Origin of the sequence: Lactobacillus leichmannii (assembly GCF_024701915.1) — a bacterium.
GTDB lineage: Bacteria > Bacillota > Bacilli > Lactobacillales > Lactobacillaceae > Lactobacillus > Lactobacillus delbrueckii.
Window position 1 is genome coordinate 1 of the sequence record NZ_QOCY01000036.1, and the last position, 41,407, is coordinate 41,407.

At 51.5% G+C, this 41,407-nt stretch carries 38 protein-coding genes, 2 tRNA genes and 2 pseudogenes; 30 read left to right on the forward strand and 12 right to left on the reverse strand.

From position 1 onward, the window contains the following. From DS743_RS03530 to rpmH, 6 genes are all read right to left on the reverse strand, one after another. On the reverse strand, positions 1–339 hold a 339-nt coding region (locus DS743_RS03530), incomplete at its 3' end, for a thiamine pyrophosphate-binding protein (protein WP_258945814.1). Between the two features lie 306 nt (positions 340–645). After that, positions 646–2,541: a tRNA uridine-5-carboxymethylaminomethyl(34) synthesis enzyme MnmG gene (gene mnmG, locus DS743_RS03535; RefSeq protein WP_035185541.1), complete on the reverse strand. Its 1,896-nt coding sequence runs from the start codon at positions 2,539–2,541 to the stop codon at positions 646–648. 26 nt (positions 2,542–2,567) lie between these two features. Beyond that, the gene (mnmE, locus tag DS743_RS03540; RefSeq protein WP_013440375.1) at positions 2,568–3,953 is read right to left on the reverse strand and encodes a tRNA uridine-5-carboxymethylaminomethyl(34) synthesis GTPase MnmE; all 1,386 of its coding nucleotides are present in this window, start codon (positions 3,951–3,953) and stop codon (positions 2,568–2,570) included. Positions 3,954–4,061: 108 nt separating this feature from the next. Further along, positions 4,062–4,931: a YidC/Oxa1 family membrane protein insertase gene (locus DS743_RS03545; RefSeq protein ID WP_002879419.1), complete on the reverse strand. Its 870-nt coding sequence runs from the start codon at positions 4,929–4,931 to the stop codon at positions 4,062–4,064. Next, on the reverse strand, positions 4,931–5,296 hold the full coding sequence (gene rnpA, locus DS743_RS03550; RefSeq protein ID WP_002879420.1) for a ribonuclease P protein component: 366 nt from the start codon (positions 5,294–5,296) through the stop codon (positions 4,931–4,933). Before rnpA ends, DS743_RS03545 begins: the two co-directional genes overlap by 1 nt. Before the next feature lie 48 nt (positions 5,297–5,344). Next, complete coding sequence (gene rpmH / locus DS743_RS03555) at positions 5,345–5,485, reverse strand: 50S ribosomal protein L34 (RefSeq protein ID WP_002879421.1); 141 nt, start codon at positions 5,483–5,485, stop codon at positions 5,345–5,347. 474 nt (positions 5,486–5,959) lie between these two features. Here rpmH and dnaA point away from each other — a divergent pair, with 474 nt between their 5' ends. From dnaA to dnaB, 12 genes are all read left to right on the forward strand, one after another. Beyond that, on the forward strand, positions 5,960–7,324 hold the full coding sequence (dnaA, locus tag DS743_RS03560; protein WP_002879422.1) for a chromosomal replication initiator protein DnaA: 1,365 nt from the start codon (positions 5,960–5,962) through the stop codon (positions 7,322–7,324). Between the two features lie 180 nt (positions 7,325–7,504). Beyond that, positions 7,505–8,632, forward strand: a complete 1,128-nt coding sequence (gene dnaN, locus DS743_RS03565; protein WP_003616390.1) for a DNA polymerase III subunit beta — start codon at positions 7,505–7,507, stop codon at positions 8,630–8,632. A gap of 224 nt (positions 8,633–8,856) precedes the next feature. Continuing rightward, the gene (gene yaaA, locus DS743_RS03570) at positions 8,857–9,087 is read left to right on the forward strand and encodes a S4 domain-containing protein YaaA (protein WP_003623647.1); all 231 of its coding nucleotides are present in this window, start codon (positions 8,857–8,859) and stop codon (positions 9,085–9,087) included. Beyond that, entirely contained in the window at positions 9,087–10,232 is a 1,146-nt protein-coding gene (gene recF / locus DS743_RS03575) for a DNA replication/repair protein RecF (RefSeq protein ID WP_035185537.1), read from the forward strand. Before yaaA ends, recF begins: the two co-directional genes overlap by 1 nt. Further along, entirely contained in the window at positions 10,216–12,177 is a 1,962-nt protein-coding gene (gene gyrB, locus DS743_RS03580; protein WP_002879426.1) for a DNA topoisomerase (ATP-hydrolyzing) subunit B, read from the forward strand. Before recF ends, gyrB begins: the two co-directional genes overlap by 17 nt. A gap of 12 nt (positions 12,178–12,189) precedes the next feature. After that, positions 12,190–14,661, forward strand: coding sequence for a DNA gyrase subunit A (gene gyrA, locus DS743_RS03585; protein WP_002879428.1), 2,472 nt, complete (start codon positions 12,190–12,192; stop codon positions 14,659–14,661). Positions 14,662–14,876: 215 nt separating this feature from the next. Continuing rightward, positions 14,877–15,170, forward strand: coding sequence for a 30S ribosomal protein S6 (rpsF, locus tag DS743_RS03590; protein WP_003612647.1), 294 nt, complete (start codon positions 14,877–14,879; stop codon positions 15,168–15,170). Positions 15,171–15,210: 40 nt separating this feature from the next. Continuing rightward, positions 15,211–15,789 carry a single-stranded DNA-binding protein gene (gene ssb / locus DS743_RS03595; RefSeq protein ID WP_003616385.1) on the forward strand — a complete coding sequence of 193 codons (579 nt, stop codon included), beginning with the start codon at positions 15,211–15,213 and terminating at the stop codon, positions 15,787–15,789. Between the two features lie 26 nt (positions 15,790–15,815). After that, positions 15,816–16,052: a 30S ribosomal protein S18 gene (rpsR, locus tag DS743_RS03600; protein WP_002879432.1), complete on the forward strand. Its 237-nt coding sequence runs from the start codon at positions 15,816–15,818 to the stop codon at positions 16,050–16,052. Positions 16,053–16,192: 140 nt separating this feature from the next. Beyond that, positions 16,193–18,214, forward strand: a complete 2,022-nt coding sequence (locus tag DS743_RS03605) for a DHH family phosphoesterase (protein ID WP_035185535.1) — start codon at positions 16,193–16,195, stop codon at positions 18,212–18,214. 22 nt (positions 18,215–18,236) lie between these two features. After that, on the forward strand, positions 18,237–18,692 hold the full coding sequence (gene rplI / locus DS743_RS03610) for a 50S ribosomal protein L9 (protein WP_035185533.1): 456 nt from the start codon (positions 18,237–18,239) through the stop codon (positions 18,690–18,692). A gap of 23 nt (positions 18,693–18,715) precedes the next feature. Beyond that, the gene (gene dnaB / locus DS743_RS03615; protein ID WP_016396059.1) at positions 18,716–20,086 is read left to right on the forward strand and encodes a replicative DNA helicase; all 1,371 of its coding nucleotides are present in this window, start codon (positions 18,716–18,718) and stop codon (positions 20,084–20,086) included. A 48-nt stretch (positions 20,087–20,134) separates the two neighbouring features. On the opposite strand, the gene DS743_RS03620 is transcribed toward dnaB, so the two are convergent. Together DS743_RS03620 and DS743_RS03625 are read right to left on the reverse strand one after the other, a co-directional pair. Next, the gene (locus tag DS743_RS03620; RefSeq protein WP_035185532.1) at positions 20,135–21,292 is read right to left on the reverse strand and encodes a DUF2974 domain-containing protein; all 1,158 of its coding nucleotides are present in this window, start codon (positions 21,290–21,292) and stop codon (positions 20,135–20,137) included. 271 nt (positions 21,293–21,563) lie between these two features. After that, positions 21,564–22,863 (reverse strand): annotated as a pseudogene (locus tag DS743_RS03625) (RNA-guided endonuclease InsQ/TnpB family protein). A 367-nt stretch (positions 22,864–23,230) separates the two neighbouring features. Here DS743_RS03625 and DS743_RS03630 point away from each other — a divergent pair. Continuing rightward, on the forward strand, positions 23,231–23,455 hold the full coding sequence (locus tag DS743_RS03630; protein WP_035185531.1) for a hypothetical protein: 225 nt from the start codon (positions 23,231–23,233) through the stop codon (positions 23,453–23,455). 110 nt (positions 23,456–23,565) lie between these two features. Here DS743_RS03630 and DS743_RS03635 read toward each other — a convergent pair whose 3' ends face one another. Further along, positions 23,566–24,270 (reverse strand): MgtC/SapB family protein, encoded by a 705-nt coding sequence (locus DS743_RS03635; RefSeq protein ID WP_035183045.1) that lies wholly within the window; start codon positions 24,268–24,270, stop codon positions 23,566–23,568. 128 nt (positions 24,271–24,398) lie between these two features. On the opposite strand from DS743_RS03635, the gene DS743_RS03640 reads away from it, so the two are divergent. The 7 genes from DS743_RS03640 to DS743_RS03665 all read left to right on the forward strand — a co-directional run bounded on the left by DS743_RS03640 (position 24,399) and on the right by DS743_RS03665 (position 27,643). Next, positions 24,399–24,471: transfer RNA gene (locus DS743_RS03640), tRNA-Thr, on the forward strand. 193 nt (positions 24,472–24,664) lie between these two features. After that, complete coding sequence (locus DS743_RS09215) at positions 24,665–25,030, forward strand: helix-turn-helix domain-containing protein (protein WP_307722555.1); 366 nt, start codon at positions 24,665–24,667, stop codon at positions 25,028–25,030. 27 nt (positions 25,031–25,057) lie between these two features. Then, on the forward strand, positions 25,058–25,489 hold the full coding sequence (locus DS743_RS09220; RefSeq protein WP_307722556.1) for a hypothetical protein: 432 nt from the start codon (positions 25,058–25,060) through the stop codon (positions 25,487–25,489). A gap of 143 nt (positions 25,490–25,632) precedes the next feature. After that, a complete protein-coding gene (locus DS743_RS03650; protein WP_181406083.1) occupies positions 25,633–25,842 on the forward strand; it encodes a hypothetical protein in 210 nt (69 codons plus the stop codon). Between the two features lie 191 nt (positions 25,843–26,033). After that, positions 26,034–26,106: transfer RNA gene (locus DS743_RS03655), tRNA-Thr, on the forward strand. Between the two features lie 134 nt (positions 26,107–26,240). Further along, positions 26,241–26,879: an ABC transporter ATP-binding protein gene (locus tag DS743_RS03660; RefSeq protein WP_035185530.1), complete on the forward strand. Its 639-nt coding sequence runs from the start codon at positions 26,241–26,243 to the stop codon at positions 26,877–26,879. Continuing rightward, a complete protein-coding gene (locus DS743_RS03665; RefSeq protein ID WP_035185528.1) occupies positions 26,876–27,643 on the forward strand; it encodes an ABC transporter permease in 768 nt (255 codons plus the stop codon). Before DS743_RS03660 ends, DS743_RS03665 begins: the two co-directional genes overlap by 4 nt. A gap of 273 nt (positions 27,644–27,916) precedes the next feature. Here DS743_RS03665 and tnpA read toward each other — a convergent pair whose 3' ends face one another. Next, positions 27,917–28,372, reverse strand: coding sequence for an IS200/IS605 family transposase (gene tnpA, locus DS743_RS03670; RefSeq protein WP_035185526.1), 456 nt, complete (start codon positions 28,370–28,372; stop codon positions 27,917–27,919). Between the two features lie 193 nt (positions 28,373–28,565). Here tnpA and DS743_RS03675 point away from each other — a divergent pair, with 193 nt between their 5' ends. Then, positions 28,566–29,867, forward strand: coding sequence for an RNA-guided endonuclease InsQ/TnpB family protein (locus DS743_RS03675; RefSeq protein WP_181406084.1), 1,302 nt, complete (start codon positions 28,566–28,568; stop codon positions 29,865–29,867). A gap of 386 nt (positions 29,868–30,253) precedes the next feature. On the opposite strand, the gene DS743_RS03680 is transcribed toward DS743_RS03675, so the two are convergent. Next, positions 30,254–31,408, reverse strand: coding sequence for an SLAP domain-containing protein (locus DS743_RS03680; protein WP_035185525.1), 1,155 nt, complete (start codon positions 31,406–31,408; stop codon positions 30,254–30,256). Positions 31,409–31,668: 260 nt separating this feature from the next. Here DS743_RS03680 and DS743_RS03685 point away from each other — a divergent pair, with 260 nt between their 5' ends. The 3 genes from DS743_RS03685 (at position 31,669) to DS743_RS03695 (ending at position 34,013) form a co-directional block, all read left to right on the forward strand. After that, the gene (locus DS743_RS03685) at positions 31,669–32,190 is read left to right on the forward strand and encodes a GNAT family N-acetyltransferase (protein ID WP_003612732.1); all 522 of its coding nucleotides are present in this window, start codon (positions 31,669–31,671) and stop codon (positions 32,188–32,190) included. 398 nt (positions 32,191–32,588) lie between these two features. Further along, positions 32,589–33,422 carry a pyridoxamine kinase gene (locus tag DS743_RS03690; protein WP_035185524.1) on the forward strand — a complete coding sequence of 278 codons (834 nt, stop codon included), beginning with the start codon at positions 32,589–32,591 and terminating at the stop codon, positions 33,420–33,422. A 33-nt stretch (positions 33,423–33,455) separates the two neighbouring features. Further along, complete coding sequence (locus DS743_RS03695) at positions 33,456–34,013, forward strand: ECF transporter S component (RefSeq protein WP_003622076.1); 558 nt, start codon at positions 33,456–33,458, stop codon at positions 34,011–34,013. A 26-nt stretch (positions 34,014–34,039) separates the two neighbouring features. Here DS743_RS03695 and DS743_RS03700 read toward each other — a convergent pair whose 3' ends face one another. Beyond that, positions 34,040–36,805 (reverse strand): DUF3427 domain-containing protein, encoded by a 2,766-nt coding sequence (locus DS743_RS03700; RefSeq protein ID WP_035185523.1) that lies wholly within the window; start codon positions 36,803–36,805, stop codon positions 34,040–34,042. 148 nt (positions 36,806–36,953) lie between these two features. Here DS743_RS03700 and DS743_RS03705 point away from each other — a divergent pair, with 148 nt between their 5' ends. From DS743_RS03705 to DS743_RS03730, 6 genes and pseudogenes are all read left to right on the forward strand, one after another. Beyond that, positions 36,954–37,664, forward strand: coding sequence for a DUF975 family protein (locus DS743_RS03705; RefSeq protein ID WP_035185520.1), 711 nt, complete (start codon positions 36,954–36,956; stop codon positions 37,662–37,664). Positions 37,665–37,753: 89 nt separating this feature from the next. Continuing rightward, positions 37,754–38,233: a YcxB family protein gene (locus tag DS743_RS03710; protein ID WP_035185518.1), complete on the forward strand. Its 480-nt coding sequence runs from the start codon at positions 37,754–37,756 to the stop codon at positions 38,231–38,233. A gap of 90 nt (positions 38,234–38,323) precedes the next feature. After that, a complete protein-coding gene (locus DS743_RS03715) occupies positions 38,324–38,752 on the forward strand; it encodes an Rrf2 family transcriptional regulator (RefSeq protein ID WP_003612742.1) in 429 nt (142 codons plus the stop codon). A 138-nt stretch (positions 38,753–38,890) separates the two neighbouring features. Further along, a complete protein-coding gene (locus DS743_RS03720; RefSeq protein ID WP_035185515.1) occupies positions 38,891–39,736 on the forward strand; it encodes an NAD(P)H-binding protein in 846 nt (281 codons plus the stop codon). A 76-nt stretch (positions 39,737–39,812) separates the two neighbouring features. Further along, positions 39,813–40,004: pseudogene (gene thmT, locus DS743_RS03725) on the forward strand (2-hydroxymuconate tautomerase); the annotation flags it as partial. 465 nt (positions 40,005–40,469) lie between these two features. Beyond that, the gene (locus DS743_RS03730) at positions 40,470–41,042 is read left to right on the forward strand and encodes a hypothetical protein (RefSeq protein WP_035185513.1); all 573 of its coding nucleotides are present in this window, start codon (positions 40,470–40,472) and stop codon (positions 41,040–41,042) included. Positions 41,043–41,407 lie beyond the last annotated feature (365 nt).

The following is a 41,407-nucleotide window of genomic DNA, read 5'->3' on the forward strand; positions in this document are numbered from 1 at the left end:
GAAGTTGATGTCTTGACGAGGAGTTGGAACATTGGCTACCAGGGCAACCATTGGGGTCTTGTCGTACTTAGCGTCGTACAAGCCGTTCATCAAGTGGATGGCACCAGGGCCAGCTGAACCCATGCAGACACCAAGCTTACCAGTAAGCTTGTATTCTGCTGAGGCAGCCAAGGCACCGGCTTCTTCGTGACGAACTTCGATGAACTTAATCTTGTCTTGCATTTCATAGATCGCGTTCATGGTTGAGTCGAATGACCCGCCAGGGAAGCCGTAGAGGTGATCAATGCCCCACTTGTACATAACATCTAAAACGGCGTTTGCGCCCTTAATTTTTGCCATAAGTGAATCTCCTTAAAAATTATTACTTACAGCCCTTTATTAAACCACATTTTTTCACTTTTGCAAGTGCTATCAAAAGCCGCTATATCAAGGATAGTCGCGTTTTTAAGCTAGTTAATTCACAAACTTGCTTTTTCTGGATAAAAATTTTGTGCTATCTTCCCTTTCTTTATTGTGAAAAAGTAGCTAACTTCTGGAGAATATTTTTCGGTGAAGTTTTTATTAATTTTTGAAAAAGTATAAAAGCTATCGATTATTTAAAAAGCAGGCCAGGATCTCTGGTCTGCCTTCTAAAATTATTGGTCTTTACTTCTGAACCTTGGCGTATTTGCCATTTTGTATGTAGACGCTCAAGATGGCCAAGTCAGCCGGGTTGACCCCGGAGATTCTTTCCGCCTGAGCCAGGGTTTCCGGCCGGATCTTGGCGAACTTCTCCCGGGCTTCTGTAGCCAGGCCCTCGATCTGGTCATAGTCGATGTCCTTCGGGATCTTCTTGGCTTCCTGCCGGCGCAGGCGGGCCACTTGAATCTCCTGCTTCTTGATGTAGCCGGCATACTTGATGTCGATTTCCACCTGTTCCTTGACATAGCGGTCCCCGGCCAGCTTCTGCCCAGTCAGACGTTCAACGTCTTCAACCGTCACCCTTGGCCGTCTGAGGAAGACGTCTGCCTTGACCCCGCCGTTTAAGTCAGTTTGGCCTAAACCTGCCAGGTATTCGTTGACGGCAATGGTCGGGTGAACGGTGATTTCGCGCAGCCGGTCCAGGTCTTCCTGGATCAGTTCCTTCTTGACCAAAAATTCAGCATAGCGATCATCGTCAATCAAGCCCAGGTCATGCCCCTTTTCCGTCAAGCGGAGGTCGGCATTGTCGTGGCGGAGAAGCAGGCGGTATTCAGCCCGGCTGGTCAAGAGCCGGTAAGGTTCTTCCGTCCCCTTAGTTACCAGGTCATCGATCAAAACCCCGATATAAGCTTCGTCCCGGCCCAGGGTGAAGGCTGGCTTGCCTTCCGCGCTCAAGGCCGCGTTGATCCCGGCAATCAGGCCCTGGCCGGCGGCTTCTTCATAGCCGGAAGTCCCGTTCATCTGCCCTGCCATATACAGGTGCTTGATCCGCTTGGTTTCCAGGGTGTGGGTTAACTGCCAGGGGTCAACCACGTCGTATTCAATGGCGTAGCCCGGCCGCATCATTTCAACCTTTTCCAGGCCAGCGACCGTGTGCAGCATTTCCAGCTGCACTTCTTCCGGCATGGAGGTTGAAAAGTCCCCGACATAGATTTCTTCCGTCTTCCGCCCTTCCGGTTCTAGGAAGATCTGGTGCCGGTCCTTGTCCGCGAAACGGACGACCTTGGTTTCAATTGACGGGCAGTAGCGCGGCCCTACCCCGACGATGTCACCGGAGAACATTGGTGACCGGTCCAGGTTTTCATTGATGATTTCGTGGGTCTTCGGGTTGGTGTAGGTCATCCAGCAGGAAGTCTGGTCGGTTAGGTAGTCTTCATCCCTGCTGGTAAAGGAGAAGTGGCGGGGCTCCTTGTCGCCCGGCTCTTCTTCGGTCTTGGAATAGTCGATGGTGTGCCGGTTGACCCGGGGCGGCGTCCCGGTCTTAAAGCGGCGCAGCTTGAAGCCCAGTCTCTCCAGGCTTTCAGACAGCTTAATGGCTGGAATCGTGTTGTTCGGACCGGATGAGTAGTTCAGTTCCCCGATAAAAATCCGCCCTCTGGCCGCGGTCCCCGTCGTCAAGACCACGCTCTTGGCCCGGTAGCGGGCCCCGGTGTTGGTCACTACGCCCCGGCATTCCCCGTCTTCAACGATCAAGTCGTCAACGACCGCCTGGCGCAGGGTCAGATTAGGGGTGTTTTCGATGGTCCGCTTCATCTCTTCGTGGTAGTCCCACTTGTCAGCCTGGGCTCTTAATGCCCGGACAGCCGGCCCCTTGCCCGTGTTCAGCATCCGCATCTGGATGTAGGTCTTGTCGATGTTCTTGCCCATCTCCCCGCCTAAAGCGTCGATTTCTCTGACCACGGTCCCCTTGGCCGGGCCGCCGACTGAGGGGTTGCAGGGCATAAAGGCCACCATGTCCAGGCCGATGGTGAGCAGCAGGGTCTTCTCCCCCATCCGGGCACTGGCCAGGGCTGCTTCACAGCCGGCATGGCCGGCGCCGACTACGATCACGTCATATTCGTTTGAAACATAAGTCTTCATTTTTTTCGTCTTCCTTGCCTTCCTCGCTATTTCCCTAAGCAGAACTGACTAAAGAGGTCATTGATCAATTCATCCGGAGCGCTGTCACCAGTGATTTCCCCCAGGCTTTCCCAGGCCCCGGTAAAGTCTATCTGAACCAGGTCAACCGGCATCCCTGCCTCAAGCCCGCTGGCCACGTCGGCCAATTGCTGCTTGGCCTTGGCCAAAAGGCCCGCCTGCCGCTGGTTGGTCACCAGGACCTGGTCGTTGGAGTTTTCGATCCCCTTGAAGAAGAGCTTCTTGATCAAGGCTTCCAATTCGTCCAGGTTTTCCTTCATCATGATCGAGGTGCTGATCACTTCACTGCCGCTTTCTTTAGCAATCTCAGCCGCGGTCAGCTTCTGGCCCAGGTCCGTTTTGTTCAGCACGATTATCCGCTTTTTGCCGGCGGTCAGTTCCAAAAGCCGCCGGTCTTCTTCCGTCAATTCCTGGCTGCCGTCCAGCAAAAGCAGGATCAAGTCCGCCTGGGCAATGGCCTTCTTCGACCGCTCGACCCCGATTTTTTCCACCTGATCCTCGGTATGGTGAATCCCAGCCGTGTCAATCAACTCCAAGGGCACCCCCTTGACAGACACGAACTCTTCCAGGGTGTCCCGGGTGGTCCCGGCCACGTCCGTCACGATCGCTTTGTCGCTTTGGGTCAGGTAGTTCAAAAGGGAGGACTTGCCCACGTTAGGCCGGCCAACAATCGCTGTCTTCAAGCCGTTTCTGAGGATCTGCCCCTCCTGGGCTGTCTCCAGCAGGCGGTCAATCTTGCCGCTGACGGCTTCCGCGCAAGCCAGCATCTTCTGGGCCGTCACTTCTTCTTCATCGTATTCCGGGTAGTCGATGTTGACTTCGACATTAGCCAAAACATCCAGGATTTCCTGGCGCAGGGCCCGGATTTCCGTCAAAAGGCCGCCGGAAAGCTGCTTGACCGCCACCTGCCGGGCCTTGTCAGTCTTGGCCCGGATGATGTCCATCACGCTTTCAGCCTGGGTTAGGTCGATCCGCCCGTTGACGAAGGCCCGCTTGGTAAATTCGCCCGGGTCAGCCATTCTGGCCCCGTTGGCCAAGAGCAGCTGCAGGATGTCATTGGTGACCACGATCCCCCCGTGGCAGTTGATTTCCACGATGTCTTCCTTGGTAAAAGTCTTCGGCGCCAGCATGACGGAAGCCATGACCTCGTCGATCACCTGCCCGGTCGCCGGGTCCACGATGTGGCCGTAGTTAATCGTGTGGCTGGGAACCTTTTCCAGGTCCTTGCCCTTAAACAAGCGGTTGACAATGGCGACCGCATCTTCCCCGGAGACGCGGACGATGGAGATCCCGCCTTCTCCCAGCGGCGTTGAGATCGCCGCGATCGTATCAAATTCCGTTAAACGTTGAACCATCTCGTTACCTCGTTTTTTTCCAATAAAAAAAGCGCAATTTCCACCATGAAAAATGATGGATAAAGCACTTTCACTACTTTATCTAAAAAACTTTAGATGAATATTCAATTATTTCCGCTTGATCCGCTTATAAGCCCGCCGCATCTTGCGCTGGCGCTCGCGTTCAGCTTCTTCCTTGGCTTCCTGCTCCTTGCGGTACTTGAATGGGTTCTGCAGGACCAGGGTCTGGCCAACCTGGAAGAGGTTGGAGATCACCCAGTAAAGGGAGATCGCGGACTGGAAGACGATGGCCCAGATCCCGACCATGATGGCCATGACATAGCTCATCATTTTAGTCATCGTGGTCTGGGAAGACTTAGGCACCGACAAAGTCGCGATGTATGAGGACAGGAAGGTAAATACCGTTGCCAAAATCGGCAGGATGTAGTATGGGTCTGGCTTGCCCAGGTCCATCCACAAGAATTTACCATTCTGCATCTCTGGCGTCCGCCAGATGGCCTGGTACAGGGCCCACATAACCGGCAACTGGATCACCATCGGCAGGCAGCCGGCGTAAGGATTGACGCCCGCTTCCTTGTAAAGCTTCTGCGTTTCTTCGTTCAGCTTGTTCCGGGTCTCCAGGTCCTTGCTGGAATACTTCTCCTGCAAGGCCTTCAGTTCCGGCTGGATCTCCTGCATCTTTCTGGTGCTGTTGATCTGCACCGCGTTCAAAGGCAGGAGGATCACCCGGATGATAACCGTAAAGATGATTATGGCCCAGCCGTAGCTGCCCCCGCAGACTTTGGCAATCCAAAGCACGAACTGGGAGAGGTAGTAAACTACCCAGGCATCCCACCAGTTGCTGGAATTATGGGAGATCGGCGTTGGCTTCTGGGTGGTCTGCGTGGCGCAGCCGCTCAGAACAAGGGCAAAAACCGTCACCAGTGCCAGAGCGGCCAGAAGGCGCTTGGTACTCTTCTTCGATAAAATGTCCTTCACTATTTTTCCTCTTTATTTGGCATTTCTTCAATGACGTGGGCCAGGTTCAGCGCGTGAAGCAGGTTTTCCCGCGTCTTTTCCCAATCGAAATCGCGAGCGTAGGGCCTGGCAATCACCAAGAAGTCCAAGTCCGGCGCAATCCGGTCCCGGTTCTCGGTCAACACCGCCCTGATGTAGCGCTTGAGACGGTTGCGCACGACGGCCGTGTGACCGACCTTCTTGCCGACAGAGATGCCGACGCGAAAATGCTTATTCTGCTTTCTATGCAGGACGTAGATCACAAAAGCCCGGTTGGCAACTGATTCGCCATTTTCAAAGACGGTCTGAAAATCCTGTTCAGATTTAACTCTATATGACTTTCTCAAAGCTCTTTACACTCTTGCAAATTAAAAAAACCACTGGGATTCAGTGGCTTAAGCAGATAATACGTTTCTACCCTTTGCACGGCGTCTAGCCAAAACCTTACGGCCGTTGCTTGTAGCCATACGCTTCATGAAGCCGTGAACGCGTGAACGGTGACGCTTCTTAGGTTGGTAAGTTCTCTTAGTTGACATATCTTTGCACCTCCATTTTTAGTGCTACGTGCACAATTTCTTATCTAGAATAGCACGGAAATCGAAAAAAACCAAGCTTTTTCTTGCAAACTTGCCCGATTTTTTCCTTAGACTGCCTGAACCTGATCCCCCGCCTGTGGACAGAAAGCAGACCACGAAAAAAATTTTTCCCGGCAATCAACAGGCTTTTTCGCAGACTTATCCACAGTCCACACCCTGTAAAAAACTTTTTCAACACCCTGTGGATATGTCCGGTCAAAACCAGGCTCTCCTGTTGCCTCTCTAAGAAAAGTTTTCCACAAGGCTTATCCACTTTTGACCAATTTTGATAAAATTATCATCAGAGTTAACAGGCTTCTTTTTGTTTCTTGTCCACAGCCTGTGGATTCTGGATTTATTTCTTCCACCTGTGGAAAACCTGGTCAGTAAATGCTAAAATAATTTTGCTAAACGATTTTTTGGAGGGAATGTTTTTTGTTCGATTTAGAAAAATTCTGGGATAGCTTCAACGCTGAAATGCGGTCCGAATTTAACGAAGTATCCTACAATGCCTGGTTCAAAAACACCAAGCCCGTCTCCTTCAACAAGGACACCCATGAATTGGTAATCTCCGTCCAAACCCCCGTGGCAAAGGGGTATTGGGAGCAAAACATCTCCGCTAACCTGATCCAGTCGGCTTATGCCTACGCGGGAATCGATATCTACCCGGTTTTCGTCGTTAAAAACGGCCCGGCGCCCAGCAGCGAAAGAATGCTGGAGCCCCAGCCGCAGGCCAAGCCCGAGAAAGCCCGGCCGCAAGGCCGCGAATTCACCAAGGACCTGCGCTTAAACGAGAAGTACACCTTCGAGAACTTCATTCAAGGCGAGGGCAACAAACTGGCTGCCGGGGCCGCTTTGGCGGTTGCCGACAACCCGGGGACCTTCTACAACCCCTTGTTCATCTTCGGGGGCGTGGGCCTTGGTAAAACCCACTTGATGCAGGCGATCGGCCACCAGATGCTGGCGGAAAGACCAGATGCCAAGGTTGTCTACATTCAAAGTGAGACTTTTGTCAACGACTTCATCAATTCCATCAAGAACAAGACCCAGGATAAGTTCCGGGAGAAATACCGGACAGCTGACCTGCTCTTGGTCGACGACATCCAGTTCTTCGCCAAGAAGGAAGGGATTCAGGAAGAATTCTTCCATACTTTTGAGACTCTCTATAATGATCAAAAGCAGATCGTCATGACCAGTGACCGGCTGCCAACGGAAATTCCCGACCTGTCCGAGCGGCTGGTCTCGCGTTTTGCCTGGGGACTGCAAGTTGAAATCACCCCGCCAGACCTGGAAACCCGGATCGCCATCCTGCGCAAGAAGGCTGAATCCGAAGGCCTGGAGATCGATGAAAGCACCCTGGACTATGTGGCCAGCCAGGTCGATACTAATATCCGGGAGCTGGAAGGGGCCCTGGTCAAAGTCCAGGCCCAGGCCACCATTCAAAAGCAGGACATCAACATTGGCTTAGCCCGGTCGGCTTTAGCCGACCTCAAGCTGGTCCAGAAGAGCAGGGGACTACAGATTTCCAAGATCCAGGAGGTCGTGGCCAACTACTTCCAGACCTCAGTGCCGGACCTTAAAGGAAAGAAGCGGGTAAGGCAAATCGTCATCCCGCGTCAGATTGCCATGTACCTGTCCCGCGAGCTCACCGATGCCAGCCTGCCAAAAATCGGCCAGGAATTCGGGGGCAAGGACCACACGACCGTGATGCATGCCTGCGACAAAATCGCCCGGCAGATCAAAACGGACACTGAAATCAAGTCCGCTGTTTCCGACCTGCGGCAGATGCTGGAAAGATAGGTCCGTTGATAACTTGTGGACAAGTCCGTGATTTATCCACATTTTTTTAACTGGCAAAAGTCCGGATTACCGGGCTTCCGGTTAGTTATCAACAGAATTCACAGGACCTACTACTACAACTATCTATATATAAATAAATAATTAAATAAAGAGAGCAGCAAACTAACCAAGGAGGACCAGATGAAATTTACTGTACAGCGCAATCTTTTTATCAATGACTTGAATTCCGTTTTAAAGGCAGTTTCTTCAAGAGTCCAGATTCCGATTTTGAGCGGTATCAAGCTGGACCTGACGGAAACTGAACTGATCATGACTGGCAGCAATGCCGATATTTCCATTGAACTGAGCCAACCGGTTTCTGATGACTTACGGGTTGAATCAACTGGCTCCATTGTCGTGACCGCCCACTTGTTCAGCGAAATCGTCCGCAAATTGCCAGGCAGGGAATTCACTTTTGAAGTCAAGGAAGGCAACCAGATCCAGATCACCTCTGACAAGGCGGACTACGTAATCAACGGCCTGGACGCCAGTGCCTACCCGCGCCTGCCGGAAATTGCCGGAACTTCCTTCAGCCTGCCGTCTAAGACCCTGCGGGAACTGATCACCCAGACTGTTTTCGCCGTATCCACCGAAGAAAGCCGGCCAACTCTGACCGGGGTCAACTTCAGCTTCAAGAACGGGCAGATCAAGGCCGTGGCTACTGACTCCCACCGCCTGTCCCAAAGAATCGTCGACATCGCGGCCGGTCCAAGCGAAGACCTGTCCCTGATTATCCCGGGCAAGAACCTGCAGGAACTAGCCCAGATCATCGGCGACGCTGACCAGGACATCAAGGTTTACCTGGGCGACAGCCAGATCCGCTTTGAATTTGAAAACCTGTCCTTCTACACCCGTCTTTTGGAAGGGGCCTACCCGGACGTTGACCGCCTTTTGCCAACTGAGTCAACGACCAGCGTGCAGTTCGCCGTTTCTGACTTGATGCAGACATTGAGCCGGGCCAGCCTCTTGACCCACGCCAACCGGACCAACGCCGTCCAAATGACTTTGAACGTGGCTGACCAAACCGTCCTGGTTTCCGGTAATTCCCCGGAAGTCGGAAAGATTGAGGAAGAAGTCGGCTTCAGCAGCTTAACTGGCCGAGACCTGACCATTTCCTTCAACCCGGACTACATGGCCGCTGCCCTGCGGGCCTCAGTAACTGACTCCGTCATCATCAACTTCACGGAAAGCCTGCGGCCATTCACGGTCGTGCCAAATGACCAGTCAGTTGAATTCGTGCAGCTGATCACCCCAATCCGAACTTTCTAAAACAGACTGCCAATAATTCACAAAAGCCACTCTCCGGAGTGGCTTTTTTTCGACTATTTTTTAATACAAGCGTTTTTTACGGCTTTAAGCCCAAAATACCTGCTTTATGTACCACGATACTAAATGGGTAAATAAGCGCTCTGAGGCCCTAAAAAAGGCCTTCTTGATTGAGTTTCCCTGGAAAAAAGACTATAATTTATAAGTGGAATACTAGTTTTACATTGGTGAAGGTGAAGACTATCGAAACTTTTGCGATTAATGGTGAATTCATCACCCTCGGACAATTTTTGAAAGATGAATGTATCGTTTCCTCGGGCGGGCAGGCCAAGTGGTACCTCAAGGACAGTCCAGTTCTGGTCAATGGGGACAAGGAAGACCGCCGGGGCAGGAAGCTCTATCCTGGTGACCGTTTGACCGTTGCCGGCAAGGAATATGAGCTGGTTCAGGGACTTTAATGTACCTGGGCCGGTTTAAGCAGAGCGGTTTCCGTAACCTGGCTTTCCTTGACCTGGAATTTGACCCACACGTGAACGTTTTTCTGGGTGAAAATGCCCAGGGCAAGACCAACCTGCTGGAAGCAATCTACTTTCTGGCTCTTAGCCGGTCCCACCGGACCAGCAATGACCGGGAGATGATTGCCTTCGGTCAGGACTTTGCCAGCCTGGCTGGCCGGGTGCACAAGCGCCAGCTGGACCTTGACCTGCGCATCGTCATCAGCAAGAAGGGCAAAAGCGCCTGGGTCAACCGGGTCGAGCAGGCCCGGCTGTCCAAGTATGTGGGCCACCTTAACGCCATCCTCTTTTCTCCGGAAGATCTGGAATTGGTGAAGGGGGCCCCTTCTTTGCGCCGGCGCTTCATGGACCTGGAATTCGGCCAGATCAATCCGGAATATCTCTATTTTGCCAGCCAGTACCGGCAGCTGCTCCAGCAGAGAAACAACTATCTCAAGCAGCTGGCCCGCCGGCAGGCCAGTGACCAGGTCCTGCTCGGGGTCTTAACTGAGCAGGTGGCCACGGCGGCCAGTGAACTGATCTGGCGGCGCTACCGCTATTTGGCTGACCTTAACCGCTACGCGGCCGAGGCCTACCGGGCCATCAGCGGGCAAAGAGAAGAGCTGCGGGTCCTTTACCGGCCTTCAGCCAAGGAGATTACGGCTGCAGACCAGCCGGCCCAGATCAAGCAGAAGCTGCTGGACCGCTTTGCGGAGATCGCTGACGATGAGCTCAGACGGGCCACGACCCAGCTGGGTCCCCACCGCGACGACCTGGAATTCCAGCTGGACGGCAAGAATGCCCACCTGTTTGCCTCCCAAGGGCAGCAGCGGACCATTGCCCTCAGCTTGAAACTGGCGGAAATCCAGCTGATCAAGCAGCTGACGGGAGAAGAGCCGATCCTGCTTTTGGACGACGTGATGAGCGAACTGGACCAGAACCGCCAGGCAGCCCTGCTCAATTTCATCCATGGTCAAACCCAGACTTTTATTACGACAACCGATCTGGATGGTATTTCCCAGGAAATAGTCAAACAGCCGCGAATTTTTTACATCCATTCCGGCCAAATTATAGAAAAAGAGGAAGGATTAAATGGCAGACGAAGATAACAAATTGAAGAAGGCTAAGCAGTTTGAACAAGAAGCTGACAAGTACAATGCCAGCCAGATTCAAGTCCTTGGCGGCCTGGAAGCCGTACGCAAGCGTCCGGGGATGTACATTGGCTCAACCAGCTCCCAGGGCTTGCACCACCTGGTTTGGGAAATCATCGACAACGGGATCGACGAAGCCCTGGCAGGTTTCGCGACCAAGATCGAAGTCACCGTCAACGAAGACAACAGCGTGACTGTCCAAGACGACGGGCGGGGGATCCCGGTCGACATCGAAAAGAAGACCGGCCGGCCAGCCGTTGAAACTGTTTATACGGTTCTGCACGCCGGTGGTAAGTTCGGCGGTGGCGGATACAAGGTTTCCGGCGGTCTGCACGGGGTCGGGGCTTCTGTTGTCAACGCCCTGTCCACCAAGCTGAACGTCACTGTCATGCGGGATGGCAAGAAGTACCACATCGCCTTTGACCACGGCCGGGTCGTTGAAGAGCTGAAGGAAGTCGGCACGGTGCCTTTGACTGAACACGGGACCATCGTCCACTTCTGGCCGGACCCGAACATCTTCACGGAAACCACGGTTTTTGACGACAAGATCTTGAAGAACCGGATCCGGGAACTGGCCTTCTTGAACAAGGGGCTGAAGCTGACCTTCACTGACAAGCGGAAGGACACGGCGGAAACCGACGTCTACCACTTCGAAGGTGGGATCAAGGAATACGTCTCCTTCCTCAACCGGGGCCAGGAGGTACTTTTTGACGAGCCAATCTACGTGGAAGGCAAGTACGAGGGCATTGACGTTGAAGTATCTTTGCAGTACACGACCGGCTACAAGACAACCTTGATGACTTTTGCCAACAACATCCACACTTATGAAGGCGGGATGCACGAGGCGGGCTTCAAGACGGCCTTGACCCGGGTGGTCAACGACTATGCCCACAAGGCCAAGATCTTGAAGGAAAACGATGACAACCTGTCCGGGGAAGACATCCGGGAAGGGATGACGGCCGTGATTTCCGTCAAGCACCCGAACCCGCAGTTTGAAGGGCAGACCAAGACCAAGCTGGGCAACTCCGACGCCAGAACTGCCGTTGACCGCGCCTTCTCAGAAACCTTCTCCACTTTCTTGATGGAAAACCCGCAGGTGGCCCGCAAGATCGTTGAAAAGGGGCAACTGGCCGAAAGAGCCAGAGTTGCCGCCAAGCGCGCCCGGGAAGTTACCCGGAAGAAGTCCGGCCTGGAAATCGCCAACCTGCCAGGCAAATTGGCCGACAACACTTCAAATGACCCGAACATCTCAGAACTCTTCATCGTCGAAGGGGACTCCGCCGGCGGCAGCGCCAAGCAAGGGCGGAGCCGGCTGACCCAGGCCATCCTGCCCATCCGGGGGAAGATCCTGAACGTGGAAAAGGCCTCAATGGACCGGATCCTGGCCAACCAGGAAATCCGGACTCTGTTTACGGCCCTGGGGACCGGCTTTGGGGCAGACTTTGACGTCTCCAAGGCCCGCTATCACAAGCTGATCATCATGACTGACGCCGACGTCGACGGGGCCCACATCCGGACCCTGCTCTTGACCCTCTTCTACCGCTACATGCGGCCGATGATCGACAAGGGCTATGTTTACATCGCCCGTCCGCCTCTGTACCAAGTGCGCCAGGGCAAGCTGATCAAGTACCTGGACACTGATGAAGAACTCCACGACTACCTGGGGTCATTGCAACCAAGCCCGAAGCCAATAGTGCAGCGCTACAAGGGGCTGGGGGAAATGGACGCTGAGCAATTGTGGGAGACGACCATGGATCCTGAAAACCGCCGCCTGGACCGGGTGGACCCGGAATACGCCAAGGACGCGGATGAAGTCTTTGAAATGCTGATGGGCAACGAAGTTGGCCCGCGGCGCAAGTTCATCGAAGACAATGCCCAATATGTTGAAAACTTGGATGCTTAATGGGAGGTAGGAATGGATAACGAAAATCAAGGACAAGACCGGCGGATCAGAAATGTCGATCTGACGCAAACGATGCGTAGCTCCTTCTTGGACTACGCCATGTCCGTCATCGTGGCCCGGGCTTTGCCAGATGTCCGCGATGGCTTGAAGCCGGTTCAGCGGCGGATCCTGTACGGGATGAACGAGCTGGCCGTGACTCCGGACAAGCCTTACAAGAAGAGTGCCAGAATCGTCGGGGACGTCATGGGTAAGTACCACCCGCACGGCGACTCCTCTATCTACCTGGCCATGGCCCACATGGCCCAGGACTTTGCCTACCGCTACATGCTGGTAGACGGGCACGGTAACTTCGGTTCCGTCGACGGCGACCGGCCGGCCGCCATGCGTTATACTGAAGCCAGAATGAGCAAGATTGCCGTGGAAATGCTCCGCGACATCAACAAGAATACGGTTGACTGGCAGAGAAACTACGACGACACGGAAAATGAACCGACCGTCCTGCCAGCAAGAATTCCTAACCTCCTGGTCAACGGTTCCAGCGGTATCGCGGTCGGGATGACTACCAACATTCCGCCGCACAACCTGTCTGAAGTCATTTCCGGCATTCACATGCTGATGAAGAACCCGGACGTGACGACCAAGGAACTGATGAAGGCCATCCCAGGGCCGGACTTCCCAACCGGCGGGATCTTGATGGGCCGGGGCGGGGTTCTGCACGCTTATGAAAGCGGCAAGGGCAACATCGTCGTCCGGGCCAAGACCGAAATCGAAACTGAAAAGAGCGGGCGGGAAAGAATCATCGTCAGCGAGATTCCTTACCTGGTCAACAAGGCCGAACTGGTCCAGAAGATCGCTGAACTGGCCCGCGACAAGGTGATCGACGGCATTACCGGGGTGCGGGATGAATCCGACCAGAGCGGGATGCGGATCACGATTGACGTGCGCCGGGATGCCAGCGCCAGCGTGGTTTTGAATAACCTCTTCAAGGAAACTCAGATGCAGTCCAACTTCGCCATGAACATGGTGGCGATCGTGGACGGGGCACCGAAGTCCCTGACCTTGAAGCAGATGCTGCAGTACTACCTGGCCCACCAGGAAGACGTCATCACCCGCCGGACCAAGTTTGACTTGGAAAAGGCTGAAGCCAGGGCCCACATCCTGGAAGGTTTGCGGGTAGCGCTGGATCATATCGACGAAATCGTCAGCTTGATCCGGAACTCTGAATCAAGCGACATCGCCAAGGCGGGCTTGATCAGCCGCTTTGACCTGGACGACCGTCAGGCCCAGGCTATCCTGGACATGCGTCTGGTCCGCCTGACCGGTTTGGAAAGAGACAAGGTCGAAGGCGAATACCAGGAGCTTTTGGTCAAGATTGCCGACTACAAGGACATTCTGGCCAAGCCTGAAAGAATCGACCAGATTATCTACGACGAGCTGCTGGACATCCAGAAGCGCTTCGGTGACAAGCGCCGGACCCAGATTACGGCCAGCGAAGTGGTCACGATCGAAGACGAAGACTTGATCGAAGAACAAGACGTCCTGTTGACTTTGAGTCACCAGGGCTATGTCAAGCGGATGCTGATCGACGACTTCAAGACCCAAAACCGCGGCGGCAGGGGGATCAAGGGGATGGGCGTCCAAAAGGGCGACTTCATCGAGCACCTGCTCTACTCAAGTACCCACGACTACCTATTCTTCTACACCAACAAGGGCAAGGTCTACATGAAGAAGGCCTACGAAATCCCAGAATACGGCAGAAGCGCCAAGGGCCTGCCAATCGTCAACCTCCTGCAGCTGGACAAGGGCGAGCACATCCAGACCGTGGTCAACCTGCCGCAAGGGCATGACGACGACTACGCCTTTTTCATCACCAAGCTGGGGACGGTCAAGCGGACCAAGATCCGGGAATTTGAAAATATCCGGACCAACGGTTTGATCGCCTTGACCTTGAAGGATGGCGACGAACTATCCAACGTCCTGACCACTGACGGCCAGCAGAACATCTTGATCGCTACCCATCAGGGCTACGCCGTGACCTTCAATGAAGATGACGTCCGGGCCATGGGGAGAAGCGCGGCCGGCGTCCGGGGGATCAACCTCCGCGAAGGCGACTACGTGGTTGGCTCAGGGATCTTGAAGCCGGAAGACGAAGTTCTGACTATCTCGGAAAAGGGCTACGGCAAGCGGACCGCGGCCAGCGAATACCCGGTCAAGGGCCGGGGCGGCAAGGGGATCCAGACCGCCAAGATCGGCGAAAAGAACGGTCCTCTGGCTGGCGTGGCCGTGGTTGACGGGCAAAGCGACATCATGTTGATCACCACTGACGGGATCATGATCCGCTTCAAGACCAGCGATGTTTCCCAGACTGGCCGGTCAACTATGGGCGTCCGCCTGATCAAGGTGGCTGACGGCAATGCCGTGGCAAGCATGGCAGTCGTGCCGGCTGAAGCTGAAGGCGAAAGCGAGCCGGAAACGGAAGTTTAGCGGCAAAGAAGCAGAAAAAAGCAAGATAAAATAAAAAATTACCAGCATTTTTGGCGTAATAGTTAGTGGGAAGAAAATCCCGGATCACGTGTAAAAAATGTTTGGTAATTTTTTTATTTTGTGCTAAAATTAGGCATTGCGAGTAATTAGATCAATTACTCCTTGTTCTTGATTTTAGCAAGAACCATTTAGTCCAAAAGGAGGTGCAATAGTCTATGACAACCAAGTACGAAATTACTTACATCATCAAGCCAGACGTTGACGATGAAGCAAAGAAGGCCATTATTGACAAGTACACTAAGGTGATCGCTGACAATGGTGGTGAAATGGTTGAAGCTAAGGACTGGGGCAAGCGTCGTTTCGCATACGAAATCGAAAAGTATCGTGAAGGTAGTTACTATATCATGACCTTCACTGCTGAAGACGCTGCAGCTGTTAACGAATTTGCCCGTTTGAGCAAGATCGACGACTCAGTTCTGCGTTCAATGACTGTCAAGTTAGACAAGTAATTGTAGTTTCCCGTAATACAGGAATAGGAAGGAAATAAGTATGATCAATAACGTTGTACTTGTTGGCCGTTTAACACGTGATCCTGAATTACGTACTACTGGGAGCGGCATCTCGGTTGCTACGTTCACTTTGGCCGTTGACCGGCAGTTTACCAATGCATCAGGCCAGAGAGAAGCGGACTTCATCAGCTGCGTGATTTGGCGCAAGGCTGCTGAGAACTTCTGCAACTTCACCAGCAAGGGCAGTTTGGTGGGCATCCAGGGCCGAATCCAGACCAGAAACTATGATAACAAGGACGGCCAGCGAGTTTACGTGACGGAAGTCCTCGTGGACAACTTCTCACTGCTCGAATCACGCCGCGAGCGTGAAAGCCGTCAGCAAAACGGCGGATTTGGCGGCCAAGGTCAAAGCCAAAACACCGGCTTCAACACCGGATTTGGCGGCGGCAGCGGCTACGCCAACGACAACGCCTTCGGCAGCCCGGCCCAGTCAAACGGGCCAGCTAATGCCGGATTCAATGAAGATAACAAGAAAGATGCCGGCGGAGACACGAACACCAACCCGTTCGACAGCTCTGACGATGCAATCAACGTCTCAAATGACGATCTTCCATTTTAAAATTACACAAGAAAGGATCTGAAGACATGCCTCAACAAAGAAGAGGTGGTCGTCGTCGCCGCAAGGTTGACTTCATCGCAGCCAACCACATCGACTACGTAGACTACAAGGATGTTGATCTGTTGAAACATTTTATCTCAGAAAGAGGTAAAATCTTGCCACGTCGTGTCACTGGTACTAGCGCTAAGAACCAACGCAAGGTTGCTAAAGCTATCAAGAGAGCCCGGATTATGGGCCTCCTGCCATTCGTAGCTGAAGACTAAGCAGCAGGATCAATAAGCAAATGAAGAGACCGAAAGGAGCTGGACTCCTCCCGGTCTCTTTTTCTTTTCTGTTTTGTGGCGGGCGGCAATAGGTTATAATGGGAGTAGTTTAATCTGCTTTAAAGATGTGGAAGAATTTTATGAAAAACTTTTTACGCAAACTTGAATTGCCAGAATTCGTCCGGGATTCCAGATTAATCATTGCCTTCTCCAGCATCGCCTTCTTGACTGTGCTGAGCACGGTTGTGGCTTTCTTCATCAACCGGATCTTCGGGGTGGCGCTTTTGCTGGTCTTGATCGTGGATGTCTTTTGGGTCGTTTTCGGCGTTTACATTCTCGCGAAAAATACCAACAATTACGCGGCCAACCTCTCCTACCGGATTAAACGGGGGGAGCAGGAGGCCATGATCAAGATGCCGCTGGGGATCCTCCTTTACGACGAGTCCCGGCACATCCAATGGGTCAACCCTTACTTGCAGCTCTATCTGGGCGACAAGGACGCCATCGGCAAGACGATTACGGCGGTCGACCGGAAACTGGGCAAGCTGGTTGAAGAAGCCCTTGAGGCCCAGACTTCGGAAAGCAAGGTGGTCAAGTGGGGGGATCACCAATTTGAAATGGTTGTCCAAGACAGCATCGGGGTCATCTACCTACTCGACATTACCCGTTATGCCGACCTGGCTGACAAGTACCGGGCTGAGCGTCTGGCTATCGGTCAGATTTTTGTCGACAACTACGACGAGCTCAGCGAGCGGATGCACGACCAGGAACTGGCCAGAACCAGCACCTACCTGCAGACGACTTTGAACGACTATGCCAAGAAGTTCAAGGCCTACTTGAAGCGGATTGATGAGGACCACTTTTTGCTTCTGGCCCACTTGCAGGACCTGGAAGCCATGGAAGAAGACAAGTTCTCAGTTTTGGACAAGATCCGCCTGGAAACCAGCCGGAACAACACTCCTTTGACCTTGTCGGTCGGGATTGCCTACGGGGGTGAGTCGCTGAGAAAGATCGCCAACCAGGCCCAGGCCAACTTGGACCTGGCCCTTGGCCGGGGCGGGGACCAGGTGGTCCTCAGGGAACTGGGCCAGGTAGCCCGCTTCTACGGGGGTAAGTCCAACCCAATGGAGAAGCGCACCCGGGTCCGGGCCAGAATGGTTTCCCAGGCCTTGGGCGAGCTCTTCAAGGATGTTGACCAGGTCTTCGTCCAGGGGCACCAGCGGCCCGATATGGACTCTGTCGGCAGCGGGATCGGGGTTGTCAAGATCGCCCGCCTGCACGGGGTCAAGGCCCACTTTTTGCTAGACACGGTCCACTGCAACTATGACGTTGACCGCCTGGTCAAGAAGATGCAAGCGGCAGACCCCCAGCTGGACCTTTTTGTTAGTCCGGATGAGGCCAACGCGGTCGCGACGGACAACTCCCTTTTGGTCATGGTGGACCACTCCAAGTACTCCATCACTTATGACCAGCGCCTCTATGACCGCTTGAGGAACCGGATCGTGGTGATCGACCATCACCGGCGGGGGGAAGAATTCCCGGAGAACCCGATGCTGACTTATGTGGAGCCATATGCTTCCTCAGCCAGCGAACTGGTGACGGAAATGGTCGAATACCAGCAGCCGGCTGAAGACAACCGGGTTTTGACCAACCTGGAAGCCACGGCCATGCTGGCCGGGATCACGGTCGACACCAAGGAATTCTCCTTGCGCACGGGGACGAGAACCTTTGACGCGGCCAGCTACCTGCGGTCGATCGGGGCGGACTCCTCGGTGGTCAGTGAGCTTTTGAAGGAAGACATTTCCAGCTTCCTGGTCAAGAGCCACCTGGTGGCCAGCCTGCAGATGCTGCGGCCGAAGATGGCGGTCATGCAGGGGCCGGAGGACAAGGTGATCGACCCGATCTTGACGGCCCAGGCAGCCGATATGGCGCTTGATTTGGAAGGGGTGTCGGCATCTTTTGCCATCACCAGAAGAAGCGGGGACAAGGTCGGGATTTCAGCCCGGTCGATGGGCCACATTAACGTCCAGGTGATTATGGAGAAGCTGGGCGGGGGCGGCCACTTGTCCAACGCGGCGACCCAGATCAAGGATATTACGGTCAAAGAAGCCAGTCAGCGCTTGCTGGCGGCAATTGACGAATATCTGGAAGAAAACAGTTAAAGAAGAAAAGGAGCAATGAACGATGAAAGTTATTTTTATGCAAGACGTTAAGGGCAGAGGCAAGCGGGGCCAGGTCAAGGACGTGCCGGACGGCTACGCCCAAAACTACCTGATCAAGCGGGGCCTGGCCAAGGAAGCCAACAAGGGCAACCTGAACATCCTGAAGCGGGTGGAAGCCAATGAAAAGGCTGAATACGAAGCTCAAAAGGCAGCTGCCCAAGAGATCAAGAAGCAGCTGGAAGCTGACGAAACTGTGGTTGAACTGAAGTCCAAGGCCGGCAGCGACTCCCGCCTCTTCGGTTCAATCTCCAGCAAGAAGATCATCGAAGGCCTGGACAAGCAGTTCGGCATCAAGCTGGACAAGCACAAGCTGGAACTGCGGGAACCAATCAAGGTTCTGGGCTACACTAATGTGCCAGTCAAGCTCTTCAAGGGCGTTGAATCAAAGGTCCGGGTCCACGTTACCAAAGAAAATTAAGAAGCTGAAAGAAGCCGTGATTGATGGATAATCTTGTCACGCAGCAGATCCCGCATGATTCTGCTGCTGAAAAAGCCGTTTTAGGGGCGATTTTCATTGATCCCGAAGTCATCAACGAAGTCAGCTCGGTCTTAGAGCCGGCTGACTTTTATGAACATGCCAACCGCCTGGTCTATAGCGCCCTTTTGGCCCTCTATGACGAGAGCAGGTCAATCGACCTGGTTACCTTGCAAGAGGAGCTCAAGCGGCGGGGACAATTGGAAGAACTGGGCGACATGGCCTACGTGTCAGAGCTTTTGCTGGCAACGCCAACTGCCTTTCACGCCAAGGACTATGCCCGCATCGTCCACCAGAAGGCCCAGCTGCGCAATTTGATCAATGCCAGCCAGAAGATCATCTCCAGTGCCATTCAAGGGTCCGACAGCGTGGATGAGATCCTCAGCAACGCTGAAAATGAGATCATGAACGTCTCCAATGAAAAGGGGAGCGGGGGATTTCATAAGATTGAGGACCTGGTTGCCGGAGCCTTTGAGCAGATTTCAAATAATGCCCAGAACCAGGACGCGGTCACGGGTTTACGGACGGGTTTTGCCTATCTGGACGAGATGACGACGGGGCTGCATGATGACGAATTGATCATTTTGGCGGCCCGGCCGGGTGTCGGGAAGACCTCTTTTGCCATGAACATCGCCAAGAATGTGGGCATTACTGAGAAGAAGCCGGTAGCGGTCTTCTCCCTGGAAATGTCTGGTGAGCAGCTGGTTCAGCGGATGTTGGCGTCAACGGGCTTGATCGACTCCCAGCACCTCAGAACGGGGATCCTGGATAGGGATGAGTGGAACCAGCTGGACGTGGCAGCAAGTGTCTTGCGGCAGGCTCCGATCTATATCGATGACACGCCAGGGATCAAGATCAGCGAAATCCGGGCCGAGTGCCTGGCCCTGCAAAAGGAGCTGGGCGACCTGGGCTTGGTCGTGATCGACTACCTGCAGCTGATTGAAGGGCCAAAGACTGAGTCCCGCCAGCAGGAAGTTTCCGCGATCTCCCGCCAGCTCAAGAAGATGGCCAAGGAATTGCACGTGCCGGTAATTTCCCTGTCGCAGTTGTCGCGGTCAGTTGAGCAGCGGCAGGACAAGCGGCCAATTTTGTCAGACTTGCGGGAATCCGGGTCAATCGAACAGGACGCCGACATCGTTGGCTTCCTCTACCGGGACGATTACTACCGGGATGAGGATGCTGACGGCGAGGAACCGAAGGAAGATCCGGAAAACGTTGAAGTTGAAGTTATTATTGAAAAGAACCGGTCAGGCCGGCGGGGATCAGCCAAGCTGATGTTCTCCAAGCCTTACAACCGCTTCTCTAACCTGGACCCAGGCCATGAGGCCCAGGGGTAGGGGAAAGACAGCAAAAAAGCGCGAATCGTTGCTGATTCGCGCTTTTTGTTATTCTTGCTTGATGTCGTAGGCATCAAAGAAGATTGGCCCTTTCTTTGAGTCATTGAAATTCGGCCGGTTCTTGTAAGGATCCTCGCTCCTGTTGAAGGGCAGGGTAAGGCTCTGCCGGGCCGTTTCAATGATGTTGTTAAAAATCTGCCTGAAGATAGCCCGCATTTCCGGATCCATGGCAAAGTATGCCCGGCCAAAGCGGTAGGTGCCGGTAAAACCACTGATCTGTTTGATCTTAGTGATGTCCAGGCTGCCAAAAGCCTCAAAAAGGGCGGACCACATCTGCTCTCTTTTTTCCGCGGGAATCTGGTGGTTGAAGGCGATCAGGGAGTGGCGGATCACCCGGGCTGTAGCCGTGAGGCCATCTTGCGCCAAAACATAGCTATCCCGGCCAACGCTCCAGGTTCTTGGGTCGTGCTGGCTGAGGACTGGTTGGTTGCACTTGACGACCAAGACGCGCTCAGTATGGTCCAGCATGCAGCCGACAATGGAGCTTTCCGGGATGTAGGTCTTCATCTTTTTGATATTGTCTTGGAAGCCGCTGGTTCCGTAAATTTGGTGCCGGTAGCCAGGTCCGTCAAAGCTGTAGGACTTGATGACCCGGGCTTGAATCTGCGGATCAGCAAAGGCCAAAGCGTAGTGGGCGTAGTTGCCCCCCTTGGAGTGGCCGGTGATATAGATCCGGTCATTTGGGTAAGCTTGGCCGATCTTGTTAAGATACTTAGCGGCCAGCCTATGTCCGGTAATTTCCGGTGTATAATTCATGACCATGTCCTCGCTCCAGCCGATCATGGACTGGTCGGTGCCCCGGTAGGCGACCAGGATGGTCCGATCGTCCAGGCGGAAGGCGCCAGCGTTGAACTGGATGGGTTCAGGCTCAATCTCCATCTTGTTGACCCAGTCCAGAACGGTCAAGTCAGCCAGGCGGGGAGACTTGGGCAAGAGCAGGAGTTCAGTTTTGTCCAGATTTTGCCAGCGGTCAGGCTCACGTTGGTAGATGGACTGGCAGACCTCGCCTAGGCTGTGGCCAACCGTACTGCCGTCAAAGGGAAGGTAGGCCAGGGATGCCATTAAGGAAGCATCCAGGCTGTTGAAAGGGCAAGTTTGAAAAGGCAGATCGCCTCGCCAGCGCAGATAGTCTAATGTTGATGCCATCACAAAAACCTGCTGCAAAAAACGTGTGCAATGTAGCCAAATAGTAATCTTTGACTATGTATTGTCCGAAGACATGAATACAGACATTTTTCTTATTGCCGTCATCACCGGTATTCCGATATCCCAACAAGGGGGTAACCGCATTGACCAGCGCAGGTACCGAAGCACCACTCTTGCAACTTCATGGAAAGGCTCTCGCCAATCCTCGGGTACAGCCAACCCGCATGACTAAGGCCAGGGCCTTAGCCATTAATTCTCCTTTCTTTAATATTTATAGTGCATGATTTAATTCTGGGTACTCAGTCAGCGCTAAAAGACTAAGCATCGCATTCTTATCTCGATCTACGACCTTATTGTAGTTCGGGCATTTTTCGTTGTAGCAGACGTACTCATTGTGTTTAGTACCATGCTTCTTGTTTCCATAAAGGGTGATCTTGTCATCACCTTTTTTGACATTGCCACAGGCCGCACAACGCTGAGTAGACGGATACAGCTTATTTGCCAGGATAAGTTCCTTACCATACCAATCGCACTTGTAGGTCAAGATCTGCTTAAACTTGCCAAACATCGACCGATGAACACCCTTTGAAGCCACGTGGCTCATCAGCATGCCCTTAACCGACAGATTTTCGATCACGATCTTGTCGTAGTCATTAACCAGTTCGGTCGTAAATTTGTGCATCAAGTCGTTTTGGATATTGCTTGCCTTGCGATAGCACGCTTGAAGCTTGGCTTTCGTCTTCAAGTAGTTCTTGCTTTCGCAAGCAGCTTCTCCATTTTGGACTCGCTTTTTTGGCAAGCTGCCTTTGATTGTGCTTGATTTTTTTATAAATTCTATCAAGCTTCTTAGGCAGTACGTTCACCCGGCCACCCGTGTAATCAAAGTGACCAACATTGACGTCAACCGCGGTAGCTTTACCTGTTTTGTCTGGCAGCTTAACATCTTCAGCCTTGATCTTATACGGGATAGCAACGTAATAACGGCCTTTTTCTTTGAAGTAGCTGACAACACCAAATTCATCTGACAAAGGCTTTTCGCTCAGCTTAAAGCCACGCCATTGATCTTTCGGAACTCTGCTTCCTCTTGCCCGTTCCAAATAAAGAATTCCATCTTTGATCTTGCTTCGGTCGCTTTTGAAACCTTGTCTGGCTTCCCGTTTCGACCGAAATTTTGGTTTGCCCCAGCCTGGTTGGGCCTTATCAAAGAAATTGTTCCAAGCCTTGCCCAGGTCGGAAATTGCCAGTTGCAGAATCCGGGCTGACTGTGTATACTGCCAGTCTTTTTTATCGGCAACTAACATATTACGAACTCTTCGCTCACTCGGCGACGGCTTTTCTTTAAGCAACACTTTCTGCTCTTCAGTCAGCTTTTTGGAGTCGGAGGCCAAAGAAGATTTAAGTGCTTGTCTTGCCTTGTACATTTCATTCCACAAGGCAAGGCCTTGGTTCCAGCAATAGCGGCGATAGTCACAAGCTTCATCCAGAACTCTTCTCATAGTCTCGTTGGGACGTAGTTCATAGACTCTTGTCTGAATTAATTCCGCCGGTACTTCTTCTATCTGTTCCGTCATTTAATTTCACCGCCTTTTAGAACCATATCATTCTCAATCTTTGTTTCGAGGAATATTTTAGCACGTATTCCTGCAGCTTTCCAAACATATGTTTCTAAAATACAGGTGAAAGCTGTGCTCTATCTAAAAGCAAAGTCCTAGATTTCTCTACGTTAATTCTGCTTAGTACCTATCTGTTAACTCTTATATATAATCAAACATATCAAATATGTTTTTCGCCACTAGTATTACGCTCCTTAGCTAACATTGTACATTATTGCGCAAAAAGCGGGGCGGGGAAGGCTTTATGTTGATTGAATGTAATTCTTTATTTACAAAAAATTAAAGGTATATGATTATGGCATAAAAATGAAAGGAGATGAGATGAATGAAAGTTGTAACAGTTAAGTCAATCTGGCTGACCCTGCTCACGGTCTTGAGCTTTGTCCTGCCATTTTGGGGCTGGCTGCCACTGGTGTACTTGTACAGCCAACGGCAGGATCCGGACATGCAGGGGATGGAAAAGACACTTAAGCTCGCGGCTGGCGTGCAAGTAGCGTACTTGGTGATTTTGGCGGTAATCTTCTACTTCTTTGCCCCGATTCACGGTTAAAAACAGATAATTTCAATTTTTTTAGTACAAGATCTTGTGAATGCCTCCTTGTCAGCTAAGTCTTTATAGAGAAATATTTTATCACTCTGTCAGTTTTTTTCACGTGAGGGCTACTTGCTGCCGGGCGAGTAAGTGATGCGCTTGATATCCGGGTATTTGCGCAGGTTCATGATGATCTGGTTTTCATCGATCCGGCCGGCGATTTCGCCATCGCAGCTGAAAAGGACATGGTCGTCAGAGACGCTGATGATCTTGATGCTGAGCTGGTGGACCTCGTTTTTTTCCAGTTCGCTTTGAATGGTTTCCAGGATATGGGGCGTGTTGCTGGCTTCGATCAAGAGGCTGATTCTGACCTTGCGGAGCAGGTTGAGGACCGTTTCTTCCCGCAAAAAGCGCTGCACGAGCAGGATCAGGACGGCGGCCACGATTCCAATCCAGTAAAGGCCGACCCCAATCGCGATTCCGATGGCTGAAGTGGCCCAGAGTCCCGCGGCGGTCGTCAATCCGGAAATCTGCTCTTTATGGACCAGGATGGTCCCGGCACCGATAAAGGAGATTCCCGTGACCGTCAAAGAGGCGATTCGCGATGGATCGTAAGAAACGTTGCTGAAAGTGAGCATGTCGTAGAACCCATACTTGGAGACGATAGAAAACAGGGTGGAGGCAATGGCTACCACGACGTGAGTATGCAGGCCCGCGCTCTTTCTCTGTGTTGCCCGCTCAGAGCCAATCAGGCCGCCGCAAAAGGCGGACAGCAGGATCCGCAGAAGCCAGACCAGTTGAAAGCTGACAGGTATGCCGGTAAATTTTTCCATATTTTTCCTCCTTGCTGATTTTAGTTCTTTCGGCGCAAATAAGCCGAAAAAATAAAAAATTTCCAAAAAGACTTGCAAAAGTCTGCAATTAATGATTAAATTAGTAACTGTGTTAAGGCACACGAGTTGCTGACTTAGCTCAGTTGGCAGAGCACTTCACTAGTAATGAAGGGGTCGGAGGTTCGAATCCTCTAGTCAGCATTATACAGATTCTTGTTTACTATTAAACTTTATTTATCAGCGTTTTGCAAAGATAAATAAAGTTTTTTGTAATATCGATCTATTGACAGTTTATCAGAATGATAAGTCAGCAGCAGAAAATATGGAATCGTTTAATAAAGGGACTGTTAACTAGCTAGCTAACAGTCCTTTTTTTGACGAAAGGGAAGATTTGATGAAAATTGGCGAAGCACTGCGTAAAAAAAGATTGGAACTAGGGTTGACCCAGCAAGAAATGTGCGAAGGCATCCTTAGCCGACCTTTTTATGCAAAGGTTGAAAGTGGAAAAAATCGGATTAACGCGGAAAGCTTGTTCAAAATATTATTCGCGCGGCAAATCGACCTTGTCGAATTTGGCAAGCTGGTTCAAGGAACGTACGATTCGGCAGAAAATAAGGCTGAGAAGCGGTATCAAAGCCAGATGAACGTGGCAGTAAGTACCAAAGATCTTAAATTAATGGAAAAATACTGTCAGGACATAATTGAGTCGTCGAATGATGAAATCTTACAATTGCGTGCTTTGGTATCTTTGGCTTACTAATTGGGAGGCCTTAGCAAGGAAATTCGCGTGAAAATAAAAGAAAAATTCGATGAGGGGCGCAATTGGACCAAACGGCCAGAATTGCTGGGATTGCTTGCGAATACCATGCTTTTATGGGACCAAGATGACTTGAACTATTGGATTGGCGATCTGCTTAAGAAAGCCAAAAAAGAAGCAGTTTCAGATTTAATACTCGAAAGATATCTCAGACTGTTTGAAAATTATTTGGTTATTTGCTATGAACGGAAAGCAGATGGAAAAGAGTATCAAAAAAATTGCGTTGATGAAGTGATCAAATACATCATTAGCGTTACGGAGCCCTTTCAGCTGATGATATATAGGATTACGGCACTTTACTTGCATGCTTTGCTCACAGATCAAAAAGGCAAGGCCCAAAAAATCAAAAAAGATATGGAAGCTTATGGCTATGGAAACGCAATTGCCAGTTGGCCTGAATAGCTTGTAACAAATATGATACAAACTGGATCCCGAACAAGTGACTAATGTTAGAATCAATGAATAAAATCGTTAGAGTAAAAGAACGATTATTATAGGATTCCAATCCCTAAACTTTCAGATTGTCCAACTTGTGGCAAAACAGTATGATTACAGTAAATAAAGAGAAATTAATTGAACGAGCTGCTTTGGTGGCTTCTGGCGTAGATGCATTAGGTACAGGGTCTTTTGTTAGTATTTCTACTATTTTCTTTTTGACAAATAGTCATGTCACTGCGACGGTTATTGGTATAGGACTGACATTGTCTGCAATATCTGGCATGATCGCTTCTGTACCAATTGCGACTGTCCCGTAAAGAGATCACGCCGGCAAGCAGTCTCAGCAGTCTTTGCACGGGGCATGAAATCAGCAATTTTGGGATCGGCGAGCTCCTTTTCAAGCTGTTTAAGTAGTTGTCTGCCTAAAAAATCAACTTTTTTCGCGAAAGCTCTTGTCAAGGACACGATTTTATGGTTTAATTAATAACTGTGTTAAGGCACAAGAGTCGCTGACTTAGCTCAGTTGGCAGAGCACTTCACTAGTAATGAAGGGGTCGGAGGTTCGAATCCTCTAGTCAGCATATTTTAACCGTCACCTGCAGGGTGGCGGTTTTTTCTTGCCTAAAATCCTTCAAGCTTTTATAAAAATTGCTTCATCCTTTTTGGACTATAATGTAACTGCAGTATAAAAATTACAGAAATCAGGAGGAAGAAAATGGCACTCATTGAACTCAAGCAGGTGTCCTACCGGGCAGGTGACCAGGAAATCCTGCAAGACGTCTCCTTTGCCGTGGAGGAGGGGGACTACCTCACCTTGACCGGACCGTCGGGCAGCGGGAAAAGCACGACTTTGAAGCTGATCGCGGGCTTGATCTCACCTAATAAGGGGGAGATTTTTTACAAGGGGCAAAATCTTGATAGCCTGGATCTGGTCCAGTACCGCCGGCAGGTGTCCTACTGCTTTCAACAGCCAACCTTGTTCGACGAAACGGTTAAGGCCAACCTGGCCCTGCCTTTTGCCATCCGCAAGCAGGACTTTGCTGAAAAGCGGGCCCAGGAAGCTTTGAAGCAGGTAGATTTGCCAGCTGACTATTTGGATAAAAAGATTACCACCCTGTCTGGCGGGGAGAAGCAGCGGGTGGCTTTGATCCGTAATCTGCTTTTCCGGCCGGAGCTCCTCCTGTTGGACGAAGTGACGACCGGGCTGGATGAAGAGAGCAAGCAAATCGTCCATCAGCTGATCGCCCGAGTGCACCAGGAGGGAACCACGATCGTGCAGGTGACCCATGACCAAGAGGAGCTGGCCGCTTCCAAGCAGCTCCTGCACATGGAAAAAGGAGGAGTTTTGAAATGAAAGAAATAGCTGTCAGCGATCTGTCATTAATCTTGTCTTTTGCCCTGGTCCTGGTATCCGTGGCGATTTCCTGGAAGGAAAAGCTGGGCTTGACCAGGGACATTTTTTACAGCGTGGGTCGGGCTATCGTCCAGCTGGTCATTGTCGGCTACGTCTTGAAGTTCATCATGCAGGTCAACAATGCCCTTTTGACCCTCTTGATGACCTTATTTATCATTTTTAACGCGGCTTGGAACGCCAATAAGCGGGATCCCAACCCGAAGCGCCAGCTCTGGCAGTCAATCATGGCCCTTTTGATCGGGACTTACACCACCTTGGGCGTATTGCTGCTGACTCAGACGGTGAAGCTGAAGCCGATGCAGATCATTCCGATTACGGGGATGATTGCCGGCAATGAGATGGTGGCTATGGGTCTGTGCTATAAGGTTTTAGCCACGGGTTTCCATGACCAGCGCCAGCAGGTTTTGGAAAAAATCGCCCTCGGGGCTGACGTGAAGACGGCCAGCATGACCATCCTGCGGCGGAGCATCAAGACTGCCATGCAGCCGACGATCGACTCAGCTAAGACGGTGGGGCTGGTCAACCTGCCGGGGATGATGTCCGGGTTGATTTTTGCCGGCGTGGATCCAGTTTATGCAATCAAGTACCAGATCATGGTCACTTTCATGCTTTTGTCAGCGACTGGCCTGGGCGCCGTGATCGCGGGCTACCTGTCCTACCGCAACTACTTCAACAAGCGGAGCCAGCTGCGGGAAGAGCAGTAGCGATGTTAGAAAAATATTTTACCTGGCTGGCAGAAGTACTGTTAATCATAGTAGTAGGCTTGGTCTTCATAACTCTCCATTCTCTCTACTATAGTTATGGCATGATGATTTTTGGTGAGCATTCCGCGGCAGCAACTGAAATGTTTTGGGAAAGCGAAAAGCTTTGGAGTAGCATTTACACTGTCGCGGTGATAGTCATTGCTGTAAGCACGCAAATCGTCAGATCTTTTAATGATCAATTCACTGGCCGGCAAGCCCGGAATTTCACCTATTTTAATGGGTGGATGGATAGGGCTTGCCGGCCTTTTTTGCGTTGTAGATCTGGTCGTTGATGTATCTTCCTACGGTATACTTTGACATGTTTCCAACTGTCCCTATGTAGTAGCTTGATGACCATAAATGTCCGCCCCAGCATTCCTGCTCTCGGATTTCTGGATGCTTGCGCAAAAACGCATATCCAGTATTCCCCTTCAGTGCCTTCACCACTTCACTGATAGATTTGGATGGCCTAAAGGATATCATGGCATGAACGTGATCCGGCATGACTTCCAGCTTCTCAATTCTTATGTCATTTCTGGATGCTGCTTTGAGAATGAGCTCTTTCATCTCGCTTGCCAGGTCCTCAGTTGTAAATACCTGATTGCGGTATTTGGTGCACCAGATCAAGTGATAGTGACAGTTGTAAACATAACGCTGCGCGTATACCGCGTCTTGTATCTTATCAGCCATTGCAAATCTCTCCTTATCTACTTGCCCTAAGCTTTAGGCCATATAAAAAGCGGGCATTGAATCACCTTTTGTGCTACAATTATAGCATAGAATCGAGATGAAAAAGATGGCCAAAAAGAAGGAAAAAGCTAAGGCTTCAAAAAGCAAAAAGATAGCTAAGGTCAAAGACGAAAAGAAGCAGCGCGAAAAACTGATAATTCCCATGACCGAGCTGCCATATCATCTTGGCCTCAAAATGCGGATCTATCCAAGCAATGAGCAGAAAAGACTGATCGCCATCAACAGCGGCGTCAGCCGGTCTGTCTACAACAAGCTGATCGTCATCAACTCTGAGCTGAATCAGCTTAAAAAGGTCAATACTTACGTCAAGCTCGTAGCTGACAGAATCGAAGCACTTGAAGAGCGCAAACGCAAGCTTTCCAAGTACTACTTCTACATGAACTCAGAAGACGTGGACAGCTTGACCATCGCACAAGCGAAGCGCTGCTACAGTGCTGCCTGGAACATGTACTTCAAGGTGCACTCTTCTGGCCGGCCAAAATTCCATAAGAAGGGCGTGAATGACGGCTATCAGACATCTTGTTCATACGACAGCAAGAAAAAGAATATAGAAAACTGCACTCCGTTTTCTGGGACGGTGCGCTTTCTTGACATGAAGCACGTCAAGCTTCCAAAGCTGGGAAGAATCAGAATCAGTGGATCAAGCTACCGCAAGGTTCTTGCTCACAATCCAAACTTTAGAATTGGCACTGCCACTATCAAGTACGATGCCTCTGGCTACTACCTGTCCCTTCAGATTGGCGACGTGGTTCCTTTCAAGAGCCAAAAGCCGAAGACGGACAAGACGACCGGCATTGACCTCAATCTTGACAATTTCTTGACTGATTCAGACGGGGTGGTCGTGGACAATCCACGCTTCTACCGCAAGTCTTTGAAACGCTTGAAGAGGCTTCAGAGACGGGCATCAAGAAGACAGACCCGGGCCAAAAAAGAAGGCCGGAAGCTCTGGCAAAGCCGAAACTATCAAAAGGCCCGTCTTCAGACATCTCGCCTGCAAAGAAGAGTTCGCAATCAAAGAGATGACTTCCTTCAGAAGCTCAGCACGGCATACATCAATAACCACGATGTAGTTGTGCTTGAGAATCTGAGAGGAAAGAATCTGTTAAAAAATTATGCCTTGGCCATGTCGATTTCAGACGCGGGCTGGACCAGCTTTCAGAGAATGCTTGAATACAAGGCAGACCTCTATGGCAAGACCTATTTGGAAATCGACAAGCGCAACACGACACAGAGCTGCAGCAGCTGTGGGTCAATCATGGGCCACAACGGCCATGAGAAGCTGACTTTGAAGGACCGGGAGTGGGACTGCCCAATGTGCGGGACACACCACATCCGCGACTACAACGCGGCTCTGAATATCTTGGAGAAAGGAATTGCCAAGCTTTCGGATCAAGAATACAAGATAATACCGTACGATTCGGAAGCTGCAAGCTGAAGCAAATCGCACAGTCTATAGTAGAAAGAAAGAGCCCCAGGCAACCCGAGGCTCTCTAATATAAGTTTGGTAATTGGATGATCGCTGCACCCGCAAATCATCTGTATCTGACTAGTGTGAGCTGGGACGCCTTTAGGCATCTCTCGACTTGCAAGCCTCGGACTTCAGTCCGAGGTTGGTTGACAAGGAGTAAGAAGTAACTGGAGGATGCCTAAGTTATGAGCAGCGATGAGTGCATGGCTTGATGCAATCGAAGCAATGCGATTGTCGAATTATCCCTCCTTTTGCTGACCAAGTATTACCGCTAATTTTTTATGAAAAAAGCTCTAACTGCCTCTGTGGCAATTAGAGCTTTGTTTGTTTCTAAAATTAATTCGCGATCCGGCTTACTTAACGTTGCCTGCCTTGATGTAACGGCCGACATTGATCCGGTAGTAAGTCTTCTTACCGATCTTCCGCTTGCCGCCGTAAGTGAAGACCTGCTTGCCCTTCTTTAAGGTAGCAACTGACTTCACCCGCTTGCCCTTGCTATTGTAAGTCCAAGCATTGTGAACCAGCTTGCGGGCAGTACCATCAACGTTGTTGATCTTGATGTACTGGTTGGTCCCGATCTTGTAGTAGTTGTTGCTGCCGATCTTGACGATCCCGCCGATCACGTAAACGTAAGTGTACGCGCTCTTGTAAGCACCGGTTTTCTTGCCGGCGGAAGTGTAGACGTAAGACTTAGACATGATCTTCTTCTTAGTCTTGCTTACAGGTGCTTGACTGGCTGGCGTCTTAGATGGGCTTGATGAAGAACTGGATGATGAGCTGGAGCTGATTGACAGAGGCAAAACTGAGATGTTCCCGTCAACATTCAGCCCCTTCCAGTTTTCAGTGAACTGCCAGATGATGACCCCATTCATTGACGGGAAGTATGAAAAGTCTGGCGCGTCGATCCGGCCTGAGCTGGTGTAGTAGGCTACCCACAATGAGTTAGGGTAGGTTGACGTAACCGCGCTCATGTTGATCGCGTTGTTCAAAAGGTAAGAACCAGAGTAGAGCAATGGCTGGTAGCCAGCTGCCTTAACCTTCTTCATGAAGGCTATAATGGCGCTGGTATTAGCACTTCTGCTCCCGCTGGTTGAGTTGCCGCTGCTGGTTTCCCAGTCACAAGCCAGGTATGAGCCTGCTGGCAGGCTGACTGCCTTGGCGCTGGCGATAGCGTAGTCCGCTTCACTCTTAGCTCTGGATGAGCTGGAACCGAAATTGGCGAAGTGGTAGGCCATTGGCAACAGTTTGTTGGCCTTGGCGCTGGCTACTTGTGCCTTGGCGTTTGGATTCCGGTAGCTGGTGCCTTCGCTTACCTTGACAATGACGAACTGAGCGCCCGCCTTGCTGTACTTGGTCGTGCTGGTTGGCTGGTAGCTTGACACGTCAACCCCATAAGAACGGCTGCTGGCGCTGGTCGTGCTGGCCTGTGCCAGGCCGGCGAAGCTCATGCTTACAGCTGCCGTTAATGTGGAGATTAACGCAAGCAGTTTAAGGTGTTTAAACTTCATGTATCTGGTACTCCCATTAAAAAAGTGTGTGATTGAAAATGCTCAAAATAAGTGGTTTGTTTTGCAACAATCCTCATTATATAACTGCAATGTTACAAAACCTTGACACAACCTTTTCTAATTCTTAAATAATATCACAGTTTTTAGCACTGAAAAGGCTTCCCTTTAAGCAGATCGTTTGAGCTTGCCTGCCGACTTATGTAAAATACCCTTTGTCGTTGTCATTGAACCAGTAATATAGATAAGGGAGCGAATAGGAAATGCAGATTAGAAAAGCAGAATTGAAAGATTTTGACCAGGTGATGGCGATCCTGCAGGACGGGCGCAACCAGCTGGCAGAAAGCGGGATTGACCAGTGGCAGGGGGACTACCCGAACCCTGACCACGTCCGCCAGGACATCGAGAATGGCTATGCCTACCTGGCCAAGGCCGACGACGGGGAAACAGTCGGGACCTTGACCATTATTCCCGCGCCGGACCACGCTTATGATCAATTGGACGGGCACTGGCAAATCGACACGAATGACTACGTTACCATCCACCGGGTGGCCATCCACTCTGACCACACTGGTCACGGCTATGCTTCTCAACTCTACCAGGCAGTGATCAACTACTTCACCAGCGGCTTCAATGACATCAAGTCCGTCAGAGTCGACACCCATGAGGATAACCTGCCCATGCAGCACTTGATCGAAAAGAGCGGCTTTAAGCGGGTCGGCACCCTGCATGGGGTCTACCGGGAAAACGAGACCAGCTACGTTTACGAACTTCTGACTGTTTAAATTATGCTTACTAAGTAATAAGTAAGTCGCATAAGTAAACAGCTTAAAAATAATAGCTGTTTTGAAATTCGTAAGGAAAAGATCATACTTTCATCACAACTATCTTGTATTATTAGTTTCGTAGCTTGAGGTTGTGGAGAGCCGCAAGTTGCAACATCCAAATTTCTTTTATTTTTCTTTCCTCAATGTAACATTGCATTGAATTTTATACATACACAACACATTCCTAACCAAAGTCAGTTGTTCTTCTAAGCAACTGGCTTTTCTTGTGCTCTGAAAATGAAAATGCCCGTGTTATACTAGTTATTACCAGATTAGAAAAAAGTTTCGCAATAATTACTTTCATATTTTTTAAGCAAGCATATAATAGAGCTACTGAGCAATAAGGAGGAGCCAAAGTGAAATCGGTCTTGATCAGTCAAGATCTATCCTGTGTTGGTCAAGTCTCGCTGGCGGTCGCCTTGCCCGTGTTAGGGGCCAGCGGCCTGCAGACCGCGGCTTTGCCAACGGCAATTTTGTCAACGCATACGGGCGGGTTCGGGGAGAACACCTTCCTGGACCTGTCGGCCAGTCTGCCAGATATTTGGGCGCACTGGGACAAGGAAAAGATCTCTTTTGACGCCATCTATTTGGGCTACCTGGGCCAGGCGGCCAGCCGGGTCTGGGAGAAGGGGCTGGAAGAATACAGCCGGCAGGGGAAACTCATCCTGCTGGACCCGGCTATGGCTGACCACGGCCGTCTCTACCGCGGCTTTGATGACAGCTATGTTGTCCAGATGCAGCGCTTGGCCCGGCAGGCAACGATTTTGACGCCCAACTTGACCGAAGCCCTGCTGCTCTTGAATGAGCCGGTGGACTTTACTGAGGTTGACAGCCACCGGGCCTGCGTGATCACCCAGCGCCTGGCCCAGAAGTTTGCCCTGTCCCAGGTGGTTTTGACCGGGGTGCCCCTGGCCGACAACCGGATCGGGGTTTACGGGCTCAGCCGGGGCGGCCGGGTTTGGGAAAGGACCCAGGACCGGATTCCGAACAGCTATTTTGGCACGGGGGACCTTTTTGCCAGCAGCCTCTTGGCCGGCCTGCTTCACGGGCTGGACTTGGAACAGGCAGCTGGCGTGGCCAGGGACTTCGTGGCCAAGGCAATCCTGGCAACTGATTTGGACCAGGACCAGCGCTTTGGCCCTAATTACGCGGCGGCCCTGCCTTGGCTTTTGCAGCAATTGCAAAATTAGTGCATTGATCATCTGTTTTAAGGAGGGGAAATAATGCGCGATGAACAGAATTCTTTAAGAGCAGTCGTGATGACCGGCTTGTTCGCGGCCATGATTTATATCGGCATCTGGGTCCTGCGGATCCCGCTGCCGGCAGTCGTTGGCCGGCCTTTCATCCACTTCGGCAACACCTTGACGGCCGTGGCCATTCTTTACCTGGGCTTCCGTAACGGCGCCCTGGCGGGGATCATCGGCCTGGGCGGCTTTGACATCCTCAACGGCTACGCGGCTACCAGCTGGCTGACTATGCTGGAAGTCGTAGTCGTGGCTGCCATTTTGTCCGCGGTCTACAAGGGCATGAAGTACAACGACAGCAAGAAGAACATCATTATTTTGGCGGTCATCGCCGGGGTAACCAAGATTTTTACCTCTTACGCGACGATGGTCGTGGCTGCCTTGATGGCCGGGACGGCATTGCAGCCAGCCCTGGTCGCGGCCTTTCTGAGCCTGCTGGCCACGGTGATCAACTCCTGTTCAACCGCGGTCTGCACGCCGATCCTCTACTTTGCCTTGAAAGATATTACCGTCCGCGTCATGAAGCGGGCACACTAAAAGGCTTCCCGGCTGGGAAGCCTTTTTTAATTGCTGAAAAGCTGGTCGGCGATTTTGGCTGGCAGGGGATCAGGCAGAACCAAATCTAGGCCGACCGCGCTCTTGCCCTTGAGATTTACCTCGCGGACCGTGGCAGGGTCGATTTTCGCTGAGCCCAGGTAGTAAAACTTTGGGCCGTAGGCATCCGCCCGCTTGACGAAGACCGGAATCCGGGTGACTTGCTGGCCAGATTCCGTCCCCCGCAAAAGCTGCTGGACTTCCGGGGAAGACAGGTGGCGGGGAGTTCTGGTATACCAGGCCAGGCGCTGGCCGCGTGCCTGGTTGTCATAGCGGGCATTTCTTTGCTCCTGGTCAGTTTTTTGATAAGTGATAAAAACCGGGCAGACATTGCCACTCAGCCGGTAGCCATACATGGGCCGGCTGACGTCTAGTGGCCAGTTGAGCAGGCGGCAGACCTCCTTGCGGTCGTAAGCCGCGTAGAGGGTGAAGTCTTGAGTCGGGTCTTTTTCTTTGGCGAGGAAGAGGCCAGTTTCGACCGCGTCTTTAAACAGACGGAGGAAGTCGGGACTAGCTTGGACGATCTGAGGATTTAAGAACCAGCAGCCGTCCTTTAAGCAGGCGACAGGCTCGCCGCCGTACTTGGCCTTTTGGCTAGTTGATCCGCTTTTGACATCATAGAAGTCCAAGGAGAGGATGGCTTCCAGAGATTTTTCCAAGGCGGGTGAGTCGTAGGCCCCGTAATTTTTTAACAGAGCTTGGTAGTCTGTCTGACTGATTTGGCCTTTTGGCAAAAGGGCCTGCAAAAGCAAAAGTTCATGTGGCCGCTGGCCTGGGGCCAGTTCCTTAGTAACGAAGGAGAGGACCTGGCTTTCGTAAGAGGACAGCTGGCAGGGCTGGCCCATTTTTTCCAGGAAGGCTCCGTAGTGGGGCAGGGACTTGTTGTCCAGCCAGAGGCGGGGTGAGACCTGGCCTTTTTTGGCGAAATCCAGCAAAAGGGGCGCCCGGCCCAGCTGCTGGGCCAGGTCCGCGTAGGCTTCCCGCAGCTGCTTGAGCGAGTCCAGCTTGACCTTGTCCAGGGAGGCCAGGATCTCCTGGCTGGCGATCCGGCTGAAGTTGATGGTGGACAGGCCGGCAAAGCTGACGGTTTGCAGCTGGTACTTCAGCTGGTCGCGGGAGAGCTTTTTCCCGGCTAAGGCCAGGGGGATCAGGTAGTTGTTCTGGTAGTTGCCGATGAAGTCCAGGACGGTGACGAAGTCCTGGCCCGGGTAGAGGCGCAGGCCCCGGCCCAGCTGCTGGATAAAGACCGTGGCTGACTGGGTGGCCCGGAGCATGACAATCTGGTTGAGGGCGGGAATGTCCACGCCTTCGTTGAAAAGGTCGACCGTCACCAGGTAGTGGAGGCGGCCGCTTTCCAGATCCTTGACCGCCTGCCGGCGGACAGCTGGGGAATCCTGGTTGGTCAAGGCCTGGGCCGGCTGGCCCTGTTGAGTAAAAGCTTCCGCCAATTGCCGGGCTTCTTCCTGCCGGCTGCAGAAGACCAGGCCGCAGGGGCGGGGACCGCTGTAGCCGTAATAATCCAGTTCTTTAAGGAGGTAGCTGACCCGCTTTTTCGCGCCCAGCCAGCGGAGGTCGCTGAAGTCATCAGAAGTCTGGCCGTCAATTTCATAGTCGCGGATACCGATATAGTGGAAGGGAGTGAGCATTTTGCTTTCCAGGGCATCGGCCAGGCGGATTTCGTAGGCTAAATTGTAGTCAAAGAGGGCAAAAATATCCTGCTGGTCCATCCGCTCTGGCGTGGCTGTCAGACCCAGGCAAAAGGCCGGGCTGAAGTGGCTGAGGACTTTTTGATAGCTGGGCGCGGCGGACCGGTGGGCTTCGTCAATCAAGATGTAGTCATAAAAATCAGCTGCCTGGCTGGCCAGGAACTGGTCCTGGGAAACGGTCTGGATGGTCGCGAAGGTGTAGCGGGCCTGCTGGTGGCTGGTCCCGGTTAAAAGGGCGAAGTCGCTGTCCTTGCCGTCGATAACCTTTTTGAAGGTCTCAAGGGCCTTGCGGGCGATCTCTTCCCGGTGGACCAGGTAGAGGAAGCGGCGGGGGACAAAGTCTTTGACCGCCAAAGCCGCCAGGTAGGTTTTCCCCGTCCCGGTAGCAGAAACGACAAGGGCCCGGCGGGCGCCGCGTTTGACTAAGGCTTGGAGATTTTCCAGGGCGGCTGCCTGCATCTGGTTGGGAACGATCTTTTCTTGTTTCACGTGTAACACAGGCTTGGCTGGCGGCTGCCAGCTTTTTTCATAGTCAGCCAGCCAGGTGTAAGTCAGGGGCTGGCTTTTGCCCGTCAAGTCCGCTAAAGCCGCGGATAGTTGCCGGGGCAAGGCCGAATCGGTTTGGGAATCGACCTTGAGGCACCATTCCTGGTTGGCCAGGAGGGCGGACCGGGTGAAGTTGGCGCTGCCGATGACGGCGGTCTGCCAGTCCCCATGGTCAAAAAGATAGCCCTTGGCATGGAAGGGACCGTCCACGATCCGGACGGTAAGATTGGAAATTTTTAAGAGCTCGGCGAAAACCCGGGGCTGGTTGAAGGCCAGGTAGGTCCCGGTGATGATGGTCCCGCGGACCCCGCTGGCTTGCAGGTCTTCCATGACCAGCTTGAAAGGGGGCAGCATGTCGGCGGTGATGAAGGCCACGGCCCAGGTAAAGGACTGGCAGGTCAGCAGCTGCCGGCGCAGGGTTTGCCAGATGTTTTCTTGCTGATTGCTGACGAGCCGGGGCGGGCTCAATGGGGAAAGTTCCATGGATTTGACCTCACTGTGGAAAGATTTTTTACCATCATAACACAAGAGAGCAGCGGGGAAGATAGGAAAAGAATTATGTTACATGTGAAACAATCAGTGCTATAATAATGATAAAAATAATAAAAGCTTTTTTACAGAGGAGAGAACAATGAAAGCGAAGGAAATCCGGGCCCTGGCCCGGGAAAACCTGAAGCAGATCCCGAAGAAGATCTATATGTCTATGGGCCTGCTTCTGGTTGTGGCAAATATCATACCGAGTGTCGTTAACCAGGTCACTGATTCCAAGTCGGGGGTTGGAGTTAATATCATCTTCTTTCTCTTGGAAATCGCGGCCGTGCTTTTGACGGCTAACGGCTACATCTTCTTTGATCGCTGGCGGAATAAGATCCAAAAGGGCGGGGAAGAGCCAAATGCCTGGTGCGGCCTAACCGGCCAGCACATTGCCCGGCTGGCGGTCTACGGGGTTATCGAAGCCTTAATTATCGTTTCCGTGACGCTGGCGATTGTCGCGGTGATCGTTGGGTTAGTGATTTCGCAAGTACCGGTAGCGGTAAGCATCATTCTTTTGATCTTGCTGGTCGTTTTGCTGGTCTGGATTGAGCTGCGGCTGACCTATGTCGTTTACGTGATCGACGATGATGTGCGGACCGGGCAGAAGCGGTCAGTTTGGGCAGAAATCGGGGCTAGCTGGAAGCTGACCAAGGGCCGGGTCTGGAAGCTGCTTTGCCTTAAATTATCCTTCTTAGGCTGGTACATTTTGACCGCCTTTACCCTGGGAATTTTGGGTATCTGGCTGATGCCATACTACAATTTGGCAATTGCCGAAACTTATGAGCAGAGCAAGGAAGATAAGTATTAGTATTAATCTGCAGACGCGCGATGGCGCGTCTTTTTTTTACGGGCAGGGAAGAATAGCTTATAATTTTTAATAGAAAGGACGTGAGGCAGATGGCACAAGCCTTATATATCAGCGAGATTCACATGGACTTGAACGAGTACACCAGGATGGCCATGAAGGTGACGGAAAAGAGCCGGCGGCGGATCATCATGATCGCGGAAGCAATCTGGATCGCGGCCGGAGCGGTGGCTTTCGCCTTGAAGCAGTATGACTTCACGGTCATGTTTGCCCTGGTGATTGCTTTTTACCCGGCGGCACTCGTCTACCTCTACAAGCGGCGGCTGAAGAAGATTTACGCGGACATGCCAGCCATCAAGGATGACTACGTGCGCTACGAATTCTACCCGGACCACTTCCTGGTTTTGACCAACCGGGGGGACGGGGAATACCGCTATGACCAGATCACCCGCTATGTTGAAACTGACGAGGAAATCATCATGATGCCGGCTCCGGACCAGGGCATGCTGCTTTTGAAGAAAAACTGCAGCCCGGACTTGATCAAGTTTTTACGGGAGAAATGCCAGCGGTAGTTTCACGTGGAACACAGCGAAAGTGGCAAATCGCTGGAAAAGCTGTTAAGATTAAGGAAACAGGCTTTTTTAAAAAGGAGCTGGTAAAAAATGAAATTTTCCCATAAATTGAGTGACGCGGTCCACCTGCTGGTCTACATCGAGATTTTTCCCGATGATGACCTGTCCAGCCGGGCGATCGCGCGTAGCATCGTGACCAATCCCAGCATGGTGCGTAGTCTGATGATGGACCTGCGCAAGGCAGGGCTTTTGAAGACCAAGCAGGGGAGCGCTGAGCCGGAACTGGCCAAGAAGCCGGAAGAGATCAGCCTCTACGATATCTTCGCGGCAGTCGGTATGGACCACCACTTGCTGCACGTCGATGAAGACACGGAGCAAAAGTGTCCGGTTGGCGGCAACATTCAAGGGCCGCTGGCTAAGGCCTACGCGGAAGTGGAAGAGGCGGCTTTTGCCAAGATGCGGGAGATCAGCCTGCGGGAAATTGTCGACCAGATAAAAGAAGACGGGCAGCTTGCCTAATTACGTCAGCGAAAGCTGGCGTTTTTTTATGGAAATAGATGTTGACTTTAAAAATACACGTGCTAGAATTACTGTAGATTTAAAAATAACAAGTAAACGAAATAGAAAAAAGAGAAAAAGAAACTAACGGAGGCAATTATGAAGTACGCTATTTCAGCGGCTACTGGCAACTTCGGCCAGACCGCGGTCAAGAATTTGGTTGATGCAGTTGGGGAAGAAAATGTAGTGGCGATCGTCCGCAACGAAGAAAAGGGGAAGCAGCTTTTGCCAGCTGGAATTGAAATCCGCCAGGCTGACTACGGCGATGAAGCAGCTGTAGAAAAGGCCCTGGCTGGCGTGGACAAGTTGCTCTTTATTTCCTCTCAGCCAGGCGGGGCAGTAACTAGAGCTGACCAGCACAAGAATGTGGTTGAAGCTGCTAAGAATGCCGGCGTTGGCTACGTGGCTTACACCAGTTTCCCGAAGGCCAGTGAAAGCGACAACTGGCTGGCAGCTGACCACAAGCTGACGGAAAAGCTGCTTAAGGAGAGCGGCCTCAAGCACTCCTTCCTGCGCAACAACTGGTACCTAGAAAACGAAATGACTTTCCTGGCTCCAGGTCCGGCAAACCGGCTTTACTGGGCTAACAACTTTGCCGGCTGGGCATCGGAAAGTGAATATGCCGTGGCAGCGGTTAAGGTTTTGACCAGTGATGATCCAAAGGAAGTTTACGAATTTGCCGGCCCGAAGCGGAGCTACCAGGACCTAGCAGCGGCCTTGAACGTGGCAACTGGTGAAGAAGCAGCAGCCAAGCAGGTCAGCCAGGACGAGTACGTGAAGGCCTTGGAAGGCCTGGGCTTGGATCATGATACGGCGGCAATGTACGCTGCCTTCCAACAGCCAATTGATGATGGTTCATTGACGGAAGAAAGCAGCGACCTGGAAGAAGTTCTGGGCGGCTTGACTCCGCTGGACCAGGCAATCAAAGAACTTTTGGCAAAGTAGCTTTGGCAGGTACTTTTTTTCTAAAAAAGCAAGTATAATGTAGGAAAAGTTACTTGTTTTTGAAAAAAGGAGCAAAACAATGCCATTTGTACACATTGAACTCTTGGCTGGCCGGACGCCAGAACAACTGGAAAAGATGATGAAGGACGTGACCCGGGTGATCTCAGAAGACACTGGCGCGCCAAAGGAACACATCTCCGTGATCATCAACGAACTTGGCAAGCAGCAGCTGGCTCAAGGCGGCGAATGGAGAGAACCACAAGCCTAAAGATTTTGACTCACCCAAGGCGGGTGGGTCTTTTTTTCGGGAAAATAACAGGTGGGAAATAATGTGCAAAGTGAATCAAAAGGGAAGGAGGGCTAGAGAAGCAAAGGATGAGGGGGCTTTCTTAAAAGAAAAAATCTTAGCAAAATTAATATAATAGTTGGCTAAACTTGGTATAAATTTTATGATAAGATAATAGGTGAAAAGTGAGTAGAAAACAGCGAATGAGGCGAAAGCGGAAGATAAAACGCAACAACACAGTACTAGAAAGCCAGCACTGACAAGGAAGGGTCAGGGCTGGCTTTTGTTTTCGGAAAGAAAAGGGGGCTGGGGGCTGCTGCGCTGCCGTTTTTTCATTATGAATAAATCGTAATAAAGTCGAAATCGCGCCAGACCAGGCTTTTACCGCTGCCGGCTGCAAAAAAAGTTCCTGGCACAGATAATGTGTCACGAACGGAGGTAGTAAAAATGATTACCAGTATCAAACTTTTGGAAGCTAATCAGATCCTGGCCCAGGTCTTGGACAGCGAGAGGGGCAGTGAGATCAACGTCAAGAAGTTCTGCAAGCTAGCTGCCTGCTCACGGCCAACCTTTTACGCCCACTATGGCAGCATGCGGCAGCTCAGTGCGGAATTACTGTTAAAGAAGCTAGACCAGCACTTGTACTTTGCCACCAGTGATTATGGCAATGGCCTTAAGAGGCTATTGACCTATATGGAAAAAGACAGCTGTTTCATTTTAAACCTGCTGGCCTTGATTGATGCGGAGAAGGGGAAAATCAAGGGCAAGGAGTTTGCGACCCGTTTTCCGCAGAAGGTTGAATGGCTGCTGCGAAAGAAGACAGTTTGCTATGTTGATGCTCATTCCTTAAGCGGGGATTATTCGATTAAGACCTTGAACAATGCTGCCCACATCATCTACGCGATCCTGTACGAGTGGCTGGCTGAAGGCCTGCAGCTAAGTGCGCGGGATGTTTATGACCGCTGCCAATTGGCGATTGATATTGTCGAGGAGCAGACAAGTAAGAAAGCGCTTTTGTAATTCAAAAAGAAAAAAGCAAAAAACTTTTAGAAAAAATATCAGTCAAAAATCCATCGTTTCCGAACAAAGAAAGCAGAAATAAAGTGAAAATGACTACTAGTCTTGATATTCCCGAACGAGACCAGGCCCCGCCTTATCACAACTCTACCGGGTGTTCAGAATGTAAAGCGAATGAAAAGGCTGATTTGACCTTTCAAAAATAACGAGTATACTAGTATTTGTTGCCGCGTGAGACAAGCAAGTCTCGCGGAGGCAAAAAGAAAACATCGAAAACTTGTTGACAAGAAGTCAACAAGCGAGTAAGATATAAAACGTTGCGTCACTAAGACGCAAGTTGGTACTTTGAAAACTGAACAAAGTTTCGC

Coding starts and splice junctions, on each gene's coding strand:
- ssb (WP_003616385.1), top strand. CDS start 15,211: ATGATCAATAACGTTGTACTTGTTGGCCGTTTAACACGTGATCCTGAA.
- DS743_RS03700 (WP_035185523.1), bottom strand. CDS start 36,805: ATGGAACTTTCCCCATTGAGCCCGCCCCGGCTCGTCAGCAATCAGCAA.
- dnaN (WP_003616390.1), top strand. CDS start 7,505: ATGAAATTTACTGTACAGCGCAATCTTTTTATCAATGACTTGAATTCC.
- DS743_RS03630 (WP_035185531.1), top strand. CDS start 23,231: ATGAAAGTTGTAACAGTTAAGTCAATCTGGCTGACCCTGCTCACGGTC.
- DS743_RS03720 (WP_035185515.1), top strand. CDS start 38,891: ATGAAGTACGCTATTTCAGCGGCTACTGGCAACTTCGGCCAGACCGCG.
- DS743_RS03680 (WP_035185525.1), bottom strand. CDS start 31,408: ATGAAGTTTAAACACCTTAAACTGCTTGCGTTAATCTCCACATTAACG.
- DS743_RS03715 (WP_003612742.1), top strand. CDS start 38,324: ATGAAATTTTCCCATAAATTGAGTGACGCGGTCCACCTGCTGGTCTAC.
- DS743_RS03710 (WP_035185518.1), top strand. CDS start 37,754: ATGGCACAAGCCTTATATATCAGCGAGATTCACATGGACTTGAACGAG.
- recF (WP_035185537.1), top strand. CDS start 9,087: ATGTACCTGGGCCGGTTTAAGCAGAGCGGTTTCCGTAACCTGGCTTTC.
- rpsR (WP_002879432.1), top strand. CDS start 15,816: ATGCCTCAACAAAGAAGAGGTGGTCGTCGTCGCCGCAAGGTTGACTTC.
- DS743_RS03695 (WP_003622076.1), top strand. CDS start 33,456: ATGCGCGATGAACAGAATTCTTTAAGAGCAGTCGTGATGACCGGCTTG.
- DS743_RS03665 (WP_035185528.1), top strand. CDS start 26,876: ATGAAAGAAATAGCTGTCAGCGATCTGTCATTAATCTTGTCTTTTGCC.
- DS743_RS03605 (WP_035185535.1), top strand. CDS start 16,193: ATGAAAAACTTTTTACGCAAACTTGAATTGCCAGAATTCGTCCGGGAT.
- rpsF (WP_003612647.1), top strand. CDS start 14,877: ATGACAACCAAGTACGAAATTACTTACATCATCAAGCCAGACGTTGAC.
- gyrA (WP_002879428.1), top strand. CDS start 12,190: ATGGATAACGAAAATCAAGGACAAGACCGGCGGATCAGAAATGTCGAT.
- gyrB (WP_002879426.1), top strand. CDS start 10,216: ATGGCAGACGAAGATAACAAATTGAAGAAGGCTAAGCAGTTTGAACAA.
- rpmH (WP_002879421.1), bottom strand. CDS start 5,485: ATGTCAACTAAGAGAACTTACCAACCTAAGAAGCGTCACCGTTCACGC.
- mnmE (WP_013440375.1), bottom strand. CDS start 3,953: ATGGTTCAACGTTTAACGGAATTTGATACGATCGCGGCGATCTCAACG.
- mnmG (WP_035185541.1), bottom strand. CDS start 2,541: ATGAAGACTTATGTTTCAAACGAATATGACGTGATCGTAGTCGGCGCC.
- DS743_RS03685 (WP_003612732.1), top strand. CDS start 31,669: ATGCAGATTAGAAAAGCAGAATTGAAAGATTTTGACCAGGTGATGGCG.
- DS743_RS09215 (WP_307722555.1), top strand. CDS start 24,665: ATGAAAATTGGCGAAGCACTGCGTAAAAAAAGATTGGAACTAGGGTTG.
- DS743_RS03730 (WP_035185513.1), top strand. CDS start 40,470: ATGATTACCAGTATCAAACTTTTGGAAGCTAATCAGATCCTGGCCCAG.
- DS743_RS03635 (WP_035183045.1), bottom strand. CDS start 24,270: ATGGAAAAATTTACCGGCATACCTGTCAGCTTTCAACTGGTCTGGCTT.
- DS743_RS03650 (WP_181406083.1), top strand. CDS start 25,633: ATGATTACAGTAAATAAAGAGAAATTAATTGAACGAGCTGCTTTGGTG.
- rplI (WP_035185533.1), top strand. CDS start 18,237: ATGAAAGTTATTTTTATGCAAGACGTTAAGGGCAGAGGCAAGCGGGGC.
- DS743_RS03660 (WP_035185530.1), top strand. CDS start 26,241: ATGGCACTCATTGAACTCAAGCAGGTGTCCTACCGGGCAGGTGACCAG.
- dnaB (WP_016396059.1), top strand. CDS start 18,716: ATGGATAATCTTGTCACGCAGCAGATCCCGCATGATTCTGCTGCTGAA.
- DS743_RS03620 (WP_035185532.1), bottom strand. CDS start 21,292: ATGGCATCAACATTAGACTATCTGCGCTGGCGAGGCGATCTGCCTTTT.
- tnpA (WP_035185526.1), bottom strand. CDS start 28,372: ATGGCTGATAAGATACAAGACGCGGTATACGCGCAGCGTTATGTTTAC.
- DS743_RS03705 (WP_035185520.1), top strand. CDS start 36,954: ATGAAAGCGAAGGAAATCCGGGCCCTGGCCCGGGAAAACCTGAAGCAG.